The organism is Micromonospora sp. NPDC049275 (genome assembly GCF_043197115.1).
Lineage (GTDB): Bacteria > Actinomycetota > Actinomycetes > Mycobacteriales > Micromonosporaceae > Micromonospora.
In genome coordinates, this window is the sequence record NZ_JBICSN010000003.1 from 398,207 (window position 1) to 454,535 (window position 56,329).

The following is a 56,329-nucleotide window of genomic DNA, read 5'->3' on the forward strand; positions in this document are numbered from 1 at the left end:
GCGTGCAGACCGGCAAGAAGCTGGTCAAGTCCACGGTGACGAAGCAGCCGGTTACCGAGGTGGTGGCCGTCGGCACCAAGAAGAAGTCGAACTGCGACCCGAACTACAGCCCCTGCGTCCCGATCGCCAGTGACGTGGACTGCGCGGGCGGCTCCGGCAACGGCCCGGCTTACGTCAGCGGAGTGGTCACGGTCATCGGTGACGACATCTACGACCTGGACCGCGACAACGACGGCTACGGCTGCGACTGACCCCCGCGCGGTGCTTCTCGGTCGATCGGTGCCCGTGCGGGCTGAACGGTCCGGCGCTGTCATCCGTACCAGGCGGTGAAGGACACCACCGAGGACGGGAGTGACGGCGATGAGGGTGCAGCGCAGGCACGTGCTGGCGGCGACCGTGGCGGTGCTCGCCGCGGCGGGCGTGGCGGTGGGGACCGGATTCGGGTTCGCCGACACCGCACCGGCACGGCACTCCGTCTGCTCCGGCTCGGTCACGTTCTCGGCGGAGGCCGGGGCGCCGGCAGCGACAAGCGACCGGTTCCCGGTGGGTACGCGGCTGCGGGTGACGAACCTGGACAACAACCGGGCCACCACGGTGACGGTGACCGGCCCGTCGGGCAGTTGCGTTCTGCTCAACTCCGCCGCCATGGAGCTGGTCCGCGAGCCGGGCAAGAACGTGGTCCGCCGCAACGTGGTGGAACGGCTGGACGGCGGCGTCGCGCAGCCCGCCGACCCCGGCACGGTCCGTCCCGGTGCCGCATCGCCCGGTGCCCCCGGCCCGGCGCCCCGCTCGGTGTGCGCAGGGGCGATCACCTTCTTCGAAGAGGCGGCCGGGCCGGCGGCGACCAGCGGCCAGTTCCCGGTGGGTACGCGGCTGCGGGTGACGAACCTGGACAACAACCGGGCCACCACGGTGACGGTGACCGGCCCGTCCGGCAGTTGCGTGCTGCTCAACAGCGCGGCGATGGACCAGATCCGGGAGCCGGGCAAGAACCTCGTCCGCCGCAACGTCGTCGAGGTGCTGCGCTGACAGTCGGAGGCCGGCCGGAGGTGGTGGTGGTCGAACACCACCGCCGCCGGCCCTCGCCGCGGCCCGCGTCGCCCTAGTCGGCCTGCCAGGTGCCGTCGTCGCGCACCCGGGCGGGGGCGCGGCCGAGCAGCAACGTGGTGAGCGCGGCGTCGATGGTGTCGCCGAGGAACCACTCGCCCGCCTGGTCGAGGGCGAAGACCCGGCCGCGCTCGTCGACGGCGAGGATGCTGTCCTGCTGCTCGGTGCCGATCGGGAAGAGCCGCACGCCGAGCACCGCGCCGAAGTCGGCAAGAGTGTCGGCGGTGTGCGCGATGGTGTGCGGGCGGATATCGAAGCGGGAGATCCACACCTGTGCGCCCGGGCCGCGTCGGGCGCCGACCAGGCTGGGGAACGTGGTCAGCGCCTCCGTGGCGGCGGGAAAGACCTCGTGCCGGTGGGCCCGCCCCGGCACGGCGACGACATCCCGTACGCCGGCGGCCGCCATGATCTGGTCACCGAAATGCGGCCGCCAACCCGCCGCCACCAGCGCGTTGGCCACCTCGGGCGGAAAACGACCCGGGTCCGGGTCGGGCTCCGCCGGGGCGAGCCACGTCTCGGTGTACGCCCGCGCCGCCTCCGGCAGAACATTGGCGCGCACCAGAAAGTCGACGCACGAGTCGCAGGGCCGATCTGCGGCGCCACCGGCCGGGTCACCCGGCTCGCGGATCCGGAAGATCTCGAAGCGCGCCGCCTCCAGCAGGGCCCCCGCCTCGGCCCGCCCCATCGGCTCGATGCCCTCGGCGGCCCGGCGGTGGTCGTACTCGTGGAGCACGTCGGAGACCACGATCAGCTCGGCGTGACACTCGGCGCCGCGGACCAGCTCGCCCGGAGGCCGCTCGTCCAGGTAGCTGCGGACGAGCGGGTGGTGGTTCAGCGCGACCGCACCCTTCGTGCCCTGGGCAGTCCAGATACGACCGTCGAGGGTCAAGTGGGCCACCGTGTTCGGCGTCGGCGCCCGACGGATCTCACGGATCAGCAGGCTCGACGCGTCGACGGTGCGGGGTGCCGCCGGCCCGCTGGGCTGGCTACGCCGATACAGGTCCGCCACCACCTCGCTCGGCACGCGCGGCCAGGTGGTGACCTTTCCGGTCTGCCTGTCGATGACTGTGGTCGGGAGATCGCCGGGGATCGACCGCACCCCGTTCGACACGATCGAGGTGACGACGAAACCCAGATCGAACTCGTCGACCACCGGGATGCACTCGTGGCCGAGGCGCTGCGAATCGCGCCGCGCCCAGGCGGACGCGAGCTGCTCGGCCTGCTGACGGTCGATCACACATCGAAACTACCGGACTACGCGGATCGATGGCGGCCGGTATGGTCTTCCCTACCGACGGTGACGGGAGGAGCGGCGGTGAGCGAACGCGCGGACCGGGACGCCAATCGCGAGCTACGGGCCCGATTCGACGACGTGTACGGCCAGTACCAGCAGCTCAGGTCCGGTTTGGACACTCTGCAAACGCGGCTGGCCCAACTGCGGGTGACTCGACGCTCGCCGGACGGCCACGTCACGGCGACCGTCGGCGCGCAGGGCCAGCTGATCGCGGTCGACCTGGCCCCGGCCATCTACCGGGACCGCGACGCCGAGGCGCTGAGCCGCACGGTCACCGAGACGGTCCACGCCGCCGTGGCGGCCGCCACCCAGGCCACCCAGGATCTGGTCGCCGAAACCATGCCGGCCGGGTCCGGTTCGACGGAGTTCCTGCGTACCGGCGATTTCGGCTCTCTGCTCGGTCGCGCGGACGCCGTGCTCGGCCGCGGCGAGGGGGCGACATGACCGACGAGCAGCTCTGGCTCGACGCCTCCCGGGCCCGGCGCGGTGGCGCCGACCTGGCCCTGTCCGGGGAGGCGGTGACGGCCCACCGCGCAGCGGAGGGCGGCGAGATCGAGGCCGCCAGCGGCGCCCGCCCGTGGGGGCGCGACGACATCGGCGGCGCGTTCGAACGGAGCTACCGCGGCATCGAGCAGACCGTGCTGCGTGCCTGGGCGGGCGTCGGGCAACGGCTCACCGAGCTGGGCGCCGACGTGGTCAGCGCGGTCGACGCCAGCGTGCAGACCGACCAGAGCAGCGCTGCCCGGCTCGACCGGGCCGCCGACCGGCGCTGACGGCGGGCGATCCGGATGAGCGTGCTGCCCAGCCCGATCCCGCACCCGCTGGACTACGCACCCTGGGACGTTCCCGGGTGGATCTACGAGGCCCTCGACTGGGCGGTCGGCGTGCAGTGGCCCGAGGGGAACGAGCGGGCCGTCTGGGACCTCGCCGACAGGTGGTACGCGGTCGCCGGTGTCCTCGCCGGCCCCCATGCCGACGCCGCCGCGGCCGCCACCGAGGTGCGCAGCGGCTACGGCGGCGTCGGCGCCGTCGACGCCGCGTTCGAGGCGGCCTGGCGAGGGATCGCCGAGGGCGACGACGCGCCCCTGCCGGTGCTCCTCGCGGTCACCGCAGACCTCGGTCGCCTGGTCGAGGAGTGCGGCTGCGACATCGAAGGCGCCAAGCTCGAAGTCTGGATCGAGCTGGGCATCCTGGTCGTCGAGCTGCTCTCGGTCGCGGTGGCGGCGGTGCTCACCGCCGGTGCGGCCTCCCCGGCTGCCGGCGCGGCGGTCACCGCCACCCGGCTGGTGATCCAGCAGATCTTCAAACGCCTGATGGGCCAACTGGCCACCAAGGCTCTCCGGCGCGGCCTCAAGGAGGCCGGCGAGCGCGCCGCCAAGGAGATCGCCAAGGGTGGCGTGCGCGGCCTCGCCAAGCGCGCCACCCGGGAAGGGCTGGAGGAGGCCGCCGAGGAGTCCGGGGTCAGCCTGGCCACCCAGGCGTACCAGAACACGACGGGCCGGGCGCACGGCGTGGACCTGACCGACCTGGGCGCGTCGGCGGTGGGCGGGCTCGCCGGGGGAGCGGTCGCGCCGCTGGCCGGCCTCGGCCGCCACGCGACCGGCCGCGCCGCGCGCGTCGGCGAGCACTTCGGTCGGGAGATGACAGGCGAGATGTTCGCCGAGAGCGCCGCCAGCCTCGCCACCGGGCAGGGCCTGACGTCGGTGGAGGACGCGGTACGCGCCGCCGCGTCCGGCGCCACCGGCTCGGCGACCGGGCAGACCGACCACGCCCTACAGGCCCGACTGCACGCGCAGGCCAACGCCCTCGCCGGAGCGTCCTTCACCGGCCCGCCACTGCCGCCCCCCGCCACGTCCGGAGTGGACGTCTCGACCCCGGACCTGGCGTCGCAATCCGCGTCTCCTGCCTCTACGTTTGCGGCGTCTTCGGCTGTGGAGTCTTCGTCCGCGGCGGCGTCCTCGCCGGGGTTCCCGGTGGCCGATGGTGCCCGTCAGACGGGTGCGGCCATCGTCGGCTCATCGGTGCCGGCGGCCTTCGACGCGACGTCGCCAGGCGTTGGGCACGGCACGAGTCCAGCTGTCGGCGGGGATCCCACGCTGTCAGCGGCCGCAGGGCCTGCTGTCGGGGCGGAGCCCACGCTCTCGGCCGTCGCGGCCCCTGGGCTTCCTGGCGTGACGGCCGATCCCACGCTCTCGGCGGTCACCGCGCCCCTAGCCGGCGCCGTTGACCCGAACGGCGGGCCGGCGGTCGGCGCCGGGCCGGCGGTCGGCGCGTCGCAGGGGGTCGCCTCGGGTGCGCTCGCCCCGGGCGCCAACGGCTCGGTTGCCGGGCACCCGTCGACCGGGCCAACCCCCGCCTTCTCGTCAGCTACCGGTTGGTCCTCGTCGACCGGCCCGTCGTCGACTTCGGTACCCCTGTCGCCGGGTCCGTCGTCGGCTTCAATGCATCCGTTCCCGGGACCGTTCCCGGGGGCGGGTTCCCCGTCGATGGCGGCGAGCGCCGTTGGTGTGGCGTCGCCGGTCGCGTCCGCCGGTTCCGCCTCGACCGTCATCCCCGGACCGGCATCCCCGTCCACACCCTCCGGGTCGGTGCCCGGCCCGCCGCCCGATGCCGCAGGCAGGCCCGGTGAGGTCAGGACCGACACGGTCACCGGCGTGCCGATGGGGCGGCACAACGCACCCGAGCGGTTCTCCACGCACGAGGCGTTGGCGCCGGCTCGCGTCCCCCGTCAACGGACCGGCAGTCGGGCCTCGGTTCCCGTCGACGTGGTGGCGTTCGGCGATCCGTCGGTGCCCAGGACCGAGAGCGACGAGTACGCCGCCCGGTGGGTGGCCGAGGCGGAGGCGGCCGAGCGGCGGCGCTACCAGGGCCACTACGAGTTGCAACGGGCCGGGTTGGAGACCAATCGCCGGCAGGCGGAGGCTGTCCGTCTGCGGGCCCGCGCCGCGGAGCACGACCGCAGGGCTGTCGAGTACGCCGACTACGCCCGACAGTTGCACCAGGCGGGGCACCGGCGGTGGGCCGACGGCTGGCAGCGGGCGGCGAACGACGAGGCACGCGCGTACGCCCAGTGGCGTGACCTGGCCGACGACGTGCTGGCGGGCATCAGGGCGCCGGCGGTCGTGGACATCTCCGACGGCACGTTCGCGCACGCCAACACCGACGTGGGCGCGCTCGCGCTCGGCGCGGTGGAAACCTCCGGCCCGTCCCGGCTCACCGGCGACGACGTTCCCCCGCCGATCGACGACTCCCGGCCGTACGGGCAGCCGGGCGGGCTACGTCCACCGCTCGCCCTGCACCAGGTCGACGTCGAACGGCAGATGCCCCGCGACCTCGACGGCGGTGTTGTGCGTACCGCCGATCCCCGCCGGGGCGGCTGGTTCCGCCTGCTGAACGACGGCGGCCCCCAGGCCGACGCCACCCGGGGCATCAACTGCCTGGACTGCACGCTGTCGCTGTTCGAGACCTGGGTGCACGGCCGGCCCCGGGTGTCCGCGCCGCGCACCTTCGACGGCTACCTGGACGGCGACACCCGACGCCCGATCCGCGGTGAGGCGGGTGGTCCTGGCCGGGTGGAGGACGTGACCGGCGGCCGTTTCCAGCGCGTCCTCGCCCCGTCACCCGGCCAACCGTCACACCCGGCGCAAACGCGGCAGGCCGCCGACCGGGGGTACGCCAACCTGCACGACCAACTGTTGCTCGGTGGCCATGGCAGCTACGCGTTCCTGATCACCGAGTGGGCGGGCGGTGGCTCACACGCCTGGGTGGCGCTCAACCAGAACGGAACGGTGCTCTACGTCGACCCGCAGACCGGCCTCGTCCGGGACCGGCCTCTCTACCCCGACGTGGTGGGCATCGACGCGCTCGTGCTGGGCGGGGACGGCCGGCCCATGCCGCTCGGCGGGCTGCCCCGGGGGCGGTTCAGCGAACGTCCCGACCTGCCCTACCACCCGCCGGCCCAGGACGGCGGCGGCCACGGCGACCCTTACATCAACCGCATGTACCTGCTGCTCGACGGCCCGGGCTCAGCAGGTGTGGGTGACGGTGGTGCGAATATCGGCGATTCAAGCCTGCCGACGTCCGGTCTCACCCTGCTCACGCCCGCGGAGTTGACGGCGCTGACGGAGCTGCACGACCGTGCCCTGGCTGCCGCTGACCGCGTCGAGGCTGACCTGGCTCAGGTCGGGCGAAGCGTGACCGGCGCGCTTGGCCTAGATGATGCCATTCGGCTACGGGACCGGGAGTTCCGGGTCAAAGGACTGGAATCCTTGGCGCGAAAATACCTCGATGAGGCGCGGGTGGCTCCGACCGATACCACTGACTTCGTGGAGACCGTCAATGACGTCCTAAGATTCTGCTTCGAGATGCCGTCGGGTTCACATTACCGCAGCGCCGTTGACCTGGTTCTCGCCGGCCTGATTGAAACCGGCTACTCAGTGTCGACTTCCGACTGTAAAAACTTCTGGCGGCGGGGCAATCGATTCTACGGATTGAATTGCACCCTTCGTACGTCGGACGGGATGCTGGTCGAGTTGCAGTTGCACACCACGGTGTCGAGGGAAGCCTGGCTGGCGACCCATGAGGAGTATGAAGTCCTGCGACGGCCGTCAAACAGTCCTGAACGTCGAGTTGGCGCTTTGCTGCGAATGCTGGCTGCGAACCGTGCGCGCGGCCTACCGGATTCGCTCCCGGACAGCATTGACCTACGTTTCCCAGCCAAAGATGCCACCTTCGCCAAGTGGATCAGTCAGAACGCTGACGTTTGGCGCGAGTACCGAGTCTGGCTAGCTCGCCAAGGGACAAGCCTCGTGCAGGTTGTGCAGGACTTGGGGCTAGGATTTCGGGACTTTCCCGTAGCGCCGCAGGTTGCCGAAGAGTTGGAGCACGAGATTGTTGAGTTACTACGTGATCTACCGGAATGATGATGGGCGGGGTGGGCCTGCTGGGCTTTTTGTCATGGACGCAGGGCTCGGCCAGGCTATCCTCTGGGATCATCGCGTCCGAGCCTGGGCCTATGACCCCGGACTCGTGGTGCGTTTCCTCGATGACTACCGGAATGCAGACCGCTATAAGAGTGTGAGCCGTGCTGACGCTGCGGCAGTGGCAGTGGCAGTCACCGGCGGTATCGAGTTGCCGGACGAAACCTCAATCCGCGCCATGTTCAAAGATGGTGGCGGTGATCGCTGAGGTTGGCAGGTTCCCATGCCCAGGTGCCTGTCGTCCCGCTTCTCATCTTCGCCGCTCGGCAGGTGGTCGACGCGCGCGTCCGGTTGCCGCGAAGGGTGGGCATCGACGAGAGTCGCCGTATGGCTGACTCGTACGCCGAGGCGACGACCCCCGAGCCCACGCGAGCCTTCGGTTGGTCGTACCTGTTCGTTCATCCGGACGACGATCCGCGCTCGGATGGCAACTTCGCCGACGAGCGGAGCGTCCTCGTCGAGTATCTGCGCGACCAGCGCCTCACGTTCGAACTCAAGTGTGCCGGCCTGAACGTCGAGCAGTTGGCCCGGCGTGCGGTGCCGCCGTCGACGATGTCGCTGCTCGGGCTGATTCGGCACCTGGCCGAAGTGGAGCGTGGGTGGTTCCGCAGGACGATGGCCGGCCAGGTGGCGCCCAAGCTGTACTGCTCCGACGACGATCCCGACGGCGACTTCGACGGCGCGGTTGCCGATCCGGCGGTGGTGGACGAGGCGTACCGCGCCTGGCGTACGGAGGTGGAGTTCTCCGAGCGGTTCGTCTCCGAGGCGGCGGATCTGGGAGTGCAGGGGCGGCAGCGGGACGGCAACGTCATCGTGCTGCGCAGGTTGCTGGTGCACATGATCGAGGAGTACGCGCGGCACAATGGCCACGCCGATTTCCTACGCGAGCGTATCGACGGAAGGGTGGGGCAGTGATGGCCGAGGGGTTCGACGTCCGGTTGACGCGGGCGCGGGAGCGCTACGAGCAGGCGGTCTTCGGCGGCGACGCGAAGTCGTTGGACGAGGCGGAGCGGGATCTCGTGGCGTTGGAGGCGGATACGGCCCTGGCCCGGGGTCGGCTCCTGCACGCCCGTTTCCTGGAGACCGGCGCCGAGGACGCGGCCGAGCTGCGGCTCTTCGAGCGGGCGGCGCAGCTCTACGGTGAGCTGGGTGATGCTCGCGGCGAGGGGGAGTCGCTGTTCTGGGTGGGCACCGTCCACCAGGTGATCCGGCAGGACCAGGCGGCCGCCGACCCGGCCTTCGCGCGGGCGCGTGAGCTGGCGACCGAGGCGGGGGATGACCTGACCCTGTCGTACGTGCTGCGGCACCTCTGCTTCGGCGAGCAGGCCGCCGGTCGTGTCGAGGCGGCGCGCGAGTTGCTGGCGGAGTCGACCCGGCTGCGTCGGGAGCTGTCCTTCACGCCCGGCGTCGCGGCGAACCTGATCGGCCTGGCGGACCTCGCGGCGACCGACGGCGATCGGGACGCCGCCCGTGGTCTGCTCGACGAGGCTGCCTCCCTGGCCGCCGGCAGCGGCGCGCACGGCGTCGCCCGGTGGGTCGAAGAGGCTCGCGACGAGCTGAAACTCGTCTGATTACGGTCGAGCGGCCGCGCAATGGCGTCGCCGAGCGTGATCGACTCGACATCGCCGATATCGGGGTGTCAGAGGCCATGGGATACCGCGACATCGCCGAAGTCGAGTGGATCAAGGTGGGCGCTCATGACCGGTGGATCAGCATCGGACCGGAGGTACGTCCCGCGCAGTGTGGCCGAGGCGGTGGCCGTACAGGAGGAGTTGCGGCCGCTCGCCGACCTGGTCGGGCCGGGTCCGGCCACGCCCGCGACGGTGGCCGGCCTGGACGTGGCGTACGCCGAGAGCGGTGACCTCCTCGCGGCGGCCGTTACCGTGCTGGACGCCCGGACGCTGGCCGTGGTGGATTCGGCCGTCAGTGTGGGCCGGCCCGCGTTCGACTACGTGCCGGGGCTGTTCGCCTTCCGTGAGCTGCCCGCTCTGCTCGCCGCGCTGGACACGTTGACGACCATCCCGGACCTGCTCGTCTGCGACGGACACGGCGTGGCCCATCCGCGTCGGTTCGGGCTCGCCTGTCACCTCGGGGTGGTCACCGGACTGCCGGCGATCGGGGTGGGCAAGACGCCGCTGGTCGGTGCGTGGGCGCCGCCGCCGGTCGACCGGGGCGCCTGGTCGGCGCTGCGGGACGGGGACGAGGTCGTGGGCCGGGTGTTGCGCACCCAGGCCGGGGTGAAGCCGGTCTTCGTGAGCGTCGGCCACCGGATGAGCCTGGACAACGCGACAGCGCAGGTGCTGGCGCTGACTCCGCGCTACCGCCTTCCCGAGACGACCCGGACGGCCGACCGGCTCTGTCGGGACACGCTCGCTCGGACGGCACCGTCCGACCGGGACGGATCGGGCGAGGCGCCCAGCGGCCCGCGTCGCGCGTGATCGACTCGACGTCGGCGAAATCGGGGTGTCGCACGGCCTCGGACACCCCGACTTCACCGATACCGAGTGGATCAAGGCAGAGGCTCGCCGGCGCGCGACCAGCGCCGCAAACCGTAACGCGGCACACATGCGGGCCGCTCTATGACCAGTGGCGGGGGTGGCCCGGTAGTAGCCTGGCCCGCGGACCCCACCCGGGGAGGAACGGTGAGGTGATCATGACGGTGCGTCGACGCGCGGCACGGCTCGCGACGGTCTGCGGTCTGCTGGTCGGCCTGGTGCTGCTCGGTGCGTCACCAGCGCTTGCCGACGGCGACTCGGTCCGCGTGGGGGCGGCCAGCAGCTTCGCCGCCGGCGGCTCGGCCCAGGGGGTGAACGTCGCGGTGCGCAAGCGCTCCGGCGGCTGCGTCCTGCTGCGTACCGCCCTGGGTCTGCGCCTCGAAGGTCTCCAGCCGAGCCAGGTGACTGTCCAGGTGAACGCGGGCGGGCGCTGGTTCCCGGTGGCCGTCGGCGGCGGTGGTGGCACCGTGCAGACTCAACAGACCTCGCCGGCGAAGCCGACCCTGTGCAAGGGCAAGGGCATCACCGTGCGGTACCGGGTGGCGTTCGCCGCCGACGCGCCGGGCGGCCGGCTCTCCGTGACAGGTGTGGGTCTCACCGCGACCGGCCAGCAGCTGGGGCACGGCGCCGACACGGCGAAGGTCACCGCGCGGCTCTCCCCGTCGCCCACCCCGACGCCGTCGAAGAAGCCGACCCCGACCCCAAGCCCGACCGAGGTCGCGGCGGCCAGCGAGGTGGTGAACCCGGCCGCGGCAGGCCCTACGTCCGCCGCGCCCAGCCCGACCGCGGTGGCCGCCGAGTCCGGCGGTGGTTCGCCGATCATGTTCTTCGGCATCGCGATGGTGGTGGTCGGCCTGCTGCTCATCGTGCTGCTGGTGCGCCGCTCCCGGAAGGACCGCACGACGGCCGACGCGCCGGGCCCGCTGCCGGGAAACCCCGGTGGCACCACCTACCGCTCCGGGGGTGGGTCGCCGGCCGTGCCCGGTCAACCCGGCCCGGTGTACGGCCAGCAGCCGCCGGCCGCCGGCCAGGTGCCTCTGCCCCGTCCCGCCGGCGGGGTCTACGGAGCGCGACCTACGACGCCGAGCCCGGACGCCACGCAACCGATGCCGGGTGCGCCGGCTGGTCCGGGTGCCCGGCCGCTGCCCGGTGACCCGCCCCAGCCGCCCGACGGCGGCGATCACACCGTGTTCATGCCCCGGCTCCCTGGCTGAGCGGGGTCGGGCCCGGGCGCTCCGATACGCTCAGGTTCGTTGGTAACCTGCGGCCAAGGAGCGAAACTAGTGTCTGATCTGTCCCAAATTGTGAAGGCCTACGACGTCCGTGGGACGGTGCCGGACCAGTGGGACGAACGGGCCGCGGAGGCGCTCGGAGCCGCATTCACCCAGCTGCTCAACAGCACTGACGAGCCCGGCGACGCGGTCGTCATCGGGTACGACATGCGGGCCAGCTCGCCCGGCCTGGCCGCCGCCTTCGCGGCCGGGGTTCGGGCCGAGGGCCGCTCCGTGATCGAGATCGGGCTCGCCTCCACCGACCTGCTCTACTTCGCCTCCGGGTCGCTCGACCTGCCCGGGGCGATGTTCACGGCCAGTCACAATCCCGCGCAGTACAACGGCATCAAGATGTGCCGCTCCGGCGCCCGACCGATCGGCCAGGCCAGCGGACTGGCGGAGATCCGGGAGCGGGCGCAGGCCCTGTTGGACTCGGGAGCGTCGCGTCCGGCGGGTGAGCCGACCCGGCCGGCCGAGCGACGGGACCTGCTTCCCGACTACGCCGCGTACCTGCGCAAGCTGGTCGACCTCTCCGGCATCCGGCCGTTGAAGGTGGTGGTCGACGCCGGCAACGGGATGGGTGGCTTCACCGTCCCCACCGTCCTCGGCGACGTCGCCCTGTCGGCCCTGCCGTTGGAGATCGTGCCGCTCTACTTCGAGCTGGACGGCACCTTCCCCAATCACGAGGCGAACCCGCTGGACCCGGCGAACCTGGTCGACCTCCAGCGTGCCGTGGTCGAGCACGGCGCCGACATCGGGCTGGCCTTCGACGGGGACGCCGACAGGTGCTTCGTGGTGGACGAGCGCGGCGAGCCGGTCTCGCCGTCGGCGATCACCGCGCTGGTCGCGGCACGGGAGCTGGCCAAGCACCCGGGCTCCACGGTGATCCACGGTCTGATCACCTCCAGCGCGGTCGCGGAGATCATCCGCGAGCACGGTGGGGAGCCCGTGGTCGCCCGCGTCGGGCACTCCTTCATCAAGGCCGAGATGGCCCGTACGAACGCCGTCTTCGGTGGCGAGCACTCCGCGCACTACTACTTCCGGGACTTCTGGTTCGCCGACACCGGGATGCTCGCCGCGATGCACACCCTGGCCGCCCTGGGCGAGCAGTCGCTGCCGCTGTCCGTGCTGGCCGGCGAGTACGAGCGCTACATCGCCTCCGGTGAGATCAACTCGACGGTCGCCGACCAGGCCGCAGCGGTGGCCGAGGTGCGTGCCGCGTACCCGGACGCGACGGCCGACGAGATGGACGGGCTCACACTGCGTTTCTCCGACGGCGCCTGGTTCAACCTGCGTGCCTCCAACACCGAGCCGTTGCTGCGGCTCAACGTCGAGGCGCCCACCCGCGAGCGGATGGTATCGCTGCGGGACGAGGTGCTCGACCGCGTTCGCCGATAAGATCGCCTGCGCCGGTCGGCACCGCCGCCGGTGACCCCGCACTCGTGGAAGGAGCCGCGCCATGGCCCTGGATCCGCAGTTGCTCGAGATCCTTGCCTGCCCGGACACGCACCACGCCCCGCTCACCTACGACGCCCAGGCGCAGACGTTGACCTGCACGGAGTGCGGCCGGATCTTCGAGGTCCGCGACGACGTGCCGGTGCTGCTGCTCGACGAGGCGCGCGGCGGCCCGGGGCAGCCCTCATGATCGACGGTACGGCCGGGGTCAGTGGGCGTCGCGACGCCGACGAGGCCCTGCTCGACAACCCGGACGCGCTGGCCGAGCACGACCCGGGCGGCATGCTGCGGCACACCGCCTCGGGCGGCGCGCAGGTGCGCGAGAGCGCCGCGTTGGCCGCCGAGGCGAACCTTGCGGTGCTCGCCGACGACGGGCGGCCCCGGGCCGTGGTGATCGCGGGCATCGGCACCGCCGGGCGTACCGGTGACGTGCTGGCCACTGTCGCCGGGCCGCGCTGCCCGGTCCCGATCATCGGGCACCGCAGCGCGGGCGTGCCCGGTTGGGTGGGCGCCGCCGACGTGGTGATCGCGGTGAGCGCTTCCGGTCGGAGCCCGGAGGCGTTGGGCGCCGCCGAGGCCGCGCACCGTCGCGGCGCCCGGCTGGTCGCGGTGGGTGCTCCTGATTCGCAGTTGCAGTCGGTGGCCGAGCGGGCCCGCGCGCCGTTCATCCCGGTGCCGCGACGCGCGCCGGCTCGCGCCAGCCTCTGGGCGCTCACCGTGCCGGTCCTGCTCGCGGCGCGCTCGCTCGGGCTGGTGAAGGTCAACGAGGCGGATCTGGCGGAGACGGCGGCCCGGCTCGACGCGGACGCCGACCGCTGCCGCTCCGCCGCCGAGTCGTTCGTCAACCCGGCCAAGTCGCTGGCGCTGGGCCTGGCCGGCTCGATCCCGATCGTCTGGGGTTCGTCCCCGCTGGCCACCGTGGCGGCTCGCCGGTTCGGCGACACCCTGTCCGCAAACGCCCGCTATCCGGTGGTCACCGGGGCGTTGGGTGAGGCCGGACGGGGCCGGGTCGGGCTGCTGGACGGCGTCTTCGGCGGCCTGGCCGAGGGTGAGCGGGACATCTTCGCCGACCGGGCGGAGGACGACGACGGCGAGGGCACCCGGCTGCGGCTGGTCCTGCTGCGCGACGGCGGGCTCAACGCCGAGGACGACACGGACGAGCCGCTCGCGGTCGAGGAGCGCCGCGCGGACGCGGTGCAGACCCTCGCCGAGCGCCGTGGTGTGCGCTGCGACGTGGTGACCGCCGAGGGTGGGTCGGCTCTGGAGCGGCTGGCCTCACTGATCGCCGTACCGGACTTCGCCTCGATCTATCTTGCTCTGGCACACGGATTGGACCCGATGGCCGTTCCGGCCATCACCGAGATGAAGGAGCTGTCGAACCAGTGAACGTACGCAGGGCGCGGCGCGTCACGGACGTCACCACGACGCGAAGCGGAGTGGCAGCGTGAGCGCGAACGGCGGGACGAAGGCGATCGTCGCCGCCCTGCTGGCCAACATCGGCATCGCCGTCACCAAGTTCATCGCGTTCCTGCTCTCCGGCTCCTCGTCGATGCTGGCCGAGGCGGTCCACTCGGTCGCCGACTCCGGCAACCAGGGTCTGCTGCTGCTCGGCGGGAAACGGGCGAAGCGCGCCGCAACCCCGGAACACCCCTTCGGGTACGGCCGGGAGCGCTACATCTACGCGTTCATCGTGTCGATCGTGCTGTTCAGCATCGGCGGGCTGTTCGCCCTCTACGAGGCGTACCACAAGTGGTCGCACGCGGAGGGCATCACCGAGTGGCAGTGGCTTCCGGTGGCGGTGCTGCTGGCGGCGATCGCCATGGAGTCGTTCTCCTTCCGGACGGCCATCAAGGAGTCCAACCACATCCGGGGCAAGCAGTCCTGGGTGCGTTTCATCAGGCGGGCCAAGGCGCCGGAGCTGCCGGTGGTGCTCCTGGAGGACTTTGGCGCGCTTGTCGGTCTGGTCTTCGCGCTTTTCGGCGTCGGCATGACGCTGATCACCGGCAACGGCAGGTGGGACGCGGCCGGCACCGCGATGATCGGTGTCCTGCTGGTGGTCATCGCCATCGTGCTGGCCATCGAGACCAAGAGCCTGCTGCTCGGTGAGGGCGCCGAGCAGCAGGACCTGGACGCCATCGAGCGGGCCATCACCGAGGGTCCCGAGGTGGAGCGGATCATCCACATGAAGACGCTCTACCTGGGCCCGGAAGAGCTGATGGTGGCCGCGAAGATCGGGGTGCCGGCCTGCGAGAGCGCCCAGGAGCTGGCCCGCGGCATCAACACCGTGGAGGCGCGGATCCGCACCGCCGTGCCGATCGCCCGGGTGATCTACCTGGAGCCGGACATCTACAGCGCGGCCGCCGCGGCGGCCGGCACCGGTGCCGCCGCCGACACCGCCGTACCGCAGCCCGAGGACGTGTCGGGCGAGGCGGTCGGGCGGCCCGGGGGCTGACCTGTGGAACCGCTCTACGGACCGATCCGGGACTACGCGTGGGGGTCCCGCTCAGCCATCGCCATGTTGCAGGGCCGACCGGTGCCGAGCACCGGTCCGGAGGCGGAGCTGTGGCTGGGCGCCCACCCGGGCGCCCCGGCCAGCGTGGAGCGCGCCGGCCTGCGGGTGAGCCTCTGTGACCTGGTGCGCGACGAGCCGGGGCAGTGGCTGGGCCAGCGGGTGGCCGACCGGTTCGGCGCCCGGCTGCCGTTCCTGCTCAAGGTCCTCGCCGCCGACGCGCCGCTGAGCCTGCAGGCGCACCCGGACGCCGAGCAGGCCCGGATGGGTTTCGCGGCGGAGGCCTGTCGGCCCGTGGAGGAGCGCACCTACTCCGACCCGCACCACAAGCCGGAGTTGCTTGTCGCGCTCACCCCGTTCGAGGCGCTGTGCGGCTTCCGGGAGCCGCTGGAGTCGGCGGAGGCGCTCGCCGCGTTCGGCGTACCGGAGTTGGCGCCTGTGGTCGCCGCGCTGCGGGCCGGGCCGGCGGGGCTGGCCACGGCGGTGCGGACGCTGCTCGGCTGGCCGGTCGCCCAGCGCGACGGGCTGCTGCGCGGCGTCCTGGCGTCGGCGGCCGACGGCCCGGACGCGGACCTGGCCCACCGGCTGGCGGCCTTCTATCCGGGCGACCCCGGCGTGCTTGTGGCGCTGTTGCTGCATCACCTGCGGCTGGTGCCGGGGGAGGCGATCTGGATGCCAGCAGGCAACCTGCACGCCTACCTGAGCGGCTGCGGCGTGGAGATCATGGCGGCCAGCGACAACGTGCTGCGCGGGGGTCTGACCCCGAAGCGGGTGGACGTGGACGAGCTGCTGCGGGTGCTGCGCTTCGAGGTCCTCGACGAGCCGGTACGTGCCGCGCAGCCGGTCGGCCCGGGGGTGGACTGCTGGCCGGTGCCGGTGGACGATTTCGCGCTGCACCGGGTGCGGGTCGACGCCTCCGTGCCGGAGGTCACCCTGTCGCTGCCCGGCCCCCGGGTGGTGCTCTGCGGTGCGGGCTCGGTCACGGTCGACGACGGGGCGGGTGCGCTGACGCTGGTGTCCGGCGAGGCGGCGATCGGCACGGCGGCCGGCGAGCCGCTGCGGGTCGGGGGCGACGGCGAGGCGTACGTGGCGACGTCGGGGCTGCGCTGAGCTCGCCACAAGTCCGACTTTCCCGGAATAGCTTGACGTGCCCCTGGCTGAATGTGACTCTATGAGTACGCAGCGTTATCGCGACGACGGTCCGGCAACGTGCGGGGAACCAAACCGGGGGGATGCACGGGGCGGCGGCAGTGGGCAGCGGGTCTGTCCACCACCGACCGCCCCGTGCGCTGTCCGCATCCCGTCCCCCGGCGCCCGGCGTCAACCCGCGTAAGGTGGAGGATCGGCGCAGACATCGTTCGACAGGAGCTTTCATGACCAGCACCCTCCCGGCGGCCGCCAGCGGCACGCCGTCCGAGGCCCGGCCGAGCACGCTCGCCGAGGGCGACTTCAAGGTGGCGGATCTGTCGCTCGCCGAGTTCGGGCGCAAGGAGATCCAGCTCGCCGAGCACGAGATGCCCGGCCTGATGGCGATCCGGCGAGAGTTCGCCGACGCCCAGCCGCTCGCCGGCGCGCGGATCACCGGCTCGCTGCACATGACCATCCAGACCGCCGTCCTGATCGAGACGCTGGTCGCCCTCGGCGCGCAGGTTCGCTGGGCGTCCTGCAACATCTTCTCCACCCAGGACCACGCCGCCGCCGCGATCGTCGTCGGCCCGAACGGCACCCCCGACGCCCCCGCCGGCGTCCCGGTGTACGCGTGGAAGGGCGAGACGCTGCCGGAGTACTGGTGGTGCACCGAGCAGGTGCTCGCCTGGCCCGACGGACACGGGCCGAACATGATCCTCGATGACGGCGGCGACGCCACCCTGCTGGTCCACAAGGGCGCCGAGTTCGAGAAGGCGGGCGTCGTGCCGCCGGTCGAGTCCGCCGACTCCGAGGAGTACGGGGTCATCCTCGAGCTGCTGCACCGCTCGCTCGCCGAGGACGGCCAGCGCTGGACCCGGATCTCCGCCGGCATCAAGGGTGTCACCGAGGAGACCACCACCGGCGTGCACCGCCTCTACGAGATGCACCGCGCCGGCACGCTGCTCTTCCCGGCCATCAACGTCAACGACTCGGTGACGAAGAGCAAGTTCGACAACAAGTACGGCTGCCGCCACTCCCTCATCGACGGCATCAACCGGGCCACCGACGTCCTGATCGGCGGCAAGATGGCCGTCGTGATGGGCTACGGCGACGTGGGCAAGGGCTGCGCCGAGTCGCTGCGCGGGCAGGGCGCCCGGGTCGTGGTGACCGAGGTCGACCCGATCTGCGCTCTGCAGGCCGCGATGGACGGCTACCAGGTCGCGACCCTGGACGACGTTGTCGAGCAGGCGGACATCTTCATCACCGCCACCGGCTGCTTCGACGTCATCACCAACGAGCACATGGCCCGGATGAAGCACCAGGCCATCGTTGGCAACATCGGCCACTTCGACAACGAGATCGACATGGCCGGCCTGGCCAAGCGCTCCGACGTCGAGCGGATCAACATCAAGCCGCAGGTCGACCTGTGGCGCTTCGCCGACGGGCACGCCATCATCGTGCTGTCCGAGGGGCGTCTGCTCAACCTGGGCAACGCGACCGGGCACCCGAGCTTCGTGATGTCGAACTCGTTCGCCAACCAGACGATCGCCCAGATCGAGCTGTTCACCAAGACCGAGGAGTACCCGGTCGGCGTCTACGTGCTGCCCAAGCACCTGGACGAGAAGGTGGCCCGCCTGCACCTGGGCGCGCTCGGCGCCAAGCTGAGCACGCTCACCAAGGAGCAGGCCGCGTACCTGGGGGTCTCCCAGGAGGGGCCGTTCAAGCCGGACCACTACCGCTACTGATCGACGTCTCTTCGCACCGGGTCGGCTGTTCGCAGCCGGCCCGGTTCGTCGTTCCCGCCGGGGCGGGACGCGGTCGGGTCAGCCGGATCGGGAGCCGCGGCTGCGGGGGCGGAACCACGTCCACGCGCACCAGGCCAACCAGCCCAGAGACACGACGGTGGCCAGTGCCCGCAGGCGCAGCGCGCTGAGCAGCAGCACCACGGCGAGCACCGCCAGCCACGGCAGGAAAGCCTTCACGGCAGGGATCCTCCCACGCTCGGCCGGTTACCGGCTCATGACGGCCGCGCAAGCCCAGGTCACAGCGAGAGTGAGCTTGTCATGAACGACTTGACGAGGCTCCTGAACTGGAGGAAGGTATGGCTGCCCTAAGTTAGCTGAGGCGTGCCTAATGAACACGGAGCCCGGATGTTCGCCACGTACCTGATCGGCCTGCGGGAAGGCCTGGAAGCGACCCTGGTGGTCAGCATCCTGGTCGCCTTCCTGGTGAAGTCGCAGCGCCGGGACCGGTTGCCCCAGGTGTGGGCGGGCGTCGGCCTGGCCGTGGTGCTCTCCGTGCTCTTCGGCTGGCTCATCGAGTACACGTCGACCTCGCTGCTGTCCCGCTCCGAGGACCGCGAGCTGTTCGAGGCGATCACCTCCGTCGCGGCCGTGGTGTTCGTCACGTGGATGATTTTCTGGATGCGCAAAGCGGCTCGCACCATCGCGGGCGAGTTGCGCGGCAGGCTCACCGAGGCGCTGGCCGTGGGGTCGGTCGCCGTCGCCGGAATGGCCTTCCTCGCGGTGATCCGGGAGGGCCTGGAAACCGCGCTGATCTTCTACTCGGCCGCCCAGGGCGCGGCCGGCGACAGCGGGCCGCTGCTCGCGCTGATCGGCGGCATCGTCACCGCCGTGGTGCTCGGCGTGCTGCTGTACGCAAGCGCCCTGCGGATCAACCTCAGCAAGTTCTTCACCTGGACCGGCGCGCTGCTGATCCTGGTCGCCGCCGGCATCCTCAAGTACGGCGTGCACGACTTCCAGGAGTCCGGTGTCCTGCCCGGCCTCAACGACCTGGCCTTCGACATCACGGGCGCGCTCGACCCGACCACCTGGTACGCGGCGCTGCTGGCCGGGATGTTCAACGTGACCCCCGCGCCCACCGTGCTGGAGACGATCGCCTGGATCGGGTACGCCGTGCCCGTCCTCCTGCTCTTCCTGCGCCCGACCCGGCGTACCCCCGCACCGGCCGCGGCCACCGCGTCGCCGGCCGCGCCCTCCGCGCCGGAACCGGCCCCGGCCGTCGCGGCGTCGCCGGCCGGGTCGACGTCGCCGGACCCCACGACCACCACCGAGCGCGGGGCCGACACCGGCGCCGAGGCCGAGGCCGAGGCCGAGGCGGCATCCGCGCCGCAGCGTGCCTGACCCCACGAGGAGAGACAGCTCAGATGCGTACCACCCGATTCTTCGCGCTGGCCGCTGCCGGCGTGCTGGCGACGGCCGGCGTCGCCGCGTGCTCCGACTCCAAGAAGGATGAGGCGGGCGCGGCCGGCGGCCCGATCGTGGTCAAGGCCACCGACACCGCCTGCGAGGTCGGCACGACCGACCTCGGCGCCGGTACCGCCAACTTCAAGATCACCAACTCGGGCGCGAAGGTCACCGAGTTCTACGTGTACGCCTCCGGTGACCGGGTGATGGGCGAGGTGGAGAACATCGCCCCCGGGCTGAGCCGTGAGCTGCACGTCGAGCTGCCCGCCGGAACCTACGAGACGGCCTGCAAGCCGGGTATGAGCGGCAAGGGCATCCGGGGCGCGCTCAAGGTCAGCGGGTCGGCGCAGCCGCTGACCGCCGACGCCGCCCTGGCCGGAGCCACCGACAACTACCAGCGCTACGTCAAGAGCCAGACCGACGCGCTGCTGGAGAAGACCGAGGAGTTCGTCGCCGCCGTGAAGGCCGGCGACGTGGCGAAGGCCAAGACCCTCTACCCGGTCGCGCGCACCTACTGGGAGCGGATCGAGCCGGTGGCCGAGATCTTCGGCGACCTCGACCCCAAGATCGACGGCCGCGAGGAGGTCATCGAGGAGGGGATGGAGTTCACCGGCTTCCACCGGATCGAGAAGGACCTCTGGCAGTCCGGCGACGTCAGCAAGGACGGCCCGATCGCGGACCGGCTGCTTGTCGACGTCAAGGAGATCGTGGCGAAGGCGAACGCCGAGAAGCTCTCCCCGCTGCAGCTCGCCAACGGCGCGAAGGAGCTGCTCGACGAGGTCGCCAGCGGCAAGATCACCGGCGAGGAGGACCGCTACTCGCACACCGACCTGTGGGACTTCGCCGCCAACCTGGAAGGTTCCAAGGCGGCGCTGTCCGCCCTCCGGCCCGCGCTGGAGCAGCGCTCGCCGGAGCTGGTCAAGCAGCTCGACACCGAGTTCGCGAACGTCGAGGCGCAGCTCGGCAAGCACCGCGACGGCGACGGGTGGAAGCTGCACACCGCGTTGAGCAAGGACGAGCTCAAGGAGCTCTCCGACGGCATCAACGCGCTCGCCGAGCCGATCAGCAAGGTCGCCGCAGTCGTCGCCAAGTGACCGGAACGCAGGGGGAGTCGAGTCGATGAGCGCAAGCAGGTTGACGCGCCGGCGGGCCATCACGCTCGCCGGTGCGGGGGTGGCCGGCGTCGCCGGCGTGGCCGCCGGCGCGGGCGCGCTGGTCGGCGACTCCCGTGGCCCGGCGGCCGCCAGCGACCACCCGGCGGGCGCGGTGCCGTTCTTCGGTGAGCACCAGGCCGGCATCGTCACCCCGGCTCAGGACCGGCTGCACTTCGTCGCCTTCGACGTGATCACCAAGGACCGGGCCCGCCTGGTCGAGATGCTCGAGGAGTGGTCGGCCGCCGCCGCCCGCATGACGGCCGGCCGCGACGCCGGGGTGCTCGGCGCGGTCGGTGGCATGCCGGAGGCCCCGCCGGACGACACAGGTGAGGCGCTCGGCCTCCCACCGTCGCAGCTCACCCTGACCATCGGCTTCGGCCCGACGCTGTTCCGCGACGCCGACGGCCGGGACCGGTTCGGCATCGCCGACCGCCGTCCGGCCGCCCTGGCCGAGCTGCCCAAGTTCCCCGGTGACGCCTTGCAGGCCCCGATCTCCGGCGGCGACCTGTGTGTGCAGGCCTGCGCCAACGACCCCCAGGTGGCGGTGCACGCGATCCGCAACCTGGCGCGGATCGGCATGGGGGTGGTCAGCGTCCGCTGGTCGCAGCTCGGCTTCGGCCGTACGTCGTCGACATCCCGGGACCAGGCGACCGCCCGCAACCTGTTCGGTTTCAAGGACGGCACGGCCAACCTCAAGGCCGAGGAGACCGACAGGCTCCGCGACCAGTTGTGGGTGCAGCCGGGCGACGGGCCGGACTGGATGACCGGTGGGTCGTACCTGGTCACCCGCAAGATCCGGATGCTCGTGGAGACCTGGGACCGGACGTCGCTGGCCGAGCAGGAGGAGATCGTCGGGCGGACCAAGGGCAGCGGCGCCCCTCTCGGGAGCAGCAAGGAATTCGACGAGCCGGACTTCGCGGCACGCGGTGACGACGGCAAGCCGCTGATCCCCGAGCACGCCCACGTCGCCCTGGCCCACCCGAGCAGGAACAACGGCGCGCAACTGCTGCGGCGGGGCTACAACTTCGTCGACGGCTCGGACGGTCTCGGCCGGCTCGACGCCGGCCTCTTCTTCATCGCCTACCAGCGGGATCCGCGCCGGCAGTTCGTGCCGATCCAGACCCAACTGGCCCGCCACGACGTGATGAACGAATATCTGCGGCACGTCTCCAGCGGCCTGTTCGCCTGCCCTCCCGGAGTGCGCGACGGTGGGGACCACTGGGGCCGGGCGCTCTTCGGCTGAGCGCCAGCGCGATCGCGGCGGCGGCCCGCGTCCGGATCGCGACAGCACGACCGGCCGGGGGCTGCGGTGGCGCCGGACGGCGCCGAGGGGGGATCATGGTGACAACCGGCCGATCCCTGTGCCGGCCCTCGCACCCCGTGGCGCCGCCGCCGCGGGTCGCGGTGACTGGTTTCCCGGCGGCGCTATCCCGTGCCGGGTGACGCCGGTCCCACCGAACTGAACGGGGATGCAATATTAATCCCATGAGAGCCCGGGTACTGGTGGTCGACGACGACCCCGCACTCGCCGAAATGCTCGGCATCGTGCTGCGCAGCGAGGGTTTCCTGCCCTCGTTCGTGGCCGACGGCGAGCGGGCGTTGGCCGCATTTCGTGACAGTCGGCCGGACATCGTCCTGCTCGACCTCATGTTGCCTGGAATGAGTGGTATAGACGTGGCGCGGTCGATCCGTGCCGAGTCCGGCGTGCCGATCGTCATGCTGACCGCCAAGAGCGACACCGTGGACGTCGTCCTCGGCTTGGAGTCCGGCGCCGACGACTACGTGGTCAAGCCGTTCAAGCCCAAGGAGCTGGTGGCCCGGATGCGGGCCCGGTTGCGCCGTGGCGAGGATGTGGCGCCGGAGATGCTGACCATCGGCCCGCCCGGCAACCAGATCACCATCGACGTGCCGGCCCACACCGTGAGCCGCAACGACGAGGAGGTGAAGCTGACGCCGTTGGAGTTCGACCTGCTGGTCGCGCTCGCCCGCAAGCCGCGTCAGGTCTTCACCCGCGAGGTGCTGCTGGAGCAGGTCTGGGGCTACCGGCACGCGGCCGACACCCGGCTGGTCAACGTGCATGTGCAGCGCCTGCGCGCCAAGATCGAGCCAGACCCGGAGCGGCCAGAAATCATCCTCACCGTGCGGGGCGTGGGCTACAAGGCGGGCACCGGATAGCCTGGTCACACTGTGTCGACCTCGCCGCCCCCGCACCCCCAGACCACGACAGCCCGCCGGCTCAACGCCGGTCGGGACCTGTGGCGCGCGCTGAGTGGCCGGGGCGCACGGCTGGTGGCCCGGGTGCATCAGACCTGGCGCCGTTCGCTCCAGGTCCGGGTGGTCACCATCACGCTTGTCGCCTCCAGCCTGCTGGTGGGCGGGTTCGCCTACCTGATCGCCGACAAGATCACGACGATCCTGCTCGACAGCGCCCGCACCGACGTCCAGTTGCGGGTCAAGGGCGGCGCCGGCTACGCGGCCAAGCAGGTCTCCCTCTACGGCCAGCCGCAGGAGGCGCAGCTTCAGGAGACCATCGACGACACGGTCAACTACCTGGCCGGCGGCGACCCCCAGCAGACCAGTGGCGTGGTGGTGGCCATCACCGCCGCCGACTATCCCACCATGATCCAGACTCGCACCGCGCCGGCGGCCAACGTCCAGCCCCTGATCAGCAAGGAGCTGCGGGCCGCGGTCGCCAGCGGCAAGGTGGCCAGCCAGATCCAGACCGGTCGGCTCACCGGCGAGCCGACCAAATACCTGGTCTACGGCTCGCCGGTGCCGACCCGCTTCGGGCAGATCGAGCTCTACTACCTCGTGCCGCTGACCCGGCAGGACAAAACCGCCGCGGACGCCCGAGCGACAGTCGTCGCCACCGGCTTCGCCCTGGTGGTCCTGCTGGGGCTGCTCGCCGCCCTGGTCACCCGGCTGGTGGTAAACCCGGTGCGGGTCGCCGCGCGTACCGCCCAGCGGCTCTCCGCCGGCCTCCTCGACCAGCGGATGGTGGTCAACGGCGAGGACGACCTCGCGCTGCTGGCCGCCTCGTTCAACCAGATGGCGACCAACCTGCAACGGCAGATCCTGCGCCTGGAGGAGATGTCCCGGTTGCAGCGCCGGTTCACCTCCGACGTGTCGCACGAACTGCGGACCCCGTTGACCACGGTCCGGATGGCCGCCGACCTGATCTTCGCCGAACGCGACGAGTTCGACCCGGCGGTGGCCCGCAGCGCCGAGCTGCTCCAGGCCGAGCTGGACCGCTTCGAGGAGCTGCTCACCGACCTGTTGGAGATCAGCCGGTTCGACGCGGGCTTCGCCATGTTGGACGCCGAGCCGACCGACCTGGTGCCGGTCGTGCACCGGGTCGTCGACCGGCTGGCCGGCCTGGCCGAGCGGGTGGGCGTCCCTATCGAACTGGACCTGCCGACCACGCCGGTGATCGCCGAGGTCGACCCCCGCCGGGTCGAGCGGGTGCTGCGCAACCTGGTCGGCAACGCCGTCGAGCACGGCGAGGCCCGGCCGGTGCTGATCACCCTGGGCATCGACGAGACCGCCGTGGCGATCACCGTCCGCGACCACGGGGTGGGGCTGAAGGTGGGCGAGGAGAAGCTGGTGTTCAACAGGTTCTGGCGGGCGGACCCGTCCCGGGCCCGGCAGACCGGCGGGACCGGGCTGGGTCTGTCGATCAGCCTGGAGGACGCCCGCCTGCACGGCGGCTGGCTGGAAGCCTGGGGAGCGCCCGGCCAGGGCGCCCAGTTCCGGCTCACCCTGCCGGCCCGCGCCGGTGACCGGCTCACCACGTCGCCGCTGCGACTGGTGCCCGCCGACGCGGCGCTGCCGTTCGGCGGCCCCCGCGACGGCGGTCCGCTGGCCATCGGGCCGGGCACCGGTGGAGCGCTGGCGATCGGGCCGGCGTCGGCCGGGGACGGCGAGCGGGCGGAGGTGCGCTCATGAGGGCCCGGCCACTGCTGTGCGCCGTCGGCGCGGCACTGCTCCTCAGCGCCGGCTGCGGCATCCCGGCATCGTCCGACGTACGGGTGGACGGCAAGGCCGGCACGGCGACCGAGGCCGGGTCGGACAACGGTCGCCGCAGCGAACCACCATCGCGTACGGCCAGCGGCAGCGACAACGACGCGTTCGTGCGAAACTTCCTGTCCGCCGCCGCCGGTGAGCCGGATCGGGCGTACGAGCGGGTGAAGGCGTTCGTCGCCCCGGAGCACAAGCCCCGCCTGCAGGACAAGAAGGGCAGCGAGGTCGCCCTGACCGTGGTGCGGCTGCGGGAGACGGTCTTCACCTTCAACAGCGACTCGACCACCACCGTCCGGATCTCGGTGCAGCAGATCGGTGTGCTGCGTACCAACGGCACCCTGGCGCCCCCGGTGGCGACCGAGACGCAGTACGAGTTCCGGCTGCGCAGCGCCTCGCTCGGTGGGGCCGACAACGACGAACGGGCCGGCCAGTACGTCCTCGACCCGCCGAACGTGCTGCTGCTCAGTGACGTCGCCCTTCAGCAGTACTACCAGGACGAGTCGATCTACTTCTGGAGTGCCGACCGCACCCGGCTGGTGCCCGACCAGCGCTACCTGCCGTTGGCCGTACCGGACGAGCGCCGGGTCAACGAGGTCGTGCGCTGGCTTGTCGGTGGCCCGTCCGACTGGCTGCGGCCGGGCGTCGTCGGCCTGCCCGACGGCACCGAGCTGATCAACAACGCCACCGGCGCGAACAACCGCTGGGAGGTCAACCTGGACATGTCCGGCGACGACCAGAGCCGGGTCGACCAGGTGATCACCCAGCTCGCCTGGTCGTTGGGCGACCTGCCGGGCGAGCTGGAGTTGAAGATCCGCAACAACTCGCAGCCCGTGCAGGATCTCAACGAGCGCCGGGTGGCCAAACCCCTCTACCCGGTCCGGGAGAGCCCGCAGCGGTTCGGCGTCTACGAGGGCGCGATCCGCCCGCTCGACTTCGTCGGCGAGCCCAGCGGCGTGGTGCCCCTGACGGCCGAGGTCAACCGCAACATCGTGTCCGCCGGCCTCGCGCGGGGTACCGACCAGATTCTCGCCGCGATGGTGGTGACCAGCGGCAAGAACCGGCAGCGACTCGCCGTGGGCACCGGCGCGACCACGGTGGCCGCGCTCAACCGCAGCAGCACGGAGTACGCCTCGATCAGCCGCCCGGTGTGGCTGCGTACCGTCGACTCGCGCCCGGCGCAGGGGCTCGTGGTGGCCAACGGCCACCTCTACCGCTTCGACGAGGCCGCCCGGATGTCGGAGGTGCCGCTCAACCTGCCCTCACCGCAGGTCACCGCGGTCGCCGCCGCGCTGGACGGCCAGCGGATCGCGTTGATCGCCGGCGGGCGGCTCTACGTCGCGGCGATCAACCTGGACGGCGCCGGGAGCGGGATGTCGGTCGGCCCGCCCCGGGCCCTGGCCACCTCGTTGACCGGCCCGACCGCGGTGGACTGGATCGGGGAGGATCGGCTGGTGGTGGCCGGGTCGGCCGGCCAGCCGGCGATCTACGAGATCAGCGTGGACGGCGCTCTGGAGACGCCGCTGCGCACCGACGTGGGCGCGAAGGTCAACCACCTGACGGCGTACCCCAGCAACCGCCGCGTGCGCGTGCCCACCGGGGCGTACATGTGCGAGGCGAACAAGGTGGCGTACCGCAGCAGCCCGTTCGAACGGATCGAGCCGGAGCGTGTGCGGGACGTCCCCCCGCCACCGGCGGGGGTCCGCCCGAGCAACCCGTCGGCCCCGTTCTTCCTCTTCTGACGCCGTGGGTGGGCTCTGGGCGGATCTCGCCGACCTGGTCCTCCCCGCGGACTGCGCCGGCTGCCGGGAGCGTCACCCCGTCCTGCGGCACGGGTTCTGCCCCGCCTGCGTGACGGCGCTGGGCGCGCTGCGTCCCCGGCCGGTCCGTCCCACTCCCGCCCCGCCGGGGCTGCCGCCCTGCGTCGCCCTCGGCCCGTACGCCGGTCCACTGCGGGAGGCACTGCTGGCGTACAAGGAGCACGGCCGGCACGGTCTGGCCCGTCCGCTGGGCGCGCTGCTGGCCGAGGTGGTCGTGACGGCGGTCGGCGAGGTCCGCCCGCTGGAGTTGGTGCCCGTGCCCGACACCGCCGCGGCGGCCCGAGCCCGCTACGGCGACCACCTGGACCGGTTGGCTCGACACTGCGCGAGCCGGCTCCGTCGGGGCGGCTGGCCGGCGCGGGTGCGCCGTCCGCTGCGCGCGCTGCCCCGACCGGACTCGGTGACACTGGACAGCGCGGGCCGCGCCGCAGCGGCCGAGGCGGCGTTTCGACCGCGCGCCGGCGCGTCGGGTGGGCGTGGCCGGGCGGGCGGCGCACCCGTCGTGGTGCTGCTGGACGACATCGTCACCACAGGCGTGACCCTGGCCGCGGCGGCCCGGGTGCTGACCGCGAGCGGCTGGCCACCCGGTGTCGCAGCGGTGCTCGCCGCGACCGAGAAAAGACACCACTTGTAACCGACAGTGTTTCCGTTTCACCCATTGGTGTATGAGGTGCGAAAAATTCTGGGCGGTCTTGGCGACATGGGGTGACTGCCGGGCGAACAGGAGTTAGCGTTTCGCTGTCCGGGGTAGGAGGTCGTTCCATCCCGCCCCCGGCGGTGAGAGGAGGCGTAGCCGTACCAACCGGTCGACGCCAGCGGGTCTCCCCACGGCGCGCGACCGGGAAAACCGGATCGAAGACGTCCGAACAAGGGAGGTCACGTGGACATCGTGGTCAAGGGCCGCAACGTCGAAGTGCCGGACCATTACCGGGTACACGTAGCCGAGAAACTCGCCAAGGTCGAACGCTACGACCACAAGATTATCCGCATCGATGTCGAGCTGTTTCACGAGCGCAATCCGCGCCAGGCCGATCACTGCCAGCGGGTGGAGATCACGTGCGTTTCCCGCGGCCCGGTGATTCGGGCCGAGGCCTGCACGAACGATTTCTACAGCGCGCTCGACGCCGCCATCGCGAAGCTCGACACCCGGCTGCGCCGCGCGGCGGACCGCCGCCGCGTACACCGTGGTCGGCACGCCCCGATCTCCGTCGCCGCCGCCACCGCCGACCTGCCGGTCACGGACCTGGTGGCCGCCCCGCTGTCCGCGTCGGGCGCGGGTGCCCGCGCCGGCACCGCCGTCGCGGAACGGGTCGAGGAGGAGCAGGACCAGCCGTGGCACATCGCCCGGGAGAAGGTGCACCCGGCGGAGCCCATGACGATCGACGACGCCCTGTTCCAGATGGAGCTTGTCGGCCACGACTTCTACCTGTTCCAGGACAAGGAAACCGGCCGCCCCAGCGTCGTCTACCGACGCCACGCCTACGACTACGGCATCATCTCCCTCGACACGTGAGGTGTCCCTGACCCGCGTCGAGCACGGGGTTGTGGCGGGCGACCGCCGCAACCCCGTGCGTCGTCAGCGCACCTCGGTCGGCAGGAGGGCGAACGTCAGGTCGTCGAGGCGAGCGCCCGCCAGACCGGGCAGGCGACCACGTTGCAGGGCCTCACGCTGGAAGCCGACCCGCTCCAGCACGCGGTGCGAGGCGGTGTTCTCCGGCACGGTGCCTGCGGTCAGCCGGGCGAAACCGGCCGGGCCGAACGCCCAGCCGGCGAGCAGCCGCACCGCACGGGTGGCGTACCCCCGCCCCCGCCACTCCGGCAGCAGCGCGTAGCCGATCGAGCCCTCACCGCTGCTCACCTCCGTGTACGACAGGCCGCAACTGCCCGCCGGCTCCCCGCTCGCCACGTCGACGATCAGCAGCCGGGCGATGTCGCCGGTCAGCCACGCGCTCTCCGCCAGCCGACAGCGCCGCTCGATCGACTCCCGTGTCGGCGGCACCGGCGGGGCCTGGTTGGCGACCACCTCCGGCCGGCTGTGCAGCCCGTACATCATCTCCGCGTCGTCCGGCGCGAGGCGGCGCAACGCCACCACCTGATCGGTGAGCACCCCATCGGGCAGGTCGGGCAGCAGCCGGGCCGTCGGGCCGGGTGGGTCGTCGGCGAGGCGTACCCAGGTCAGCAGATCGTGCCGGCCGCCGTCCCGGCGCTGCCCGCCCGACCGCCGCAGGCCCTCGTAGCGGAAACCGGCGGCCAGCGCGACCCGCTGGCTGGCCGCGTTCTGCGGCTCGGTGAGCAGCTCCAGCCGGAGCGTGCCGGCGTCGAAGGCGTGTTCGCTCAACGCGCGGGTCGCGGCCGTGGCCACTCCGCGTCCCCGCGCCGCCGGCCGCAGCCAGTAGCCGATCTCCGCCTGGCTCCGGCCGGGCACCGGGTTGCTCAACCCGACCCCGCCGAGCAGCCGGTCGGTGGCCGGGTCGGCGATGGCGTACGCGGCGCCGCCGCCGGCCCAGACCGCCGGTGCGCCGGCCTCGACCCACCAGTGGGCGTCGACCTCGGTGTACGGGGTCGGCATGCTGGACACGAACCGTTGGCTGAGCGGGTCCGCGCAGCCCTCGACCAGGTCCGCGATGTCGCCGGCCGCAAACGGCCGCAGCCGCACCCCGTGCGCCTCGACGACCTGCTGCGGGTTCATGACAGATCCCCGGCGAGCAGCGCTGCCACCCACGCGTCGACCCGTTCACCCCGGTGCTGGACACCGCCTCGGGCGGTCCCCTCGACCGTGAAGCCCGCCTTCTCGGCGGCCCGTCGGGACGCGGTGTTGCCCACGTTCGCCTTCCACTCGATCCGGGCCAGGCCCAGCGTGGTGAAGCCCCAGGCGGCCAGCGCGACCAGGGCGGCCGGCATGTACCCCCGGCCCCGGGCCGCCGGGGCGGTCATGAAGCCCACGTCCGCGAGCAGCGGGTCGGCGGGGGAGAGCCGCAGGTCCAGGGAGCCGACGTACCTGTCGTCCGGATCGGCGATCACGAAGCAGGCGGCGTCCCCCCGGGCCCAGTTGCTCTGGCCGAAGGCCCGGTACCCCTGCGCGTCGGCGCGGTCGTACGGATCCGGGATGGTGGTCCACCGGATCGACTCCGGGTCCCGGCAGGTCTGCACCACAGCATCCAGATCCCGCTCCTCCATCGGCCGCAGCCGCAGCTCACCGGTCGCCGAGGTGGCGAACAGTGTCGGCTGTGGGCGGCCGAAGACGGCGGCCCGGCGAGCGGCCAGGGTGCCCGGGCCGGCCGGCCGGGTCGCTCCGGGTTCGGGCACCTCGCCGGGCAGCAGCGAGCCGATCCAGGTGTCCGCGCCGTTGTGCGGCGCGGTCTCGGCCGACCGGACCCGGCCGTCGATCCGGAACCCGGCCCGCAGCGCGACCAGGCGGGAGGCGTGATTACCCACCTCGGCCTGCCAGAGCAGCCGGCGCAGCCCCAGCTTCTCGAAGGACCAGCGGGCGACCGCCCGGGTGGCCCGGACGGTCACGCCCCGCCCGCGTGCCCAGGGAGCCGTCCAGTAGCCGATCTCACCGGTGCCGGCACGATCGATGGAGATCAGCCCGCACGAGCCGAGCAGCTCGCCGGTGGCCGCGTCGCAGACCGCGAACGGCGCCCCGGTGCCGTCCGCCCAGGCCCGCCCGCTCAGCTCGGTGACGAAACCGTGGGCGTGTTCGCGAAGGTATGGGCGCGGTACGGTAGTCCAACGCTGAATGTCCCGATCCTGGCAGGCGCGGTGTACGCCGTCGGCGTCGTCCTCCCGCCAGGGTCGCAGCAGCACGCCGTCTTCGACGATCTCCACAGGTTCCACCCGTGCATCGTGCCGGAACGTTCGCCGAAGGCGTAACCGGATAACGTCCCGGGCGCATCCCGTGCGCGAGTTATGTCGGGTTCGGCGGAGCGGACCGCCGCCACCAGTGACCATCGCGCCGATGTTGCGCCTACGATGGTTCGAGACTGTCTAGGGGAGCGTTGATCCGTGTCGATTCTGGAAAAGGTCCTTAATGCGGGCGAGGGCCGCATGGTGCGCCGGCTCAAGGCCATCGCCGCCGCCGTCAGCTCGATCGAGGACGACTACGTCAACCTCACCGACGAGGAGCTGCGCGGCATGACCGAGCAGTTCCGGGAGCGGCTCGCCGACGGTGAGACCCTCGACGACCTGCTGCCGGAGGCGTTCGCGGTGGCCCGCGAGGCGGCCGCCCGGGTGCTCGGCCAGCGGCCGTACGACGTCCAGGTGATGGGCGGCGCCGCACTGCACTTCGGCAACATCGCCGAGATGAAGACCGGTGAGGGAAAGACGCTGACCTCGGTCATGGCCGTCTACCTCAACGCGCTCTCCGGCGACGGCGTGCACGTGGTCACCGTCAACGACTACCTCGCCCAGCGCGACGCGGCCTGGATGGGTCGCGTGCACGAGTTCCTCGGGTTGACAGTCGGCGTGGTGCTGCCCAACCGGCCGGCCACCGAGCACAAGGCCGCCTACGAGTGCGACATCACCTACGGCACCAACAACGAGTTCGGCTTCGACTACCTTCGCGACAACATGGCCTGGTCGAAGGACGAGCTGGTCCAGCGAGGCCACAACTTCGCGGTGGTCGACGAGGTCGACTCCATCCTGATCGACGAGGCGCGCACCCCGCTGATCATCTCCGGCCCGGCCGAGCACTCGGCCCGCTGGTACGGCGAGTTCGCAGGCGTCGTGGCCCGGCTCCAGCCCGGCACCGACGGCGAGGGCGACTACGAGGTCGACCACTCCAAGCGCACCATCGCGGTCACCGAGCGCGGCGTCGCCAAGGTCGAGGACCGGCTCGGCATCGACAACCTGTACGAGTCGGTGAACACTCCGCTGGTCGGCTACCTCAACAACGCCATCAAGGCCAAGGAGCTCTACAAGCGCGACAAGGACTACATCGTCAGCGACGGTGAGGTCCTGATCGTCGACGAGTTCACCGGTCGTATCCTGCACGGCCGTCGCTACAACGAGGGCATGCACCAGGCGATCGAGGCCAAGGAGGGGGTGGAGATCAAGCAGGAGAACCAGACCCTGGCCACCATCACCCTCCAGAACTACTTCCGCCTCTACAACAAGCTGTCCGGGATGACCGGTACGGCGCAGACCGAGGCGAGCGAGTTCAACAAGGTCTACAAGGTCGGCGTCGTGAGCATCCCGACGCACCGCCCGATGGTCCGCGAGGACCGGCCGGACGTCATCTACAAGACCGAGAAGGCCAAGTTCAACGCCGTCATCGAGGACATCGCCGAGCGGCACCAGCTGGGCCAGCCGGTGCTGGTCGGCACCGTCTCGGTGGAAAACTCGGAGATCCTCTCCCAGTTGCTGCGCCGGCGCGGCATCCCGCACAACGTGCTGAACGCCAAGTTCCACGCCCGGGAGGCCGAGATCGTCGCCCAGGCCGGGCGCAAGGGCGCGGTCACCGTGGCCACCAACATGGCCGGCCGCGGCACCGACATCCTGCTCGGCGGCAACCCCGAGTTCCTCGCGGCCAACGAGCTGCGCCAGCGTGGTCTCGACCCGCTGGAGAACGAGGAGGACTACGCCAAGGCGATGGAGGAGGTCCTGCCCACCTGGAAGCAGGCCTGCGACGCCGAGGCGGACGAGGTCGCCGCCGCCGGTGGCCTGTACGTGCTGGGCACCGAGCGGCACGAGTCCCGCCGGATCGACAACCAGCTGCGCGGTCGCGCCGGCCGGCAGGGCGACCCGGGCGAGTCCCGCTTCTACCTGTCCCTGCAGGACGAGCTGATGCGGCGCTTCCGGGCCGGCGCGGTCGAGGCGGTGATGGAGCGCTTCAACATCCCGGAGGACGTGCCCATCGAGTCGAAGATGGTCACCCGCCAGATCAAGAGCGCCCAGGCCCAGATCGAGGGCCAGAACGCCGAGATCCGCAAGAACGTTCTGAAGTACGACGAGGTCCTCAACAAGCAGCGCCAGGTCGTCTACGCCGAGCGGTTGCGGGTGCTCAACGGCGAGGACCTGTCCGAGCAGGTCCGCAACATGATCGACGACACCGTCGAGGCGTACGTGCGAGGTGCCACCTCCGAGGGCTACGGCGAGGACTGGGACCTGGAGCAGCTCTGGTCCAGCCTCAAGCAGCTCTACCCGGTCGGCGTGACGATCGAGGAGCTGGAGGAGGAGGCCGGCGGTTCCCGGGCCGGCATGGACGCGGACTTCCTGGTCTCCCGCCTCAAGGACGACGCCAACGCCGCGTACGACCGTCGCGAGGAGGAGCTCGGCGAGGACGGCGTACGCCAGCTCGAGCGGATGGTGCTGCTCCAGGTCATCGACCGCAAGTGGCGCGAGCACCTCTACGAGATGGACTACCTCCAGGAGGGCATCAACCTCCGGGCGTACGCCCAGCGCGACCCGGTGGTGGAGTACCAGCGCGAGGGCTTCGACATGTTCGCCACGATGATGGAGGGCATCAAGGAGGAGACCGTCGGTTTCCTCTACAACGTGGACGTCCAGGTCACCGAGCCGGAGCCGGCGGCCGACTCGGAAGAGGTCACGCTGCTCGACAAGCCGGTCGAGATCCGCGCCAAGGGTATCGACCGCTCGCCGCAGCGGCGGGGCCTGCAGTATTCGGCGCCGACGATCGACGGTGAAGCCAGCCCCGGCGCCGTCAGCATCGAGCAGGAGCAGCAGCAGGCACCGGCGCTCGGTGTGGGCCGGCCGCCCCAGGGCGCGCCGGCGGCACCCGGACAGAACGCCCCGTCGGCCCCGCAGCGGCCTGCCTCCGGGCTGCGTGGCCCGACGCTCCCGACCGCCGGGTCCCGACGGCCGGTCCCCAACCAGGCCGACGCCGGCCCCTCCCGCAACGCGCCGTGCCCGTGTGGCTCGGGCCGCAAGTACAAGCGCTGCCACGGTGCCCCCAACGGCGGCAACTGACCGATCGCACGTCCCGATGGGCCCTGGCCGCCGAGGCCGGGGCCCATCGGCGTCTCCATTCCCGCACCCCGAGCCACGTCCGGCGTCTGGAGCCCTGGCGCCCGCCGTCTCGGCGTCCAGTGTCCCGCCACAGGCGCCTGGCGCCTGGCGCCCGGTGGCCTGGCGGCCGGGGGCCGGGTGCCCGGTGGTCGGGTCGCCCTTGGCCGGGCGAAGATCATCTCGGTTTCTTGGAAGTTGGGGGGTCAGCGGCGGGTTGATACCGCGTCTTCCTGAAAGCCGAGTCGATCAACGTGGGCAAGCTCCGCGGGCGCGCCCCGGCGAGCGTCCGCGCTCCGGCGGGCGCGCTGCGGTGGGCGCCCGCGCTGCGGTGGGCGCCCGCGCTGCGGTGGGCACCCGCGCTGCGGCGAGCGCCCGCTCTGCGGCGAGCGCCCGCGCTCCAGCGAGCGCCCGCGCTGCGACGGGCGCGCTGCGGCGAGCGCCAACGCCGCGACGGGCGCGCTGCGGCGAGCGGCAACGCCGCGACGGGCGCGCTGCGGCGAGCGGCAACGCCGCGACGGGCACTCTGCGCCGAGCGCCAACGCTCCGGCGAGCGCCTGCGGATCGCGAGCGCGTGTCCGGCCTGGAGCGTCACCGCTTGGGCACGCGTCAGCCGCGTGGCCACGCCCAGCGGCAGGACGGTCCGAGCGGGCTCCCGTGAGTGGTCAGAGCACGTGCAGGGCCGTGCACAGCCAGCGGCCCCGCCGGTGCTCCAGGCGCAGCGCCATGGCCCAGCTTCGACCACCGTTGCCGCTCACCACGGCGGCCGCCTCCACCGCGGCGTCCGCGGGCTCGCAGACGCGCAGCCGAAGCAGCCGCAGAGCCGGCCGCGCCGCCCGACGGCGGACCGGACCGGCCCGGCCGGTCGCCCGGGCGAGCTCGGTGAGCAGTTCGACGGACCGGGCCGGGTCGAGCAGTGGGCGCACCTGGGCCGGCGAGCGGTAGCCGTTCGCCACTTCCAGGCAGGTGCCGACGAAGCGGTGCGCGGCCCGGGTCGCCTCCGGGGCGGTCGCCGGTGGCAGCGGCGCACCCGGGTGACTGGCCGGCCGCGAGGGCGTCCGGCGTGGGGTCGTTCGACGCTCCGCCGGCCGCACCGGATCCGGCCGTGTCGAGGCGAACAGGTCGAGGGCGAGCTGCCCGTGGGTCGACCCGGGCCAGTACGTCTCGTCGGGGTACGGCGGATCGATGGGCGGGACGGGACGCAGGCGCACAGGTGGCCGGAAGGGACCGGGTCGCCGTTCGCTCATCACTGCTCCCTTTGATCTTGCGTTTGCTTTCGTTTGCCTCCGACTGACTCATTCTGCGCGACACAACGGCCTCGGTCAATGCCCTCGACGCCGAACGCGTCGCCCACCAGCGTGATCCACTCGAGTTCGCCGACATCGCGGTATCCCAGCGGGTCGGACACCCCCAATCCTGTGAACCGGAGTGGATCACGGAGGCTGCGCGCCCGGTTGGTGCCGGCCTACTCCGGGTCGCGGTCCAGCAGGGGGTTACCGCGTACCCAGTCGGCGGTTTCGGCGTACTTCTGCGTGATGTACTCCTCCAGCCGGGCGCGCTCGACCCGCCACTGGCCGCGTCCGCCGATCTTGATCGCCGGCAGCTCTCCGCTGCGGACCATGTGGTACACCTGCGAGTCCGACACGTTCAGCTCGGCGGCCACGTCGGAGAGCAGCAGGAACCTCGGCTCCACCGGAAACTCCAGGGGTTGACGTCGTTTGCCTCAGTTTGCCATCGACAGGGCGCACCGCCCAGCATCCACCCGGCTCGCCGGTGAGCCAACCGGTGGCCGGACACACCGGCGGGAAACTTCCACCGGCCGGAGGCGGGGTGTATGACGGTCACGGCGTGCGGCATGATCTGCGCCCGTGCCGGCTGCCGCCGACACAGGACCGAGCGGGGAGACGACCGGTGACCGACGAGCTTGTCCGGGTGTACGTACCGGCGACCGTACCCATGCTGTCCCGCCTGCGTGAGCAGGGGTTGACCGCCGACCGGGCGCACGCGGTGACGCCCGCGTTGCGCGAGTGGTACGCGGAGGGTGACGAGGAGGAGTTGGAGTACGTCGCGTTCACCCGGGCTGCCCAGGACGCGCTGCACCTGCTCAGGGCCGATCCGGCCGCGCCCCGCCGCCGCGTGGTCGTCTCGGTCGACCTGCCGTCCGGCGCGCTCGGTCGTGGCGACGGTGAGCTGGGTTCCAGCACGGTGACGTTGGCGGACACCGTGCCGGTGGGCGCTGTCGCGGCGATCCACGTGGACGGCGCGGACGCCGTCGAGGAGGTGGCCGCCGCCGCCGAGGTGGTGGCCGAGGCCGCTGCCGGCGATCCGGACGCGCAGTTCACCGTCGACGGCGCCGAGGATCACGAGCTGGAGTGGTACGACGTGACGGAGCTGGACCTGCTGCTGCACGCCACCGACTGAGCCCGCCGTGGCCGCCGAGCCCGCCGTGGCCGCCGAGCCCGCCGTGGCCGCCGAGCCGGCCGTGGCCGCCGTGCCGGCCGTGGCCGCCGTGCCGGCCGTGCCCGCCGCCGCCGTGGCCGCCGTGCCGGCCGTGGGCAGACAGCCCCACGGTGATCGGGCAGAGCGAAATGCCCCCTAGACCCTCGGTGCTGAGACGCTCAGACAGGCCGCTAGCGGCCCAGCGACCGACTGTGGTCGGGCAAGGCGGTAGCGGTCAGCGAGCCGGGTCGGCTCGCGCCGGGTCGACATCGACGGTGTCGCGAGCGGTCGTCTCCGGCTCGTCCGCCCCGGCCCCGGCCCCCGTGCCGGTGTCGGCCCCGGCCCCGGTCGCGTTCCCCGTCGCTGACGGTGCGGCGCTGGGGTCGTCGGACACGGCGGGGTCGTCGTCGCTGTGCGTGGGGCCGAGCGTGCGACCGAACGCGATGAGCGCGGTCAGCGCCCCCACGAAGAGCATCCAGATGCCGTTGTCCACCCGCGAGGTGCCCAGCGAGGTCTGGGCCACAGCGTCCGCTTCGCTCAGCGCGCTGGCCAGGTCCAGCAGCGACCGGCCGCCGATCCGGATGATCACCTCGGCGAGCAGCAGGAGCAGCCCCGGCCCGGCGCCGGCGAGCAGGTAGGCCGGCCAGCGCAGCGTGGGCGTCAGCGGATCCCGGCGCAGCGCCCGCCGTCGCGCCCAGGTGAGGTAGCCGAAGGCGAGCAGCCCGGCCAGCAGCCCGCCGATGAGCGACTCGGTGCGCGACACCCACTTGGCGGCGTCGACAAGCGACTGCTGACTTTCGCCCGCGCCGAAGAGGTCGAACAGCGGGTCCCGGGCGCGACTGAACGCCACCACGAAGACCAGCGCGCCCAGCGCGGCGGTCACCACCGCGCCGACCGCCGGGGCCGTTCGCGCGCCGGCGATCGCACCGCCGATGATCGCGGCGGCCGCGGTGGTGCCGGCGATCACGTTGGTCGTCGAGGTGTCGAAGTACGTCAGGTTGATCGCCAGCGCGGCGGCCAGCCCGACCACCATCCCCGCGCCGATCGCGCCGACGAAGCGCAGGGTCGCCCCGTCGCCGTACCGCCTGGTCAACAGGTTGCCGCCGGCCAGGGCGGTGGCGGCCCCGGCCACCAGCGCGGCCGAGATCACACCGGGCAGGGCGAACGCGGAGAGGCTGATCGCGGTGATGCCGGCCGCCGCCGAGGTGATGGCCTCCCGGGTCGACCACAACATGGCGGCCAGCCAGCCGAGCGCCAGCAGCGCGAGTACGGCCGCACCGGGCGCGGGCACCGGCCGGCCGCTGGTGATGGCCGCGTCGACCGCCGGCTGGTCCGACTCCGCGGCTGGGACGCGGCCGGGCTGCTTGGTCATCGTCTCCCCTTCGAGGCGCCAGGTCACCGACCATTCAGGGTACGCGGACCACCGCGACCCCCACCGAACCAGCCGCACCTCGTGGGTATGCGCCGACGTCGTACCCACGAAGGAGCCGCAACGGACCCCGACGGAGCCGCAACGGACCCCGGACCGCGACCAACGTCGGGGCTGGGGCGAGCGTCCCCGGCGGAGGGATCAAGCCTGACCGCCCGGAGCCGGGGACGGTCGCCCCAGCCCCACCACGACGCGCCGGTAAGGAGAGAAAGGGCAACCGGTCCTGAGCAGCCGGGAGGTGGTGGAGGCGAGCCGAGAACCCCCGCATGAAAGAATCGTGGGAGGTCCCGCCGCTGCTCGGCCCTCCCGCGCGGCGTCCGGTGTCCGGCCGTCCGGTCGGTGCCCGCGGGTCCGGTTTCGCCACCGCTGTCGAGATCGCCAGGAGCCTTGATGGATGCCGTGTTCTCCGTACCCGAGCCGCGCAACGAGCCGGTTCGCAACTACGAGCCGGGCAGCGGAGACCGGGAGCGGCTCCAGCGGCGGCTGACCGAGCTGGCCGCCGAGCGCGTCGACCTGCCGATGACCATCGGCGGCGAGCAGCGGATGGCGGCCGGTGACCCGATCAACGTGGTGCAGCCGCACAAGCACGCCCACGTGCTCGGCGTGACCGCGCACGCCACCCACGACGACGCCCGCGCCGCGATCAAGGCCGCCAAGGACGCCGCTCCGATGTGGCGGGCGCTGCCGTTCGAGGAGCGCGCCGCGATCTTCCTGCGCGCAGCCGAGCTGCTCGCCGGCCCCTGGCGGGACACCCTCAACGCCGCCACGATGCTCGGCCAGTCGAAGACCGCCATCCAGGCGGAGATCGACGCGGCCTGCGAGTTCATCGACTTCCTCCGGTTCAACGTGCACTTCGCCCGCCGCCTGCTGGAAGAGCAGCCGGCGTCCTCGCCCGGTGTGTGGAACCGCTTCGACCACCGCCCGCTGGAGGGCTTCGTCTACGCGGTCACCCCGTTCAACTTCACGGCCATCGCCGGCAACCTGCCGTCGGCGCCGGCGCTGCTCGGCAACACGGTGATCTGGAAGCCGGGCCCCACCCAGCAGTTCGCCGCGCACTTCACCATGCGGTTGTTCGAGGCCGCCGGCCTGCCGCCCGGCGTGATCAACATGGTCACCGGTCGGGGCGAGGAGGTCTCCGACGTGGTGCTCGCCGACCCGGATCTGGCCGGCATCCACTTCACCGGCTCGACAAAGGTCTTTCAGCAGTTGTGGCGGACCGTCGGTGACAACATCGCCCGCTACCGGGGCTACCCGCGTCTGGTCGGCGAGACCGGCGGCAAGGACTTCGTGGTCGCGCACACGAGCGCCGACGTGGACGCCCTGCACACCGCGCTGATCCGCGGCGCGTACGAGTACCAGGGCCAGAAGTGCTCGGCCGCCTCACGGGCGTACGTGCCGCGCTCGCTCTGGGAGGGTGGCCTGCGCGACCGCCTGGCCGCCACCGCCGACTCGCTCACCTACGGCGACGTGGCCGACTTCGGCAACTTCGGTGGCGCGGTGATCGACGACAAGGCGTTCGCCAGGCACACCGCGGCGCTGGAGCTGATCGCCGGTGACGACAGCTGCCGGGTCCTCGCCGGTGGCACGGCCGACGACTCGGTCGGCTACTTCGTCCGGCCGACGCTCTTCGAGTGCGGCGACGCCGCCCACGAGACCTTCACCACCGAGTACTTCGGGCCGATCCTGGGCGTGCACGTGTTCGACGACGCGCGCTTCGACGAGGTGGTCACGCAGGCCGAGTCGATCGCCCCGTACGCGCTGACCGGGTCGGTGTTCGCCACCGACCGCCGGGTCGTCGACGCGGTCGGCGAGCGCATGCGGTACGCGGCAGGCAACTTCTACATCAACGACAAGCCGACCGGCGCGGTGGTCGGGCAGCAGCCGTTCGGTGGTGCCCGGGCCAGCGGCACCAACGACAAGGCGGGCTCCTGGCTCAACCTGGTCCGCTGGGTGTCGCCGCGGACGATCAAGGAGACCTTCGTGCCGCCGACCGACCACACGTACCCTCACATGGGCTGACCTGCGGCGACCCGCCGGCGGCGTGTTCCGCGCCGCCGGCGGTCGGCCAAGGGCCGCAATCCATCGATAGTCCTCAACGGACAGTCTGTCGCCGACAGTGCACTTAGGAAGTCCTGTCGGGTGGCAAACTGCCAAATCCTGGACGCCGGCAGCGCAAAGTGGCAGCGTAACGGGCATGGCGGATTCCGGAGTCAACCCTACGGCGGCGGCCCTTCTCGGGCTCCTCCACGAGGGCCCGATGACAGGCGGTCAGTTGATGGCCGCCGCTGAGCGCCGTCTGGCGCCGTACTGGTCGATGACCCGCAGTCAGGTCTACCGCGAGTTGCCGGTGCTGGCCGAGCGGGGTTACGTGCGGCTCGGCAAGCCGGGCCCCCGCATGAGCCAGCCGTACGCGCTCACCGCCAGCGGGAAACGGACATTTTCCCGCTGGTTGGCGGAGAACCCGGGGCGGGACACCATCCGCAACCCGATCGCGCTCCGGATGGCCTTCGGCAACCTGCACTCGTCCAGCCAGCTCAAGAGCCTGTACGCCTCGGCCAACGAATACCACACCGAGGCCCTCGCTCAGGTACGCGAACAGGTCAAGAACGCCAAACGGGACGGCGAGACGTACGACGCCAGCGCGCTGGAGTTCGCGGTCGCCTACCACCGGGCGGCCCTGTCCTGGCTGAAGTCCGCCCCCGTCGGGTGACGCCGGGCGGGTTCGCCCACCGGCAGCGAGCTGAGCAGCCTGCCGCACAGTACGCTTATCTGTCGTGACCGCTGCCGATTACGCCGAACAGCTCAAGGAACTCGACGCGACCCTGCGAAACATCGAGGCCGTCCTCAACCTCGACCGACTCCACGAGGACAAGGCCCGCCTGGAGCAGGAGGCGTCCGCCCCCGACCTGTGGGACGACCAGGCCAAGGCGCAGCAGGTGACCTCGCAGCTGTCGTACGTGAACGGCGAGATCAGCAAGCTGGGCAGTCTGCGCTCCCAGCTCGACGACGCGCGGGTGCTGCTGGAGCTGGCCGAGGCCGAGGCCGACCCGGGTGTGCTGACCGAGGTCGAGACGGAGATCACCAGCCTGACCAAGTCCATCCAGGAGATGGAGGTCCGCACCCTGCTCTCCGGCGAGTACGACTCCCGGGAGGCGCTGGTCGCCATCCGGGCCGGCGCCGGTGGCGTGGACGCGGCGGACTTCGCCGAGATGCTGCTGCGCATGTACCTGCGCTGGGCCGAACGGCACGGCTACCCGACCGAGGTCTACGAGACCTCGTACGCCGAGGAGGCGGGCCTGAAGTCGGCCACCTTCGCGGTGAAGGTGCCCTACGCGTACGGCACGCTCAGTGTCGAGTCGGGCACCCACCGGCTGGTCCGGATCAGCCCGTTCGACAACCAGGGCCGCCGGCAGACCAGCTTCGCGGGCGTGGAGGTGCTGCCGGTGACCGAGCAGACCGACCACATCGACATCCCGGAGAACGAGGTACGCGTCGACGTCTACCGCTCCTCCGGGCCGGGTGGGCAGAGCGTCAACACCACCGACTCGGCGGTCCGGCTCACCCACATCCCGACCGGCATCGTGGTGACCTGCCAGAACGAGAAGTCCCAGCTGCAGAACAAGGCCTCCGCGCTGCGGGTGCTCCAGGCCCGGCTGCTGGAGCGCAAGCGCCAGGAGGAGCAGGCCAAGCTGGAGGGCCTGAAGGAGAACGCGGCCGGTTCGTGGGGCGACCAGATGCGCTCCTACGTCCTGCACCCGTATCAGATGGTGAAGGATCTCCGAACCGAGCAGGAGACCGGCAATCCGAGCGCGGTCTTCGACGGCGAGTTGGACGGTTTCATCGAGGCTGGCATCCGTTGGCGTAAGCAGCGGCAGCTCGCCGGCGACGGTGCGTGACGGCTCGCGGGCGGAGCGCGTCGTCGATCTCCAGGTGAGGGCCTGATTCGACGACGCGCGCCTCTTCCGCGGGGCGTGGGGCTTGGCTCAGTTGTTACACCGCGTAGACTCACGACCCGTGATTCAGCTTGAGCAAGTGACGAAGACGTACCCGAAGGCGTCCCGGCCTTCGCTCGACAACGTGTCCGTCTCGATCGAGAAGGGCGAGTTCGTCTTCTTCATCGGTCCATCCGGCTCCGGCAAGTCCACAATCATCAAGATGCTGCTGCACGAGGTCACCCCCAACAAGGGGCGGGTCATCGTCAACAGCAAGGACGTCACGTCGATGCGCTCCTGGAAGCGACCCCACTTCCGGCGTTCGATCGGCTGCGTCTTCCAGGACTTCCGGCTGCTGCCGAACCGCACCGCGTACGAGAACGTGGCGTTCGCCCTCGAGGTGATCGGCAAGACCAAGGCGGTTGCCCGCCGGGTCGTGCCGGAGGTGCTGGAGCTGGTCGGGCTCGGTGGCAAGGAGCACCGCTACCCGCACGAGCTCTCCGGTGGTGAGCAGCAGCGGGTCGCCGTCGCCCGGGCGTTCGTGAACCGGCCGCTGATCCTGCTGGCGGACGAGCCCACCGGAAACCTGGACCCGGACACCTCGATCGAGATCATGCGCCTGCTGGACCGGATCAACCGCACCGGCACGACCGTCGTGATGGTCACCCACGACTCCAACATCGTGAACCAGATGCGCCGCCGGGTCATCGAGATCGAGAGCGGCCGCATCGTGCGTGACCAGGCCCGCGGCGTCTACGGGTGAGCCGGCGCTCCACCCCTGCGCAGCCTGACGACGAACACTTCATGCCGGAGACCCGGAGGAAATCCCGATGCGCGTGAAATACGTCCTGTCCGAGGTACTGGTCGGACTGTGGCGCAACGTGACCATGACCATCGCGATGATCATCACGATGGCGGTCTCGCTGACCATGCTCGGCGCCAGCGGTCTCATGTACCGCCAGGTTGACGACATGAAGGACCTCTACTACAAGAACATCGAGGTCTCGATCTTCCTGAGCCAGGAGGTGAGCGAGCAGCAGCGCACCGACCTGGACGCCAAGCTCAAGAGCAACCCCCTGGTCAAGGAAGTCATCTACGTCAACAAGGACGAGGCGTACAAGAAGTTCCAGGAGATGTACCAGGACGCGCCGGACCTGGTCAACGCCGTCAAGCCGGACCAGCTGCCCGAGTCGTTCCGGCTCAAGCTGAACAACCCGGAGCAGTACAAGAACATCTACGACCAGTACAAGGACACCGAGGGTGTCGACGAGATCGTCGACCAGAGTCGACTGCTCGACAAGATCTTCGACGTCCTCACCGCGATCCAGAACATCGCCCTGGCCGCCGCGATCGTGATGGCCATCGCCGCACTGCTCCTGGTGGCCAACACCATCCAGGTTGCCGCGTACAGCAAGCGGCGTGAGGTGGCGGTCATGAAGCTGGTCGGCGCGTCCAACTGGTTCATCCAGGCGCCGTTCGTGCTGGAGGCGGTGGTGGCCGGCCTGATCGGCTCACTGCTCGGCCTGGTGGCCCTGGTAGCGGCGAAGTATCTGCTCTTCGACGGATCGCTCAAGGCGTTGCAGGGCCTGCTGTCGCCGATCAGCTGGGGTGACATCCTGTTCATCTTCCCGCTGATGGCCGGCGTCGGTGGCCTGGTCAGCGCCGGCACCGCCTGGATCACCCTGCGCTTCTACCTGCGGGTCTAGGCAGCGTACGGGTCGTCCCGTCGCAACTTCGGGACCCTCCCGCGGCCGGAATAAACGGCGCGGGAGGGTCCTTCTCATTCGGGTAGCATGATCGGTTGTCCGGCCGGGGTGAGCCCGGCGACGGACGACTTCTGGAGAGGGGGTGGCGCCGATGCCACGGGAAAAGGGGCGCAAGGTGGTCGCCTCCAACAAGAAGGCCCGCCACGACTACGCGATCCTCGACACGTACGAGGCGGGCATGGCGCTGACCGGCACCGAGGTCAAGTCGCTGCGGGCCGGGCGCGCGTCGCTTGTCGACGCGTTCGCCCAGGAGCGCGACAACGAGTTGTTCCTGCACTCCATGCACATCCCGGAGTACACCCAGGGCACCTGGACCAACCACGAGCCCCGGCGTACGCGCAAGCTACTGCTCAACCGGGGCGAGCTCGACAAGCTTCTCGGCAAGACCCGCGAGGGCGGTCTGACGATCGTCCCGTTGCAGGTCTACTTCTCCGACGGCTGGGCCAAGGTCGAGATCGCGCTGGCCAAGGGCAAGAAGTCGTACGACAAGCGTCAGGACCTCGCCAAGCGCGACGCGGACCGGGAGATCGCCCGGGTGTCCGGTCGACGTGGCAAGGGCATGGACGACTGATCCATCCTGTTTGTCCGGGTCGGCACGCCGGCCCCGGGGCTCGGGATGAAAGCCGTTGCGGCAGGCGTTAGTCTTGTCAGTGCCACCACATCGGTGGCCTGTCGAGGGGGTGACTGGTTTCGACTTCGTACGCAGCGACAGGGGAAGCGAGCCGAGGAAGCCGACGTCGTCTCGAGAATCGGTCGTCGGAAACTTATAAGCGCCAAGAACCAACGCGCTGACTTCGCTCTCGCCGCCTGAGGCGAGTAGCTAAGTCTGTCGGCCTGGGAACGCCTTCGTCCCAGTAGCCGGCATCAGCTAGAAGGCTGGCCAATCGGACCCGGTCGCGGGGTCCGTGCGGCGAGATCAATCAGCGACTGGGCCCGTCACACCAACTTGCTCGCGTGAGCGGTGGGGCCGAGTAGAGGCACAGCGAGCTGCGCTCGGAGAAGCCCTGACAAACCGGCGAAGGACCCGGGTTCGATTCCCGGCACCTCCACCACCTCGAAGCGATGCGCCCCGGCCAACGGCCGGGGCGCATCGTCGTTTCCGGGAGAGATGAACCGCCACCGACGCCGGGGGTTGCGGGCGGGTCGCCGACGCCTACGCTGCGGCTGTGACGAACCAGCAGCTACGCCTGTCGGTCGGCGCGTCGGCCGGCCAGCGCACGGTCGCGGTGGTGACGGGAGTCCTCGTGGCGGCTTTCGGTGCGGCATTCGTTCTCGTCCCCCTGCTCGCCGGCGGGCTGCTGCGCCGCCTCACCGGCCGGGGGGACGGGTTCGCCTCCTATGAGGAGGCCCGCGACCTGCCGCCGGGAATGCTGCCGCCCGCGCTGCGGGAGTCCGGCGGCTCGGCCGGATCTGGACCGGCCCTCGGGCTGTGCGGGCTGCCGTTCGTCCTACTCGGCGTCTATCTGGTGCTGCGCGTGCTCCGGACGGCCGCGTGGCTGGAGGGCAGCCGGGTGCGGGTGCGGGGCGCCCTGGGCAGTCGTACCGTCGATCTCGCCACCGCGTCCATCGACTCCCGGCCCCACGGCGACTCGCCGGCCCGTGCGGGTCGGTCGCCGGCCGTCGTGGTCACCGATCGGGCCGGCGGGCAACGGATCACCATTCCGCTGCGGGGGATGGGTCTGCCCCTCCTGCCGCCGTCCGAGCTGCGCGCGCTCGCCGACGCGTTCGCGGCGGGTCGACCCGGCGCTGCGCCCAGTGACGAGGCTCGCGCCGTCGCCGCCGATCTGCGCCGCCTGGCGGACGCCTGAGCGGCCCGCAGACGGCGGCGGTTGAGGCGGGAGTGAACCGCTGTGACCGCTGGGACAGATGAGCAGGAAACGCCCCTGGACAGGGGGAACGGGCGGGTTCACCATCACGGTATGGGATAGCAGAGCCATGCGGGAGGTGCCATGGTCACCGGTGGAGCCCAGCAGCCGTCAGCCACCGCCCGGTCGTCCACCACCCGCACGCGTGTGGTCGGGCTCCCCGGTGAGCCGCGTCCCGCCGGTCTCGCCGGCGACCTGCACGCCCTGGCCCGGGCCGTCGCCCTCGCGACGAGCGAGCCGCGCTGGCGTGAGACCGTGCTGCTCCGCCTGCACCCGGTCGGGCAGGGCTTCGCCGAGCACGTGCGGGCCACCGAGGGGCCGGCCGGCCTCTATCGGGAGCTGCTCACCCACTCGCCCCGCCTCGACCACGGGATCCGGCTGTTGACGCGGGAGCACGCCCCGATCGTCGCGGCGGTCCTGACCATGCAGCGGCTCGCGGAGCGGTCCGAGGCCAGCCCCGACGAACTGCGCCGCCGGGCGGGGCACCTGCTGCGGACGCTGGCCCGGCATCGGCGGCGGGGCGCCGATCTGCTCTGGCAGGCGTACCAGACGGATCTGGGCGGCGAGACCTGAGCCGGGGCGGGAACCCCTCGGTCGGCGGACCCGTCGAACCTGGCATGCGTCGAGGAGTCCTGTTGCTCGTACTGCCGCTGCTGTCCATGGTGGGCTGCGCCGCGACCGGCGCGGAGCCCGCCGCCCCGCCCACCACGACGACGCACAGCGCTTTCGACAAGCGGGCCGCCGCGGTCGCCGCGGCGTGGCGGCCCGGTCCCGGCTGGCGTGACGGGTACGTCCCCCTGCAGGGGCCCACGGTCGTCACCGGCGATCCGCGCTTCACGCCCGACACCGAGACCGCCTTCCGGTCCGGCTGGTACCGCGCCCAGGTCGCCATCCCGCCCACCCGCGTCGGCGCCGAGATCCGGTTCCCGGACGGCCGGTTGACCCTGCCACTGGTCAGCGCGGCCGAGGCGTACCGGCAGCTCGACCGGGGTGACCCGCTGCCCTGCCCGGGGCGGCCGAAGCGGCCCGGGCGACCGACTCCCGGCGGCCCCACAGTCGAGCCGGGGCCGGACGGCTGGGCCACCAGCACGACGGAGACGGCCTGCCTCCCGCTTACCGTCACGGGGGTGACCCTCGGATCCGTGCCGGTCCGCACGAGCCGAGGTGAGGCGCAGGTCCCGGCCTGGTTGTTCACGGTGGAGGAGTTGGCCGTTCCGGTGGCCCAGCTCGCCGTCGCGCCGACGGCCGTCACGCCGGTTCCCTCGGCGTCCACGCCCACCCAGCCGCTGCCGGAGGGTCTGGTGGCGGCCCAGGACCTGACGGCGGTGGACGGCGCGCGACTGACCTTCCGACTCGGCGTCGGTGCCTGCGACACCGGGATCACCCCGCTGGTGCGGGAACTGCCCGACGTGGTGGTGGTCGGCGGGCGGGTCACCCGCTCGACCGGAGTGTGCACCGACCAGCTCAAACTGGAGCCGGTCACCATCACCCTGGCCGCCCCGCTGGGGGCACGGGCGGTGCTGAACGTGGCCAGCGGCGCTCCGCTGTCGTTCGCCCCGCGCTGACCCGACCAGGCCCGCGAGTTCAGAGAATCGTGGGCACGTCGGTGCTGATCGGCACCGGCAGCACCGTGGGTCCCTTGGCGCGCAGGCCGGCGGCGAGGGCGGCACCGAGCTCGTCGGGGGTCTGCACCACCTCGGTGGCGCAGCCGTAGCCGGCCGCGATCGCGGTGATGTCCAGCCCCGGCAGATCCAGCCCCGGCACCCCCGGAGTGTCCTTCAGCTCGGCGAACGCCTTGAGGATCGCGTACTGCTGATTGACCGGGACGACGACCACCACGGGCAGCGCCAGGCGCGCGGCCGTCCACAGCGCCTGCACGGAGTAGTGGAACGAGCCGTCGCCGATCACCGCCACCACCGGCCGCCCACGTCCGGTGTCCCGCTCGGCCAGCGCCACCCCGACCGCGGCCGGCAGGCCGTAGCCGAGGCCGCCGCTGGCCATCGTGAAGTACGACGCCGGTCGGTTGATGCGCAGGTGGCGGCGCAGCGCGGACAGGTTGGACGGTGACTCCTGGACCAGCACGCCGTCGGCCGGCCAGTGTGCGGCCAGGGCGGCGAACATCGCGTCGGCGCTCAGCGGGACGGTGACCTCCGGCGGCGGCGGAACGGCCCGGGGCGCCGGCGGCTGTCGGTCGGCGGCCGGAACGAGGTCGAGCAGCGCGGCGAGCGTCAGCCCGGGGTCGCCGAGCAGGCTGTCCCCGACGGGCGCGCGGGCTGCCTCGTCCGGGTCGTCCGTGACGTGCAGCAGACGGGCGCCCTCGGGCAGGTGGTTGCCCGGCACGTGCGGGTAGTACCGGAACACCGGGGCGCCGACGACCAGGACGGTGTCGTGGCCGCGCAGCGCCTCGGCCAGCGGCCCGATGGCGAACGGCAGGACCCCGCGGAACTGCGGGTGATCCTCCGGGAACACGGCCCGTTCCGGTGCCGGGGCCGACCAGACCGGTGCGCCCAGCCGCTCGGCCAACGCGACGGCCGCCGGCCAACTGCCGGAACGGTCCACGCCGGGCCCGAACACCAGCACCGGGTCGCGGCTGTCGGCCAGTACCCGTGCGAACATCTCCAACCGCTGCGGATCCGGGCCGAAGCGGGTCGCCACCGAACGCGGCGCGGGCGGCGCCTCGGCGGGCCGGGCCCAGTCGTCCATCGGCAGGGAGAGGAAGACCGGCCCGACGGGCGGCTGCACGGCGGTCGCGTACGCCCGCAGCAGCGCCGCCGGAATGTCCTGCGCGCGGACCGGCTCGTAACTCCACTTGACGTACGGCTCGGGCAGCTCCACGGCCCGACGGCTGGTCAGTCGGGGCTCCAGTAGCAGCATCTCCCGGGTCTGCTGGCCGGCGGTGACGATCAGGGGCGTCTTGTTGTGCCAGGCGGTGACCAGGTTGCCCATGCCGTTGCCCATTCCCGGGGCGGTGTGCAGGTTGACGTGCGCGGGCCTGCCGGCCGCCTGGGCGTACCCGTCGGCCATCGCCACCGCCGTGGCCTCGTGCAGCGCGTGGACGTACTGGAAGTCGGTGGGGAAGTCCCGCAGGAACGGTTCCTCGGTGGAACCGGGGTTGCCGAAGACGGTGGTCATGCCGAGGGTGCGGAGCACGTCGTACGTCGCGTCCCGGACCGTTGTCATCGTCACCTGCCTCCGTGTCGCGGGCAGGGGTGACCGTGGTCGCCCTCCCGATCAGCCGAATCTATCGGGATGTGACAGACCTTTCGGGCGTTTCCCGGCCGTCGAGGCGCCGACCCGCCCGGTGGATCGCGTGCGGCCCAGGTCAGGGCAGCTCGAAGGGCAGGGTGATTCCGTCCAACGCCCGGCCGCACGCGCAGTCCTGCTCGGCCGGGAGTGCGGCCACCGCGTCCAGCAGCACGTCCCGCAGGCGCTCGGTGTTGGCCGCGAAGACCCGGAACACCTCGTCCTGGGTCACCGACTCGCCGGCCTGCACCCCGGCGTCCAGATCCGTGATCAACGCGATCGACGAGTAGCAGAGCGCCATCTCCCGGGCGAGCACCGCCTCCGGATGGCCAGTCATGTTCACGACAGTTCCGCCGATCGACGCGAACCAGCGGGACTCCGCCCGGGTGGAGAAGCGCGGCCCCTCGACCACCACGACGGTCCCGCCGTCCACGGCCGTGACGTCCCGCGAGGCCGCCGCGGCGAGCAGGGCCTGTCGGCCCCGAGGGCAGTACGGGTCGGCGAACGGCACGTGCACCGCGCCCTCGTCGTAGTAGGTCTGCGTCCGCCCGCTGGTCCGATCGACGAGCTGATCGGGCACCACGAACGTGCCCGGCCCCAGCTCCGGGCGCAGGCCACCGACCGCGCACGGCGCCAGCACCTGGCGTACGCCGAGGGACCGCAGTGCCCACATGTTGGCCCGGTACGGGATCCGGTGCGGCGGATATCGATGGTCGGAACCATGCCGGGGCAGGAACGCGACCCGTCGCCCGGCCACCTCCGCGATGGTCACCGCGTCCGACGGTGGACCGTAAGGGGTGCCCAGCTCATGAGGGGTGCCGTCGAGAAGGGCGTACAGGCCCGAGCCGCCGATCACCGCGAGGTCTGCCGTCGGTGCCATGGAGCCCTCCGTCGCAACTGTCCGATCACCCGCCGGTCAGACCTTAGCCAGCGCCGGGGACGCAGGCTATGGTGCCAGGCATGGCGTTGACAGCGCGGCTGATCCCGATGCACCGTGCGGATCCGACGAACGACGGATCCAGGGTGCGGGCTCACGATTGACGGGTAGGTGGGATGCAGGGAGAGGGCCAGGCGATCGGCGGACGAGCGATGGAGTCGATGACCGGGCGGCTGCTGGTCGCGACTCCGGCGCTCAAGGACCCGAACTTCGACCGTACGGTGGTGCTGCTTGTCGCCCACGAGCCGGGCGGCGCGCTCGGCGTGGTCCTGAACCGGGCCACCGAGGTGCCGGTCGCCGAGGTGCTGGGTGACTGGAGCGACCTGGCCCGTCATCCGGCGGTGCTCTTCGAGGGTGGCCCGGTGCAGCCCGACTCGGCGATCTGCCTGGCCCGGATGCGGCAACCGCTACGCCGGCTCAAGGGCTTCCACCAGGTCTCCGGCGCGGTCGGCACGATCGACCTCTCCGTCGACCCGGAGAAACTGCGGGAGAGCGTCGGCGGGATCCGGGTCTTCGCCGGCTACTCCGGCTGGGGCAGCGGGCAGTTGGAGCAGGAGATCGCCGACGGGTCCTGGTTTCTGCTGGACGCCCTGCCCGGCGATGCCTTCGTCGACCGCCCGGACGACCTGTGGCCGATGGTGCTGCGCCGGCAGGGCGGCATGATGGCCGCCGTCGCCCACTTCCCGCCGGACGTGGCCCTCAACTGACCCGACTGGGCGGGGACCCCGCGAGATGACCATGCGGGCCGGTCTGTGTATAGTTTCCCAGTGCCCGGGCGACCGGGACGACAGCAAGGGGCCGTGGCGCAGCTGGTAGCGCACCACACTGGCAGTGTGGGGGTCAGGGGTTCGAGTCCCCTCGGCTCCACCTTGCGACGAACGCCCTGGCCGGGATGACCCGGCCAGGGCGTTTCGGTGTTCCCACCGACTTCGCCGCGACCAGCACCCCGGCGGGCAGCGACCTAGAATCATCCGCACCTGACACGTCAGGAGGTGGGTGGTGCTGGCGGGATCGTTCATCTCGGTGGTCTACGCGTTCCTGGGGTGGCTCGTCGCATACACCGCCCGGGCCGCCCTGCGGCCGTCGGTGGACAGATATCGCAGTCCCGGGGTGCGGACCACCGCCACCACGAGATCGACCGCGCACTGGTACGCGGCGCACCGTCGGATCGAACGGCCGCTGTATCGGACCGGGATCGCGCTGGCCGTCGTGTCCCCGCTGCCGGTCGGCCTCGGTGCCGCCCTGGGCGACCCGCCGGTGATCGTCGCGGTCCTGGTGTTGGCGGTGCTCGTCGTGCCCTACCTGCTCTACCTGGGTTATGTCGGCAACCGTGCCGCGCTCGACGTTCAGGACGGGCATTGATCCGACGCCTCGGCAGCGTCCTCGCTCAGCTCGCCTGACCGCCGAAGCGCAACCGGATGTCGGACGGGTAGGAGGTCTTCTGCCAGATCACCGAGAATCGGCCCGTCGGGCTGGACGCGGGCTGCGCGAAGCGCCCGTCCGGGGAGAGGATCTCGGCCGCCCCGAACGCACCGGCCGGCCCGATCGTCCTGGCCTGTACCCGGGTGGTCGAGAAGTCCGGGCTGGGGTTGTTCCACGTGACCACGCCGTCGCCGTCGTCGTCGAGGGTGACCTTCGGCCAGTCGCCGACACCGAGCCTGGTGACAGTGCCGAGGGTGCCGGCGCTGGAGATCGTACGACCGAACACCTGGGTGCCCTCCGGGGTCCATCGGCCCCAGGTCAGCACCGCGTCGCCGTCGAGGTCACCGGCGAGCTCGTCGAACAGGGTCAGCTCGTGGGCGGCCGGCGACACGGCGATGACGCTTCCCAGCGTGTCGGTGTGGCTGTACTGCCGCACCCGCAGGCGAGACGGCGCCCCCGCCTTCGACCACCGGTAGCTGATCACCGCGTCCCCGTCCCGGTCGAGGGCGACCGACGCGCCGCCGTACCTGACGTCGGTGGCGGCCCCGGCGATGGTGCGCAGGGCGGAGACCTGGCCCGGGCGGACCCGCCGCGCGACGACCCGTTGGTAGTCCTCCGACCAGACGACGAGGGCGGTTCCATTGCGGTCCATCGCCAGGACGGGATCCTCGCCCACGCCGAGGGTCAGCTCCGGGCCGAGCGAGCTGTCCGCGCCGAAGTAGCGAGCCTTCGTGATGTACGCGCTGTCGCTGATCTCCGTCCAGGTGACAAGGGCCTGACCCGTGGGGTCCACCGCGACGGCCGGACTGATCGCGGTCCAGGTGGAAATCGTCTGCAGCGGGCCCAGCTCGCCCGACGCGGAGATCCGGCGACCCACCACGCGGCTGTCCTGCCTCCACACGAGGGCGGAGTCGCCGTCGTCGTCGGAGGCGACCTTGGGCCAGGACGCCGAGGCGCCGAGCGGTGAGAGGGTCTGGATCGGGCCCCACACGCCGCCGGCGGAGACGGTCTGCGTCTTGACCTGGTCGTAACAGCCGCTCGCGCTGCTGTCGCAACCTGCCCAGGCGAGCAGCGAGTCACCGTCCCGGTCGACCGCGACGAAGGGCTGGTCCTGCCCGCTCCAGCCGGCCTCGGACACCACCTGCTCCGGTGTCCACGTGGCGGCCTGGGCGGGCGTCGGAACGGTGGCCAGCACCGCCAACGCGCCGACCGCTCCGGCCACGAACCTCCGCGTACGCCGTCCCGCCGCAGGCCTGTCTTCTCGGCGCACCGCCGCCCCCTCGATCGATGAAAATGCTCGGTTCCAGGGCATGATGCCATCGACGGGGCTCCGCCGCCCGCCGGTCGCGCCGCTGTTGTGTGCGAGCCTGTGGACCATCGCGACCACGGTGCCCGTCGACGGCCTCGGGCAATTTTTTCCGGCTGCGGTAAATGAATCGCGGTGCTCATGCGTGTGCCAGGTGTGGAGCAAGAACGGAAGGACTTCGCGGACTTCTACCAGCGCTGCCGGGACAACTGCCTGCGTGCCGTACTGGCCAGTGCGGGGGATCGTGCGCTGGCGGAGGACCTGGTCGCTGAGGCGTTCGCGCGGGCCTGGGCGTCCTGGCGCAAGGTGAGCCGGCATCCGGCACCGGCGGCGTGGGTGGTGCGTACCGCCCTCAACATCCGAGTGTCCTGGTGGCGGCGGCGTCGACGCGAGGTCGCCCTCGACGGGCACGATCTGCCCCGGCTCGACGACGACGTCCGCGACGTCGACGAGGCGGTGCTGGCCGCCATTCGTCAACTGCCGAAACGGCAACGTGAGGTGATCCTGCTGCGGGTCTGGCTCGACCTGGACACCAACACCGTCGCCGCTGAACTGGGCATCTCGCCACGGACCGTCGCCGTCCATCTGTCTCGCGCCACTGCGGCCCTGCGGGTGCACTTCGTGCCCGTAACCACCTGAGGGATTCGATATGAACGAGGATGAGGTGCTGAACGCGATGAGGAAGACTCTCACCGACGTGCGGATGGACCGTCCGGTCGAGGCGATCGAGAAGCGCGGCCGCACGCGGCGGCGTAACCAGGGCGTGCTCGGTGTGGTCGCCGGTGGAGGACTCGCCGCCGTGGCCGCCCTCGCGCTGGCTCTGCCGATCGGCTCGGGCCCTTCCGGCTCGGCCCCGGCCGGCGGTACCGCGCCGGCGGCCTCGGCGGGCGACGCCACGGCGCCCGTCATGGAACCGGCGGCGTTCTCGGTGGCCAAGCTGGCCGACGGGTCGGTGCAGCTGCGCCTGAAGTCCAAGCAGGTGATCAATCCCGACGCGTTGGAGAAGGCGTTGGCCGACGCCGGCGTTCCGGTAGTCGTCAAGTCCGGCGTCATGTGTACGCCGGAGGGCAGGGAACTGCCTCAGATCGAGGACGTCCTGACGTTCGACCGGATCGACGGGGCCAACGAGGAGGGCGTCTACGGCGATTCGGAGTGGGTGATCGCGCCGGCGAAGATGCCCAAGGGCAGCATCCTGCACTTCAGCGTCTTCCCGGTGCACAAGGGCGGGGACTACGCGAAGGTGGCCTGGGCCCTGGTGCCGAAGGGCGCCCCGATGAACTGCCGGTCCGTCGTGAGCTGACCCGGGCGCGAACTTGCACGCGAAAACGCCCCGACCGGGTCACTCCGGTCGGGGCGTTTGTCAGGTATGTCCGGTAGGGGGCGGATTAGCCCTGGCGGCTCTTCCACTGCGGGTTCGCGCGGTTCACCACGACCACCCGGCCACGACGGCGGACCACCACCGAACCCGGCTTCTGCTTCAGCGCACGCAACGAGCTACGTACCTTCATGTCTGCCTCCTCGGTATCAGCGGTTCCGAGTATCGAAACGCCGCGCCCACCCTGGGGATTCCCGCGGGAACGGGCCGAGGCGGTCAGGCGGAGGCTCGTGACGGAATCGTCGGTAGACGGACCGTGAAGGTCGCCCCGGCGCCAGGCCGGCTGTCGGTGGAGATCGTCCCTCCGTGGCTGGTCACCACCTCGCGCAGGAGAGCCAGGCCCAGGCCGAAGCGCCGTTCCTTGGCCCCGGCGCCACGATGGAAGCGGTCGAAGAGGTGTGCCGCGTCGGCCGGGTCGAAGCCGGCTCCGCTGTCCCTGACCACCAGGTCCGCGCCACGGCGGGAGGTACGCAGTAAGACGTCGATGCGACCGCCGGCCGGGGTGTGGGTGAGGGCGTTGGCGAGCAGTTCGCCGACCATGCGGCGCAGGGCCGAGGCGATGCCGGGGACGAGGACCGGGGTGTCCGGGACGGTGAGGTGTAACTGGACGCCCTGCTCCGCGGCGCGGTCGGCCTCACAGTCGACGGCCTGGGCGGCGAGGAGGGCCAGGTTGACGGGCTCGGAGGGGTGCCGGTCGGCCGGGGTGGCGGCGAGGCGGGCGGAGAGCAGGAGTTCGTCGACGATCTCGCCGAGCCGCCGGGTGGTCTCGATCAGGCGGTCGTAGTCGGCGTGGTCGGCGCCGGCGCGGCGGGCCAGGATCTGGGCGCGGGTGTGGACCTGGGCGATGGGGGTGCGCAACTCGTGGCTGGCGTCGGCGACGAAGCGGCGTTGCCGGCCGAGCGCCTCGGCGAGCGGTGCCACGGCCCGGCGGCCCACGGTGATGCCCGTGAGCACTGCCGCGGCGAGGCCGACCATCGCGGCGAGGAGGAAGGCGGCGAGCAGATGACGTCTGTCGGCGAGCTGGAAACGGGCGTCGAACACCGCTTGCACGACGCCGGTCCCACGGGGCTGGGTGCGGACGTAGTAGGTGGTGCCGTTGCGCTCGACCTTGTCGCTTCGGACCCGGTGGTCGAGGGCCACCGCGTCGATGGCGGACCGCAGCGGGAAGCCCGGAGGGGGCGGGTTCCGGCCCGAGTCGGTGCGGCCGCCGTCGTACAGGATGATCCAGCTACAGCCCGGCGGCCCGGCGATGGTGCCGTGGACCGCGCCGTAGTCGAGCTCTCGTTCGATCTGCTCGTGCTGGTTGCGCAGCAGGGCGGCATAGGAGATGGCGGCACCCAGGGCGAGCAGCGCCGTCATGGCGAGCCCGACGAGCAGACTGACGCGGGCCCTGGCCCGGCGCAGCATGGTGTCCTCGAAGCTCACAGGGAGCCCAGCCGGTAGCCGAGGCCGTGCACGGTCCGGATCACCGAGCGGCCGAGCTTGCGGCGCAGGTAGTAGACGTACGTGTCGACGAGGGAAGCCGCGGCCGCCTCGTCGAAGACCCGGCTGCGTAGCTCGGAGCGGGAGTGGACGGTGTGCGGTCGGGCCGCGAGGACCCGCAGCAGCTCGAATTCGCGCGCGGACAGGGCGATCCGGGTGCCGTCAGGGAGCACGGCGTCGCGTACGGAGAGGTCGAGTTGGCCCGACCCGAGCCGCAGCACCTCGGTGGACTCGCTGGTCCGGCGGCAGAGGGCTCGGATGCGGGCGCTCAACTCGTCCAGGTCGAAGGGCTTCGTCAGGTAGTCGTCGGCGCCCGCGTCGAGGCCGGCGATCCGGTCCTCGACGGTGCCGAGCGCGGTCAGCAGCAGTGCCCGGGCGGCCACTGCACGGGAGCGCAGCCGGACGACCAGGTCCAGCCCGTCGAGGGCGGGCAGGCGCCTGTCGATCACCATCACGTCGTACGGCCGGGTGAGCCCCAGGTGCAGGCCGCGCTGGCCGTCGGGGGCCTGGTCGACGACGTATCCCTCGCCGGTGAGCGTCTCGGCCACCATCCCGCGCAGTTCCGAGTCGTCCTCGACGAGCAGGAGTCGAGTCATACCGTGATGGTGACATAGATAACCATCGTCGTCTGTAGAAGTTGTCTCCTCAAACAATAATTTTATGGGGCTCCGAGGGGCACGAGCGACGGTGTAGGAGCGGGGACGCGTGCCTCGCGTCGCTCGATCCAGGTGAGCAGCGGCGTCGTCATGAGTGTGGTGACGAGCGCGACCACCACCAGCACCGTGAACAGCGACGGGTTGACGATGCCCGCCTCCAGTCCCACGTTCAGGGCGATCAGCTGCATCAGGCCCCGGGCGTTCATGAGAGCGCCGACGCGCAGCGCGACCCTGTTCGGCTCCCCGCGCATCCGGGCCGCGGCCCAGCAGGCGCCGAACTTGCCGACGATCGCCACTGTCACGCACGCGGCGGCGAAGCCGAGCACGGCCAGGTTGCCCAGCAGCGCGAACTCGGTGCGCAGCCCGGAGTAGGTGAAGAACAGCGGCAGGAACACCGTCGCGGCGATCGGTGTCAGCGTGTCGACCACCTTGTCGGTCTGCGCGGAGCGTGGCATCACCACGCCGACCGCGAAGGCGCCGAAGACCGCGTAGAGCCCGATCTCGTCGGTGTACCAGGCGACCAGGAAGAGCAGCGCCACAGTGCCGAGCAGCCGCGCGCGATCGCCCGGGAGCCCCATGACGTAGCCGGCCACCCGCCGCCCACCCAGCCACAGCGCCACCCCGAACAGCAGCGCGCCACCCGCGCAGACCAGGGCCGGGCCGACGGAGCCCGAGGCGAACGCCAGCACCACCGCCAGCATGATCCACGCGACCATGTCGTCGATCGCGCCGCTGGCCAGGGCGAGCAACCCGTGGCGGGTGCCGGTCTGGCCGCGCTCGGTGATGATCCGGGCGAGCATCGGGAAGGCCGTGATCGCCAGCGCCACGCCGACGAACGCCGCGGACACACCGAGCGGCACACCGTCCGTGCGGATCGGGACGAAGCCCGCCGTGCCGAGGACCAGCAGGATCCCCAGCGCCAGCGGAGCGGTGACACCCGCGAGCGACACCGCGCCCGCCGTGCCCGCGAGCCCGGTCACCCGGTGGGAGGTGAAGGCGTACCCGGCCTGGAACATGAACAGCACCAGGCCGACCTGGCCGACCACGTACAGGATCGGCAGCAGCGGCGCGGGGAAGAG

Annotated in this window: 55 protein-coding genes, 1 tRNA gene and 1 other RNA gene (2 of these 57 cut by a window edge); 42 read left to right on the forward strand and 15 right to left on the reverse strand. The window is 71.6% G+C overall.

What is annotated here, in order from left to right:
* Both ACGFIE_RS12325 and ACGFIE_RS12330 read left to right on the forward strand, forming a co-directional pair.
* On the forward strand, positions 1 to 251 hold the final stretch of the coding sequence (locus ACGFIE_RS12325) for a G5 domain-containing protein (RefSeq protein WP_393294637.1). Its footprint begins 505 nt before the window's first position; 251 of the gene's 756 nt are visible here — the last part of the coding sequence; its start codon lies off the left edge, out of view; the stop codon is at positions 249 to 251.
* 109 nt (positions 252 to 360) lie between these two features.
* Positions 361 to 1,029 (forward strand): hypothetical protein, encoded by a 669-nt coding sequence (locus tag ACGFIE_RS12330; protein ID WP_393293862.1) that lies wholly within the window; start codon positions 361 to 363, stop codon positions 1,027 to 1,029.
* 73 nt (positions 1,030 to 1,102) lie between these two features.
* Here the strand turns inward: ACGFIE_RS12330 and ACGFIE_RS12335 are convergent, their stop codons facing one another.
* Positions 1,103 to 2,344 (reverse strand): SUKH-3 domain-containing protein, encoded by a 1,242-nt coding sequence (locus tag ACGFIE_RS12335; protein WP_393293864.1) that lies wholly within the window; start codon positions 2,342 to 2,344, stop codon positions 1,103 to 1,105.
* A gap of 78 nt (positions 2,345 to 2,422) precedes the next feature.
* On the opposite strand from ACGFIE_RS12335, the gene ACGFIE_RS12340 reads away from it, so the two are divergent.
* The 14 genes from ACGFIE_RS12340 to ahcY all read left to right on the forward strand — a co-directional run bounded on the left by ACGFIE_RS12340 (position 2,423) and on the right by ahcY (position 17,983).
* Positions 2,423 to 2,845, forward strand: coding sequence for a YbaB/EbfC family nucleoid-associated protein (locus tag ACGFIE_RS12340; RefSeq protein WP_393293865.1), 423 nt, complete (start codon positions 2,423 to 2,425; stop codon positions 2,843 to 2,845).
* Positions 2,842 to 3,174, forward strand: coding sequence for a hypothetical protein (locus tag ACGFIE_RS12345; RefSeq protein ID WP_393293867.1), 333 nt, complete (start codon positions 2,842 to 2,844; stop codon positions 3,172 to 3,174). Before ACGFIE_RS12340 ends, ACGFIE_RS12345 begins: the two co-directional genes overlap by 4 nt.
* A gap of 15 nt (positions 3,175 to 3,189) precedes the next feature.
* Entirely contained in the window at positions 3,190 to 7,323 is a 4,134-nt protein-coding gene (locus ACGFIE_RS12350) for a toxin glutamine deamidase domain-containing protein (RefSeq protein ID WP_393293869.1), read from the forward strand.
* A 34-nt stretch (positions 7,324 to 7,357) separates the two neighbouring features.
* The gene (locus ACGFIE_RS12355) at positions 7,358 to 7,588 is read left to right on the forward strand and encodes a hypothetical protein (RefSeq protein WP_393293871.1); all 231 of its coding nucleotides are present in this window, start codon (positions 7,358 to 7,360) and stop codon (positions 7,586 to 7,588) included.
* Positions 7,589 to 7,707: 119 nt separating this feature from the next.
* Positions 7,708 to 8,295 (forward strand): DinB family protein, encoded by a 588-nt coding sequence (locus ACGFIE_RS12360; protein ID WP_393294640.1) that lies wholly within the window; start codon positions 7,708 to 7,710, stop codon positions 8,293 to 8,295.
* Positions 8,295 to 8,951 carry a tetratricopeptide repeat protein gene (locus tag ACGFIE_RS12365; protein ID WP_393293873.1) on the forward strand — a complete coding sequence of 219 codons (657 nt, stop codon included), beginning with the start codon at positions 8,295 to 8,297 and terminating at the stop codon, positions 8,949 to 8,951. The genes ACGFIE_RS12360 and ACGFIE_RS12365 overlap by 1 nt, the downstream gene beginning before the upstream one ends.
* Positions 8,952 to 9,077: 126 nt before the next feature.
* Entirely contained in the window at positions 9,078 to 9,818 is a 741-nt protein-coding gene (locus ACGFIE_RS12370) for an endonuclease V (RefSeq protein ID WP_393293875.1), read from the forward strand.
* 215 nt (positions 9,819 to 10,033) lie between these two features.
* A complete protein-coding gene (locus tag ACGFIE_RS12375) occupies positions 10,034 to 11,089 on the forward strand; it encodes a hypothetical protein (RefSeq protein WP_393293876.1) in 1,056 nt (351 codons plus the stop codon).
* Between the two features lie 69 nt (positions 11,090 to 11,158).
* Positions 11,159 to 12,544: a phosphomannomutase/phosphoglucomutase gene (locus ACGFIE_RS12380; RefSeq protein ID WP_363678715.1), complete on the forward strand. Its 1,386-nt coding sequence runs from the start codon at positions 11,159 to 11,161 to the stop codon at positions 12,542 to 12,544.
* Between the two features lie 61 nt (positions 12,545 to 12,605).
* Complete coding sequence (locus tag ACGFIE_RS12385; RefSeq protein ID WP_393293878.1) at positions 12,606 to 12,791, forward strand: Trm112 family protein; 186 nt, start codon at positions 12,606 to 12,608, stop codon at positions 12,789 to 12,791.
* Positions 12,788 to 13,987 (forward strand): SIS domain-containing protein, encoded by a 1,200-nt coding sequence (locus tag ACGFIE_RS12390; protein WP_363678717.1) that lies wholly within the window; start codon positions 12,788 to 12,790, stop codon positions 13,985 to 13,987. The genes ACGFIE_RS12385 and ACGFIE_RS12390 overlap by 4 nt, the downstream gene beginning before the upstream one ends.
* 58 nt (positions 13,988 to 14,045) lie before the next feature.
* Positions 14,046 to 15,053: a cation diffusion facilitator family transporter gene (locus ACGFIE_RS12395; RefSeq protein WP_393293880.1), complete on the forward strand. Its 1,008-nt coding sequence runs from the start codon at positions 14,046 to 14,048 to the stop codon at positions 15,051 to 15,053.
* 3 nt (positions 15,054 to 15,056) lie between these two features.
* Entirely contained in the window at positions 15,057 to 16,220 is a 1,164-nt protein-coding gene (manA, locus tag ACGFIE_RS12400; RefSeq protein WP_393293882.1) for a mannose-6-phosphate isomerase, class I, read from the forward strand.
* Positions 16,221 to 16,483: 263 nt separating this feature from the next.
* Complete coding sequence (ahcY, locus tag ACGFIE_RS12405; protein ID WP_393293884.1) at positions 16,484 to 17,983, forward strand: adenosylhomocysteinase; 1,500 nt, start codon at positions 16,484 to 16,486, stop codon at positions 17,981 to 17,983.
* A 78-nt stretch (positions 17,984 to 18,061) separates the two neighbouring features.
* On the opposite strand, the gene ACGFIE_RS12410 is transcribed toward ahcY, so the two are convergent.
* Positions 18,062 to 18,220 (reverse strand): hypothetical protein, encoded by a 159-nt coding sequence (locus ACGFIE_RS12410; RefSeq protein ID WP_393293886.1) that lies wholly within the window; start codon positions 18,218 to 18,220, stop codon positions 18,062 to 18,064.
* 168 nt (positions 18,221 to 18,388) lie between these two features.
* On the opposite strand from ACGFIE_RS12410, the gene efeU reads away from it, so the two are divergent.
* The 8 genes from efeU to hpf all read left to right on the forward strand — a co-directional run bounded on the left by efeU (position 18,389) and on the right by hpf (position 27,948).
* Positions 18,389 to 19,381, forward strand: coding sequence for an iron uptake transporter permease EfeU (efeU, locus tag ACGFIE_RS12415; RefSeq protein WP_393293888.1), 993 nt, complete (start codon positions 18,389 to 18,391; stop codon positions 19,379 to 19,381).
* Positions 19,382 to 19,404: 23 nt separating this feature from the next.
* Positions 19,405 to 20,538 (forward strand): iron uptake system protein EfeO, encoded by a 1,134-nt coding sequence (efeO, locus tag ACGFIE_RS12420; RefSeq protein WP_393293890.1) that lies wholly within the window; start codon positions 19,405 to 19,407, stop codon positions 20,536 to 20,538.
* 25 nt (positions 20,539 to 20,563) lie between these two features.
* Entirely contained in the window at positions 20,564 to 21,841 is a 1,278-nt protein-coding gene (gene efeB, locus ACGFIE_RS12425; protein WP_393293892.1) for an iron uptake transporter deferrochelatase/peroxidase subunit, read from the forward strand.
* A gap of 242 nt (positions 21,842 to 22,083) precedes the next feature.
* Complete coding sequence (mtrA, locus tag ACGFIE_RS12430) at positions 22,084 to 22,773, forward strand: MtrAB system response regulator MtrA (protein WP_007455837.1); 690 nt, start codon at positions 22,084 to 22,086, stop codon at positions 22,771 to 22,773.
* 12 nt (positions 22,774 to 22,785) lie between these two features.
* Positions 22,786 to 24,543, forward strand: coding sequence for an MtrAB system histidine kinase MtrB (mtrB, locus tag ACGFIE_RS12435; RefSeq protein ID WP_393293894.1), 1,758 nt, complete (start codon positions 22,786 to 22,788; stop codon positions 24,541 to 24,543).
* Positions 24,540 to 26,357, forward strand: coding sequence for an LpqB family beta-propeller domain-containing protein (locus tag ACGFIE_RS12440; protein WP_393293896.1), 1,818 nt, complete (start codon positions 24,540 to 24,542; stop codon positions 26,355 to 26,357). The genes mtrB and ACGFIE_RS12440 overlap by 4 nt, the downstream gene beginning before the upstream one ends.
* Positions 26,358 to 26,361: 4 nt before the next feature.
* Positions 26,362 to 27,069 carry a ComF family protein gene (locus ACGFIE_RS12445; protein WP_393293898.1) on the forward strand — a complete coding sequence of 236 codons (708 nt, stop codon included), beginning with the start codon at positions 26,362 to 26,364 and terminating at the stop codon, positions 27,067 to 27,069.
* Between the two features lie 246 nt (positions 27,070 to 27,315).
* Positions 27,316 to 27,948, forward strand: coding sequence for a ribosome hibernation-promoting factor, HPF/YfiA family (hpf, locus tag ACGFIE_RS12450; protein ID WP_393293900.1), 633 nt, complete (start codon positions 27,316 to 27,318; stop codon positions 27,946 to 27,948).
* A 63-nt stretch (positions 27,949 to 28,011) separates the two neighbouring features.
* Here the strand turns inward: hpf and ACGFIE_RS12455 are convergent, their stop codons facing one another.
* Positions 28,012 to 29,124, reverse strand: a complete 1,113-nt coding sequence (locus tag ACGFIE_RS12455) for a GNAT family N-acetyltransferase (protein WP_393293902.1) — start codon at positions 29,122 to 29,124, stop codon at positions 28,012 to 28,014.
* Positions 29,121 to 30,272, reverse strand: coding sequence for a GNAT family N-acetyltransferase (locus ACGFIE_RS12460; RefSeq protein WP_393293904.1), 1,152 nt, complete (start codon positions 30,270 to 30,272; stop codon positions 29,121 to 29,123). Before ACGFIE_RS12460 ends, ACGFIE_RS12455 begins: the two co-directional genes overlap by 4 nt.
* A gap of 168 nt (positions 30,273 to 30,440) precedes the next feature.
* Between ACGFIE_RS12460 and secA the strand changes: the two genes are divergently transcribed.
* A complete protein-coding gene (gene secA, locus ACGFIE_RS12465) occupies positions 30,441 to 33,362 on the forward strand; it encodes a preprotein translocase subunit SecA (protein ID WP_393293906.1) in 2,922 nt (973 codons plus the stop codon).
* Between the two features lie 701 nt (positions 33,363 to 34,063).
* Here the strand turns inward: secA and ACGFIE_RS12470 are convergent.
* From ACGFIE_RS12470 to ACGFIE_RS12480, 3 genes are read right to left on the reverse strand one after another with little or no spacing between them, the layout of a single operon-like run.
* Positions 34,064 to 34,645, reverse strand: coding sequence for an Rv3235 family protein (locus ACGFIE_RS12470; protein WP_393293908.1), 582 nt, complete (start codon positions 34,643 to 34,645; stop codon positions 34,064 to 34,066).
* The gene (locus tag ACGFIE_RS12475; protein WP_393293910.1) at positions 34,645 to 34,806 is read right to left on the reverse strand and encodes a hypothetical protein; all 162 of its coding nucleotides are present in this window, start codon (positions 34,804 to 34,806) and stop codon (positions 34,645 to 34,647) included. The genes ACGFIE_RS12470 and ACGFIE_RS12475 overlap by 1 nt, the downstream gene beginning before the upstream one ends.
* A 57-nt stretch (positions 34,807 to 34,863) precedes the next feature.
* Entirely contained in the window at positions 34,864 to 35,091 is a 228-nt protein-coding gene (locus tag ACGFIE_RS12480; protein WP_393293912.1) for a helix-turn-helix transcriptional regulator, read from the reverse strand.
* A 218-nt stretch (positions 35,092 to 35,309) separates the two neighbouring features.
* Between ACGFIE_RS12480 and ACGFIE_RS12485 the strand changes: the two genes are divergently transcribed.
* Together ACGFIE_RS12485 and ACGFIE_RS12490 are read left to right on the forward strand one after the other, a co-directional pair.
* Positions 35,310 to 35,819, forward strand: a complete 510-nt coding sequence (locus tag ACGFIE_RS12485) for a DUF6912 family protein (protein WP_363678753.1) — start codon at positions 35,310 to 35,312, stop codon at positions 35,817 to 35,819.
* A gap of 7 nt (positions 35,820 to 35,826) precedes the next feature.
* Positions 35,827 to 35,997, forward strand: coding sequence for a hypothetical protein (locus ACGFIE_RS12490; RefSeq protein ID WP_393293914.1), 171 nt, complete (start codon positions 35,827 to 35,829; stop codon positions 35,995 to 35,997).
* A 75-nt stretch (positions 35,998 to 36,072) separates the two neighbouring features.
* Here the strand turns inward: ACGFIE_RS12490 and ACGFIE_RS12495 are convergent, their stop codons facing one another.
* Positions 36,073 to 37,209 carry a hypothetical protein gene (locus ACGFIE_RS12495; RefSeq protein ID WP_393293916.1) on the reverse strand — a complete coding sequence of 379 codons (1,137 nt, stop codon included), beginning with the start codon at positions 37,207 to 37,209 and terminating at the stop codon, positions 36,073 to 36,075.
* Between the two features lie 447 nt (positions 37,210 to 37,656).
* Here ACGFIE_RS12495 and pruA point away from each other — a divergent pair, with 447 nt between their 5' ends.
* The 10 genes from pruA (at position 37,657) to ACGFIE_RS12545 (ending at position 46,394) form a co-directional block, all read left to right on the forward strand.
* Positions 37,657 to 39,285, forward strand: a complete 1,629-nt coding sequence (gene pruA / locus ACGFIE_RS12500) for an L-glutamate gamma-semialdehyde dehydrogenase (RefSeq protein WP_393293918.1) — start codon at positions 37,657 to 37,659, stop codon at positions 39,283 to 39,285.
* Positions 39,286 to 39,460: 175 nt separating this feature from the next.
* Complete coding sequence (locus tag ACGFIE_RS12505) at positions 39,461 to 39,976, forward strand: PadR family transcriptional regulator (protein WP_363678759.1); 516 nt, start codon at positions 39,461 to 39,463, stop codon at positions 39,974 to 39,976.
* Positions 39,977 to 40,040: 64 nt separating this feature from the next.
* On the forward strand, positions 40,041 to 41,162 hold the full coding sequence (prfB, locus tag ACGFIE_RS12510; RefSeq protein WP_393293920.1) for a peptide chain release factor 2: 1,122 nt from the start codon (positions 40,041 to 40,043) through the stop codon (positions 41,160 to 41,162).
* A gap of 118 nt (positions 41,163 to 41,280) precedes the next feature.
* On the forward strand, positions 41,281 to 41,961 hold the full coding sequence (ftsE, locus tag ACGFIE_RS12515; protein WP_007455859.1) for a cell division ATP-binding protein FtsE: 681 nt from the start codon (positions 41,281 to 41,283) through the stop codon (positions 41,959 to 41,961).
* Between the two features lie 67 nt (positions 41,962 to 42,028).
* Positions 42,029 to 42,904 carry a permease-like cell division protein FtsX gene (gene ftsX / locus ACGFIE_RS12520; RefSeq protein ID WP_393293922.1) on the forward strand — a complete coding sequence of 292 codons (876 nt, stop codon included), beginning with the start codon at positions 42,029 to 42,031 and terminating at the stop codon, positions 42,902 to 42,904.
* Between the two features lie 151 nt (positions 42,905 to 43,055).
* Positions 43,056 to 43,535, forward strand: coding sequence for an SsrA-binding protein SmpB (gene smpB, locus ACGFIE_RS12525; protein ID WP_007455863.1), 480 nt, complete (start codon positions 43,056 to 43,058; stop codon positions 43,533 to 43,535).
* A 105-nt stretch (positions 43,536 to 43,640) separates the two neighbouring features.
* Positions 43,641 to 44,016: a transfer-messenger RNA gene (gene ssrA, locus ACGFIE_RS12530) on the forward strand.
* A 114-nt stretch (positions 44,017 to 44,130) separates the two neighbouring features.
* A complete protein-coding gene (locus ACGFIE_RS12535; protein WP_393293924.1) occupies positions 44,131 to 44,772 on the forward strand; it encodes a hypothetical protein in 642 nt (213 codons plus the stop codon).
* 141 nt (positions 44,773 to 44,913) lie between these two features.
* Positions 44,914 to 45,402, forward strand: coding sequence for a hypothetical protein (locus tag ACGFIE_RS12540; protein ID WP_393293926.1), 489 nt, complete (start codon positions 44,914 to 44,916; stop codon positions 45,400 to 45,402).
* Between the two features lie 44 nt (positions 45,403 to 45,446).
* Positions 45,447 to 46,394: a hypothetical protein gene (locus ACGFIE_RS12545; RefSeq protein WP_393293928.1), complete on the forward strand. Its 948-nt coding sequence runs from the start codon at positions 45,447 to 45,449 to the stop codon at positions 46,392 to 46,394.
* A gap of 19 nt (positions 46,395 to 46,413) precedes the next feature.
* Here ACGFIE_RS12545 and mdlC read toward each other — a convergent pair whose 3' ends face one another.
* Both mdlC and ACGFIE_RS12555 read right to left on the reverse strand, forming a co-directional pair.
* Positions 46,414 to 48,009, reverse strand: a complete 1,596-nt coding sequence (gene mdlC / locus ACGFIE_RS12550; protein WP_393293930.1) for a benzoylformate decarboxylase — start codon at positions 48,007 to 48,009, stop codon at positions 46,414 to 46,416.
* A 142-nt stretch (positions 48,010 to 48,151) separates the two neighbouring features.
* Entirely contained in the window at positions 48,152 to 48,952 is an 801-nt protein-coding gene (locus ACGFIE_RS12555) for an S-methyl-5'-thioadenosine phosphorylase (RefSeq protein WP_393293932.1), read from the reverse strand.
* A 173-nt stretch (positions 48,953 to 49,125) separates the two neighbouring features.
* On the opposite strand from ACGFIE_RS12555, the gene ACGFIE_RS12560 reads away from it, so the two are divergent.
* From ACGFIE_RS12560 to ACGFIE_RS12570, 3 genes are all read left to right on the forward strand, one after another.
* Positions 49,126 to 49,716, forward strand: a complete 591-nt coding sequence (locus ACGFIE_RS12560) for a YqgE/AlgH family protein (RefSeq protein WP_393293934.1) — start codon at positions 49,126 to 49,128, stop codon at positions 49,714 to 49,716.
* 87 nt (positions 49,717 to 49,803) lie between these two features.
* Positions 49,804 to 49,876 (forward strand) — tRNA-Ala (locus ACGFIE_RS12565).
* A 132-nt stretch (positions 49,877 to 50,008) separates the two neighbouring features.
* The gene (locus tag ACGFIE_RS12570) at positions 50,009 to 50,371 is read left to right on the forward strand and encodes an SdpI family protein (protein ID WP_393293936.1); all 363 of its coding nucleotides are present in this window, start codon (positions 50,009 to 50,011) and stop codon (positions 50,369 to 50,371) included.
* 25 nt (positions 50,372 to 50,396) lie between these two features.
* Here the strand turns inward: ACGFIE_RS12570 and ACGFIE_RS12575 are convergent, their stop codons facing one another.
* Entirely contained in the window at positions 50,397 to 51,653 is a 1,257-nt protein-coding gene (locus tag ACGFIE_RS12575) for a hypothetical protein (protein WP_393293938.1), read from the reverse strand.
* Between the two features lie 240 nt (positions 51,654 to 51,893).
* Between ACGFIE_RS12575 and ACGFIE_RS12580 the strand changes: the two genes are divergently transcribed.
* Both ACGFIE_RS12580 and ACGFIE_RS12585 read left to right on the forward strand, forming a co-directional pair.
* Complete coding sequence (locus ACGFIE_RS12580) at positions 51,894 to 52,376, forward strand: sigma-70 family RNA polymerase sigma factor (protein WP_363678780.1); 483 nt, start codon at positions 51,894 to 51,896, stop codon at positions 52,374 to 52,376.
* 10 nt (positions 52,377 to 52,386) lie between these two features.
* Positions 52,387 to 53,037 (forward strand): hypothetical protein, encoded by a 651-nt coding sequence (locus ACGFIE_RS12585; protein WP_393293940.1) that lies wholly within the window; start codon positions 52,387 to 52,389, stop codon positions 53,035 to 53,037.
* 85 nt (positions 53,038 to 53,122) lie between these two features.
* Here the strand turns inward: ACGFIE_RS12585 and ACGFIE_RS12590 are convergent, their stop codons facing one another.
* The 4 genes from ACGFIE_RS12590 to ACGFIE_RS12605 form a co-directional block, all read right to left on the reverse strand.
* A complete protein-coding gene (locus ACGFIE_RS12590; protein WP_030490864.1) occupies positions 53,123 to 53,245 on the reverse strand; it encodes a 50S ribosomal protein L36 in 123 nt (40 codons plus the stop codon).
* Positions 53,246 to 53,328: 83 nt separating this feature from the next.
* Entirely contained in the window at positions 53,329 to 54,537 is a 1,209-nt protein-coding gene (locus ACGFIE_RS12595; RefSeq protein WP_393293942.1) for a sensor histidine kinase, read from the reverse strand.
* Entirely contained in the window at positions 54,534 to 55,190 is a 657-nt protein-coding gene (locus ACGFIE_RS12600) for a response regulator transcription factor (RefSeq protein WP_393293944.1), read from the reverse strand. Before ACGFIE_RS12600 ends, ACGFIE_RS12595 begins: the two co-directional genes overlap by 4 nt.
* A 62-nt stretch (positions 55,191 to 55,252) precedes the next feature.
* Positions 55,253 to 56,329, reverse strand: partial view of a cation:proton antiporter gene (locus tag ACGFIE_RS12605; protein WP_393293946.1) — the 3' portion only. The gene runs 183 nt beyond the window's last position; the window shows 1,077 of its 1,260 coding nt (coding positions 184-1,260); the start codon falls outside the window, past its right edge; its stop codon occupies positions 55,253 to 55,255.

What these genes read in the sequence shown, in the direction of transcription:
- ACGFIE_RS12330 (WP_393293862.1), top strand. Translation starts at nt 361, where the DNA reads ATGAGGGTGCAGCGCAGGCACGTGCTGGCGGCGACCGTGGCGGTGCTC.
- ACGFIE_RS12345 (WP_393293867.1), top strand. Translation starts at nt 2,842, where the DNA reads ATGACCGACGAGCAGCTCTGGCTCGACGCCTCCCGGGCCCGGCGCGGT.
- ACGFIE_RS12350 (WP_393293869.1), top strand. Translation starts at nt 3,190, where the DNA reads ATGAGCGTGCTGCCCAGCCCGATCCCGCACCCGCTGGACTACGCACCC.
- ACGFIE_RS12355 (WP_393293871.1), top strand. Translation starts at nt 7,358, where the DNA reads ATGGACGCAGGGCTCGGCCAGGCTATCCTCTGGGATCATCGCGTCCGA.
- ACGFIE_RS12360 (WP_393294640.1), top strand. Translation starts at nt 7,708, where the DNA reads ATGGCTGACTCGTACGCCGAGGCGACGACCCCCGAGCCCACGCGAGCC.
- ACGFIE_RS12365 (WP_393293873.1), top strand. Translation starts at nt 8,295, where the DNA reads ATGGCCGAGGGGTTCGACGTCCGGTTGACGCGGGCGCGGGAGCGCTAC.
- ACGFIE_RS12370 (WP_393293875.1), top strand. Translation starts at nt 9,078, where the DNA reads ATGACCGGTGGATCAGCATCGGACCGGAGGTACGTCCCGCGCAGTGTG.
- ACGFIE_RS12375 (WP_393293876.1), top strand. Translation starts at nt 10,034, where the DNA reads ATGACGGTGCGTCGACGCGCGGCACGGCTCGCGACGGTCTGCGGTCTG.
- ACGFIE_RS12385 (WP_393293878.1), top strand. Translation starts at nt 12,606, where the DNA reads ATGGCCCTGGATCCGCAGTTGCTCGAGATCCTTGCCTGCCCGGACACG.
- ACGFIE_RS12390 (WP_363678717.1), top strand. Translation starts at nt 12,788, where the DNA reads ATGATCGACGGTACGGCCGGGGTCAGTGGGCGTCGCGACGCCGACGAG.
- ahcY (WP_393293884.1), top strand. Translation starts at nt 16,484, where the DNA reads ATGACCAGCACCCTCCCGGCGGCCGCCAGCGGCACGCCGTCCGAGGCC.
- efeU (WP_393293888.1), top strand. Translation starts at nt 18,389, where the DNA reads ATGTTCGCCACGTACCTGATCGGCCTGCGGGAAGGCCTGGAAGCGACC.
- efeO (WP_393293890.1), top strand. Translation starts at nt 19,405, where the DNA reads ATGCGTACCACCCGATTCTTCGCGCTGGCCGCTGCCGGCGTGCTGGCG.
- efeB (WP_393293892.1), top strand. Translation starts at nt 20,564, where the DNA reads ATGAGCGCAAGCAGGTTGACGCGCCGGCGGGCCATCACGCTCGCCGGT.
- mtrA (WP_007455837.1), top strand. Translation starts at nt 22,084, where the DNA reads ATGAGAGCCCGGGTACTGGTGGTCGACGACGACCCCGCACTCGCCGAA.
- ACGFIE_RS12440 (WP_393293896.1), top strand. Translation starts at nt 24,540, where the DNA reads ATGAGGGCCCGGCCACTGCTGTGCGCCGTCGGCGCGGCACTGCTCCTC.
- ACGFIE_RS12455 (WP_393293902.1), bottom strand. Translation starts at nt 29,124, where the DNA reads ATGAACCCGCAGCAGGTCGTCGAGGCGCACGGGGTGCGGCTGCGGCCG.
- ACGFIE_RS12470 (WP_393293908.1), bottom strand. Translation starts at nt 34,645, where the DNA reads ATGAGCGAACGGCGACCCGGTCCCTTCCGGCCACCTGTGCGCCTGCGT.
- ACGFIE_RS12495 (WP_393293916.1), bottom strand. Translation starts at nt 37,209, where the DNA reads ATGACCAAGCAGCCCGGCCGCGTCCCAGCCGCGGAGTCGGACCAGCCG.
- pruA (WP_393293918.1), top strand. Translation starts at nt 37,657, where the DNA reads ATGGATGCCGTGTTCTCCGTACCCGAGCCGCGCAACGAGCCGGTTCGC.
- ACGFIE_RS12505 (WP_363678759.1), top strand. Translation starts at nt 39,461, where the DNA reads ATGGCGGATTCCGGAGTCAACCCTACGGCGGCGGCCCTTCTCGGGCTC.
- ftsX (WP_393293922.1), top strand. Translation starts at nt 42,029, where the DNA reads ATGCGCGTGAAATACGTCCTGTCCGAGGTACTGGTCGGACTGTGGCGC.
- smpB (WP_007455863.1), top strand. Translation starts at nt 43,056, where the DNA reads ATGCCACGGGAAAAGGGGCGCAAGGTGGTCGCCTCCAACAAGAAGGCC.
- ACGFIE_RS12540 (WP_393293926.1), top strand. Translation starts at nt 44,914, where the DNA reads ATGGTCACCGGTGGAGCCCAGCAGCCGTCAGCCACCGCCCGGTCGTCC.
- ACGFIE_RS12545 (WP_393293928.1), top strand. Translation starts at nt 45,447, where the DNA reads ATGCGTCGAGGAGTCCTGTTGCTCGTACTGCCGCTGCTGTCCATGGTG.
- mdlC (WP_393293930.1), bottom strand. Translation starts at nt 48,009, where the DNA reads ATGACAACGGTCCGGGACGCGACGTACGACGTGCTCCGCACCCTCGGC.
- ACGFIE_RS12555 (WP_393293932.1), bottom strand. Translation starts at nt 48,952, where the DNA reads ATGGCACCGACGGCAGACCTCGCGGTGATCGGCGGCTCGGGCCTGTAC.
- ACGFIE_RS12560 (WP_393293934.1), top strand. Translation starts at nt 49,126, where the DNA reads ATGCAGGGAGAGGGCCAGGCGATCGGCGGACGAGCGATGGAGTCGATG.
- ACGFIE_RS12585 (WP_393293940.1), top strand. Translation starts at nt 52,387, where the DNA reads ATGAACGAGGATGAGGTGCTGAACGCGATGAGGAAGACTCTCACCGAC.
- ACGFIE_RS12590 (WP_030490864.1), bottom strand. Translation starts at nt 53,245, where the DNA reads ATGAAGGTACGTAGCTCGTTGCGTGCGCTGAAGCAGAAGCCGGGTTCG.
- ACGFIE_RS12600 (WP_393293944.1), bottom strand. Translation starts at nt 55,190, where the DNA reads ATGACTCGACTCCTGCTCGTCGAGGACGACTCGGAACTGCGCGGGATG.